The organism is Mesorhizobium sp. DxT (assembly GCF_058448885.1).
The window spans coordinates 1-55,721 of sequence record NZ_JBZFLJ010000002.1 but is presented as its reverse complement, the minus strand read 5'-3'; the positions used below and the strand labels follow the sequence as shown (position 1 = coordinate 55,721).

54 protein-coding genes (1 of these 54 running past the window's edge) are annotated in these 55,721 nt (G+C 63.8%); 35 read left to right on the top strand and 19 right to left on the bottom strand.

Going from position 1 to position 55,721, the window contains the following annotated elements; all coding sequences use genetic code 11:
• The 5 genes from ACVJNE_RS04305 to ACVJNE_RS04285 form a co-directional block, all read right to left on the bottom strand.
• A protein-coding gene (locus ACVJNE_RS04305; protein ID WP_499563320.1) for a L,D-transpeptidase crosses the window boundary here: on the bottom strand, nt 1-465 show its 5' end (the start). Its footprint begins 534 nt before the window's first position; the window shows 465 of its 999 coding nt (coding positions 1-465); it begins with the start codon at nt 463-465; its stop codon lies off the left edge, out of view.
• Nucleotides 466-606: 141 nt separating this feature from the next.
• Complete coding sequence (locus tag ACVJNE_RS04300; RefSeq protein ID WP_499563318.1) at nt 607-1,440, bottom strand: metallophosphoesterase; 834 nt, start codon at nt 1,438-1,440, stop codon at nt 607-609.
• 43 nt (nt 1,441-1,483) lie between these two features.
• Nucleotides 1,484-2,095: a 2-dehydro-3-deoxy-6-phosphogalactonate aldolase gene (locus tag ACVJNE_RS04295; RefSeq protein ID WP_499563316.1), complete on the bottom strand. Its 612-nt coding sequence runs from the start codon at nt 2,093-2,095 to the stop codon at nt 1,484-1,486.
• Nucleotides 2,092-3,021: a 2-dehydro-3-deoxygalactonokinase gene (locus ACVJNE_RS04290; protein ID WP_499563314.1), complete on the bottom strand. Its 930-nt coding sequence runs from the start codon at nt 3,019-3,021 to the stop codon at nt 2,092-2,094. Before ACVJNE_RS04290 ends, ACVJNE_RS04295 begins: the two co-directional genes overlap by 4 nt.
• 104 nt (nt 3,022-3,125) lie before the next feature.
• Nucleotides 3,126-3,806 carry a GntR family transcriptional regulator gene (locus tag ACVJNE_RS04285; RefSeq protein WP_499563312.1) on the bottom strand — a complete coding sequence of 227 codons (681 nt, stop codon included), beginning with the start codon at nt 3,804-3,806 and terminating at the stop codon, nt 3,126-3,128.
• A gap of 147 nt (nt 3,807-3,953) precedes the next feature.
• Here ACVJNE_RS04285 and ACVJNE_RS04280 point away from each other — a divergent pair, with 147 nt between their 5' ends.
• The 8 genes from ACVJNE_RS04280 (at nt 3,954) to ACVJNE_RS04245 (ending at nt 12,751) form a co-directional block, all read left to right on the top strand.
• The gene (locus ACVJNE_RS04280) at nt 3,954-5,216 is read left to right on the top strand and encodes an aminotransferase class III-fold pyridoxal phosphate-dependent enzyme (RefSeq protein ID WP_499563310.1); all 1,263 of its coding nucleotides are present in this window, start codon (nt 3,954-3,956) and stop codon (nt 5,214-5,216) included.
• Between the two features lie 48 nt (nt 5,217-5,264).
• Entirely contained in the window at nt 5,265-6,146 is an 882-nt protein-coding gene (locus tag ACVJNE_RS04275) for a transketolase (protein ID WP_499563308.1), read from the top strand.
• On the top strand, nt 6,143-7,177 hold the full coding sequence (locus tag ACVJNE_RS04270) for a transketolase family protein (RefSeq protein WP_499563307.1): 1,035 nt from the start codon (nt 6,143-6,145) through the stop codon (nt 7,175-7,177). Before ACVJNE_RS04275 ends, ACVJNE_RS04270 begins: the two co-directional genes overlap by 4 nt.
• A 71-nt stretch (nt 7,178-7,248) precedes the next feature.
• Nucleotides 7,249-8,829, top strand: coding sequence for an ABC transporter substrate-binding protein (locus ACVJNE_RS04265; RefSeq protein WP_499563305.1), 1,581 nt, complete (start codon nt 7,249-7,251; stop codon nt 8,827-8,829).
• A 26-nt stretch (nt 8,830-8,855) separates the two neighbouring features.
• Nucleotides 8,856-9,884: an ABC transporter permease gene (locus ACVJNE_RS04260; RefSeq protein ID WP_499563303.1), complete on the top strand. Its 1,029-nt coding sequence runs from the start codon at nt 8,856-8,858 to the stop codon at nt 9,882-9,884.
• Nucleotides 9,881-10,729 (top strand): ABC transporter permease, encoded by an 849-nt coding sequence (locus ACVJNE_RS04255; RefSeq protein ID WP_499563301.1) that lies wholly within the window; start codon nt 9,881-9,883, stop codon nt 10,727-10,729. Before ACVJNE_RS04260 ends, ACVJNE_RS04255 begins: the two co-directional genes overlap by 4 nt.
• Nucleotides 10,726-11,736 (top strand): ABC transporter ATP-binding protein, encoded by a 1,011-nt coding sequence (locus ACVJNE_RS04250; RefSeq protein ID WP_499563299.1) that lies wholly within the window; start codon nt 10,726-10,728, stop codon nt 11,734-11,736. The genes ACVJNE_RS04255 and ACVJNE_RS04250 overlap by 4 nt, the downstream gene beginning before the upstream one ends.
• Nucleotides 11,729-12,751: an ABC transporter ATP-binding protein gene (locus ACVJNE_RS04245; protein WP_499563297.1), complete on the top strand. Its 1,023-nt coding sequence runs from the start codon at nt 11,729-11,731 to the stop codon at nt 12,749-12,751. Before ACVJNE_RS04250 ends, ACVJNE_RS04245 begins: the two co-directional genes overlap by 8 nt.
• A 21-nt stretch (nt 12,752-12,772) precedes the next feature.
• On the opposite strand, the gene ACVJNE_RS04240 is transcribed toward ACVJNE_RS04245, so the two are convergent.
• Both ACVJNE_RS04240 and ACVJNE_RS04235 read right to left on the bottom strand, forming a co-directional pair.
• On the bottom strand, nt 12,773-13,492 hold the full coding sequence (locus ACVJNE_RS04240) for a TetR/AcrR family transcriptional regulator (protein WP_499563295.1): 720 nt from the start codon (nt 13,490-13,492) through the stop codon (nt 12,773-12,775).
• Nucleotides 13,493-13,519: 27 nt separating this feature from the next.
• On the bottom strand, nt 13,520-14,770 hold the full coding sequence (locus tag ACVJNE_RS04235) for a four-carbon acid sugar kinase family protein (protein ID WP_499563293.1): 1,251 nt from the start codon (nt 14,768-14,770) through the stop codon (nt 13,520-13,522).
• Nucleotides 14,771-14,909: 139 nt separating this feature from the next.
• On the opposite strand from ACVJNE_RS04235, the gene ACVJNE_RS04230 reads away from it, so the two are divergent.
• A complete protein-coding gene (locus ACVJNE_RS04230) occupies nt 14,910-15,563 on the top strand; it encodes a class II aldolase/adducin family protein (protein WP_499563291.1) in 654 nt (217 codons plus the stop codon).
• A gap of 10 nt (nt 15,564-15,573) precedes the next feature.
• Complete coding sequence (locus ACVJNE_RS04225; RefSeq protein WP_499563289.1) at nt 15,574-16,380, top strand: shikimate dehydrogenase family protein; 807 nt, start codon at nt 15,574-15,576, stop codon at nt 16,378-16,380.
• A 65-nt stretch (nt 16,381-16,445) separates the two neighbouring features.
• On the opposite strand, the gene ACVJNE_RS04220 is transcribed toward ACVJNE_RS04225, so the two are convergent.
• From ACVJNE_RS04220 to ACVJNE_RS04205, 4 genes are read right to left on the bottom strand one after another with little or no spacing between them, the layout of a single operon-like run.
• On the bottom strand, nt 16,446-17,489 hold the full coding sequence (locus ACVJNE_RS04220) for an extracellular solute-binding protein (protein ID WP_499564147.1): 1,044 nt from the start codon (nt 17,487-17,489) through the stop codon (nt 16,446-16,448).
• A gap of 46 nt (nt 17,490-17,535) precedes the next feature.
• Complete coding sequence (locus ACVJNE_RS04215; RefSeq protein WP_499563287.1) at nt 17,536-18,330, bottom strand: ABC transporter permease; 795 nt, start codon at nt 18,328-18,330, stop codon at nt 17,536-17,538.
• Complete coding sequence (locus ACVJNE_RS04210) at nt 18,327-19,157, bottom strand: ABC transporter permease (protein WP_499564145.1); 831 nt, start codon at nt 19,155-19,157, stop codon at nt 18,327-18,329. The genes ACVJNE_RS04215 and ACVJNE_RS04210 overlap by 4 nt, the downstream gene beginning before the upstream one ends.
• A 38-nt stretch (nt 19,158-19,195) precedes the next feature.
• Nucleotides 19,196-20,290: an ABC transporter ATP-binding protein gene (locus tag ACVJNE_RS04205; RefSeq protein WP_499563285.1), complete on the bottom strand. Its 1,095-nt coding sequence runs from the start codon at nt 20,288-20,290 to the stop codon at nt 19,196-19,198.
• Nucleotides 20,291-20,717: 427 nt separating this feature from the next.
• Between ACVJNE_RS04205 and ACVJNE_RS04200 the strand changes: the two genes are divergently transcribed.
• Nucleotides 20,718-21,413, top strand: coding sequence for a GntR family transcriptional regulator (locus ACVJNE_RS04200; protein ID WP_499563283.1), 696 nt, complete (start codon nt 20,718-20,720; stop codon nt 21,411-21,413).
• A gap of 16 nt (nt 21,414-21,429) precedes the next feature.
• Nucleotides 21,430-23,094, top strand: coding sequence for a N,N-dimethylformamidase beta subunit family domain-containing protein (locus ACVJNE_RS04195; protein ID WP_499563281.1), 1,665 nt, complete (start codon nt 21,430-21,432; stop codon nt 23,092-23,094).
• 19 nt (nt 23,095-23,113) lie between these two features.
• Here ACVJNE_RS04195 and ACVJNE_RS04190 read toward each other — a convergent pair whose 3' ends face one another.
• Nucleotides 23,114-23,758, bottom strand: coding sequence for a TetR/AcrR family transcriptional regulator (locus ACVJNE_RS04190; protein WP_499563279.1), 645 nt, complete (start codon nt 23,756-23,758; stop codon nt 23,114-23,116).
• A gap of 93 nt (nt 23,759-23,851) precedes the next feature.
• Between ACVJNE_RS04190 and ACVJNE_RS04185 the strand changes: the two genes are divergently transcribed.
• From ACVJNE_RS04185 to ACVJNE_RS04155, 7 genes are all read left to right on the top strand, one after another.
• Nucleotides 23,852-24,655: an enoyl-CoA hydratase/isomerase family protein gene (locus ACVJNE_RS04185; RefSeq protein WP_499563277.1), complete on the top strand. Its 804-nt coding sequence runs from the start codon at nt 23,852-23,854 to the stop codon at nt 24,653-24,655.
• A 20-nt stretch (nt 24,656-24,675) separates the two neighbouring features.
• Nucleotides 24,676-26,493, top strand: coding sequence for an acyclic terpene utilization AtuA family protein (locus ACVJNE_RS04180; RefSeq protein WP_499563275.1), 1,818 nt, complete (start codon nt 24,676-24,678; stop codon nt 26,491-26,493).
• A gap of 76 nt (nt 26,494-26,569) precedes the next feature.
• Complete coding sequence (locus ACVJNE_RS04175; RefSeq protein WP_499563273.1) at nt 26,570-27,370, top strand: enoyl-CoA hydratase/isomerase family protein; 801 nt, start codon at nt 26,570-26,572, stop codon at nt 27,368-27,370.
• Between the two features lie 45 nt (nt 27,371-27,415).
• Nucleotides 27,416-28,441: a TRAP transporter substrate-binding protein gene (locus ACVJNE_RS04170; RefSeq protein WP_499563271.1), complete on the top strand. Its 1,026-nt coding sequence runs from the start codon at nt 27,416-27,418 to the stop codon at nt 28,439-28,441.
• A gap of 57 nt (nt 28,442-28,498) precedes the next feature.
• The gene (locus ACVJNE_RS04165; RefSeq protein ID WP_499563269.1) at nt 28,499-28,999 is read left to right on the top strand and encodes a TRAP transporter small permease; all 501 of its coding nucleotides are present in this window, start codon (nt 28,499-28,501) and stop codon (nt 28,997-28,999) included.
• Nucleotides 28,999-30,291 carry a TRAP transporter large permease gene (locus ACVJNE_RS04160; protein WP_499563267.1) on the top strand — a complete coding sequence of 431 codons (1,293 nt, stop codon included), beginning with the start codon at nt 28,999-29,001 and terminating at the stop codon, nt 30,289-30,291. The genes ACVJNE_RS04165 and ACVJNE_RS04160 overlap by 1 nt, the downstream gene beginning before the upstream one ends.
• The gene (locus ACVJNE_RS04155; protein ID WP_499563265.1) at nt 30,291-31,436 is read left to right on the top strand and encodes a CaiB/BaiF CoA transferase family protein; all 1,146 of its coding nucleotides are present in this window, start codon (nt 30,291-30,293) and stop codon (nt 31,434-31,436) included. The genes ACVJNE_RS04160 and ACVJNE_RS04155 overlap by 1 nt, the downstream gene beginning before the upstream one ends.
• Here the strand turns inward: ACVJNE_RS04155 and ACVJNE_RS04150 are convergent.
• The 5 genes from ACVJNE_RS04150 to ACVJNE_RS04130 all read right to left on the bottom strand — a co-directional run bounded on the left by ACVJNE_RS04150 (nt 31,430) and on the right by ACVJNE_RS04130 (nt 36,443).
• Nucleotides 31,430-32,590 carry an acyl-CoA dehydrogenase family protein gene (locus ACVJNE_RS04150; RefSeq protein ID WP_499563263.1) on the bottom strand — a complete coding sequence of 387 codons (1,161 nt, stop codon included), beginning with the start codon at nt 32,588-32,590 and terminating at the stop codon, nt 31,430-31,432. The genes ACVJNE_RS04155 and ACVJNE_RS04150 overlap by 7 nt on opposite strands.
• Nucleotides 32,591-32,610: 20 nt before the next feature.
• The gene (locus tag ACVJNE_RS04145; RefSeq protein WP_499563261.1) at nt 32,611-33,399 is read right to left on the bottom strand and encodes a GntR family transcriptional regulator; all 789 of its coding nucleotides are present in this window, start codon (nt 33,397-33,399) and stop codon (nt 32,611-32,613) included.
• Between the two features lie 16 nt (nt 33,400-33,415).
• Complete coding sequence (locus ACVJNE_RS04140) at nt 33,416-34,192, bottom strand: enoyl-CoA hydratase/isomerase family protein (RefSeq protein WP_499563260.1); 777 nt, start codon at nt 34,190-34,192, stop codon at nt 33,416-33,418.
• 2 nt (nt 34,193-34,194) lie between these two features.
• On the bottom strand, nt 34,195-35,427 hold the full coding sequence (locus ACVJNE_RS04135) for a CaiB/BaiF CoA transferase family protein (RefSeq protein ID WP_499563258.1): 1,233 nt from the start codon (nt 35,425-35,427) through the stop codon (nt 34,195-34,197).
• Nucleotides 35,428-35,555: 128 nt separating this feature from the next.
• A complete protein-coding gene (locus tag ACVJNE_RS04130; protein ID WP_499563256.1) occupies nt 35,556-36,443 on the bottom strand; it encodes a LysR family transcriptional regulator in 888 nt (295 codons plus the stop codon).
• A gap of 91 nt (nt 36,444-36,534) precedes the next feature.
• Between ACVJNE_RS04130 and ACVJNE_RS04125 the strand changes: the two genes are divergently transcribed.
• The 7 genes from ACVJNE_RS04125 (at nt 36,535) to ACVJNE_RS04095 (ending at nt 43,843) form a co-directional block, all read left to right on the top strand.
• A complete protein-coding gene (locus ACVJNE_RS04125) occupies nt 36,535-37,344 on the top strand; it encodes an HAD-IIA family hydrolase (protein WP_499563254.1) in 810 nt (269 codons plus the stop codon).
• Complete coding sequence (locus tag ACVJNE_RS04120) at nt 37,338-38,264, top strand: ABC transporter permease (protein WP_499563253.1); 927 nt, start codon at nt 37,338-37,340, stop codon at nt 38,262-38,264. Before ACVJNE_RS04125 ends, ACVJNE_RS04120 begins: the two co-directional genes overlap by 7 nt.
• A 3-nt stretch (nt 38,265-38,267) precedes the next feature.
• Nucleotides 38,268-39,170: an ABC transporter permease gene (locus ACVJNE_RS04115; protein ID WP_499563251.1), complete on the top strand. Its 903-nt coding sequence runs from the start codon at nt 38,268-38,270 to the stop codon at nt 39,168-39,170.
• A 79-nt stretch (nt 39,171-39,249) separates the two neighbouring features.
• Nucleotides 39,250-40,803 (top strand): ABC transporter substrate-binding protein, encoded by a 1,554-nt coding sequence (locus tag ACVJNE_RS04110; protein ID WP_444725980.1) that lies wholly within the window; start codon nt 39,250-39,252, stop codon nt 40,801-40,803.
• Between the two features lie 70 nt (nt 40,804-40,873).
• Nucleotides 40,874-41,746, top strand: coding sequence for a metallophosphoesterase family protein (locus ACVJNE_RS04105; protein ID WP_499563249.1), 873 nt, complete (start codon nt 40,874-40,876; stop codon nt 41,744-41,746).
• Entirely contained in the window at nt 41,743-43,419 is a 1,677-nt protein-coding gene (locus tag ACVJNE_RS04100) for an ABC transporter ATP-binding protein (protein WP_499563247.1), read from the top strand. The genes ACVJNE_RS04105 and ACVJNE_RS04100 overlap by 4 nt, the downstream gene beginning before the upstream one ends.
• 73 nt (nt 43,420-43,492) lie before the next feature.
• Nucleotides 43,493-43,843, top strand: a complete 351-nt coding sequence (locus tag ACVJNE_RS04095) for a DUF2200 domain-containing protein (RefSeq protein WP_499563245.1) — start codon at nt 43,493-43,495, stop codon at nt 43,841-43,843.
• Nucleotides 43,844-43,863: 20 nt separating this feature from the next.
• Here ACVJNE_RS04095 and ACVJNE_RS04090 read toward each other — a convergent pair whose 3' ends face one another.
• Entirely contained in the window at nt 43,864-44,379 is a 516-nt protein-coding gene (locus tag ACVJNE_RS04090) for a MarR family winged helix-turn-helix transcriptional regulator (protein WP_499563243.1), read from the bottom strand.
• Nucleotides 44,380-44,573: 194 nt separating this feature from the next.
• On the opposite strand from ACVJNE_RS04090, the gene ACVJNE_RS04085 reads away from it, so the two are divergent.
• The 9 genes from ACVJNE_RS04085 (at nt 44,574) to ACVJNE_RS04045 (ending at nt 53,484) form a co-directional block, all read left to right on the top strand.
• Nucleotides 44,574-45,602, top strand: coding sequence for an ABC transporter substrate-binding protein (locus tag ACVJNE_RS04085; protein WP_499563241.1), 1,029 nt, complete (start codon nt 44,574-44,576; stop codon nt 45,600-45,602).
• A gap of 121 nt (nt 45,603-45,723) precedes the next feature.
• A complete protein-coding gene (locus ACVJNE_RS04080) occupies nt 45,724-46,794 on the top strand; it encodes an ABC transporter ATP-binding protein (RefSeq protein WP_499563239.1) in 1,071 nt (356 codons plus the stop codon).
• Nucleotides 46,791-47,642, top strand: a complete 852-nt coding sequence (locus tag ACVJNE_RS04075) for an ABC transporter permease (protein ID WP_499563237.1) — start codon at nt 46,791-46,793, stop codon at nt 47,640-47,642. Before ACVJNE_RS04080 ends, ACVJNE_RS04075 begins: the two co-directional genes overlap by 4 nt.
• Nucleotides 47,639-48,427: an ABC transporter permease gene (locus ACVJNE_RS04070; protein WP_039710423.1), complete on the top strand. Its 789-nt coding sequence runs from the start codon at nt 47,639-47,641 to the stop codon at nt 48,425-48,427. Before ACVJNE_RS04075 ends, ACVJNE_RS04070 begins: the two co-directional genes overlap by 4 nt.
• Before the next feature lie 11 nt (nt 48,428-48,438).
• A complete protein-coding gene (locus tag ACVJNE_RS04065) occupies nt 48,439-49,260 on the top strand; it encodes a polysaccharide deacetylase family protein (protein ID WP_499563235.1) in 822 nt (273 codons plus the stop codon).
• Nucleotides 49,257-50,003 carry an SDR family NAD(P)-dependent oxidoreductase gene (locus ACVJNE_RS04060; protein ID WP_499563233.1) on the top strand — a complete coding sequence of 249 codons (747 nt, stop codon included), beginning with the start codon at nt 49,257-49,259 and terminating at the stop codon, nt 50,001-50,003. The genes ACVJNE_RS04065 and ACVJNE_RS04060 overlap by 4 nt, the downstream gene beginning before the upstream one ends.
• An 11-nt stretch (nt 50,004-50,014) precedes the next feature.
• Complete coding sequence (locus tag ACVJNE_RS04055; RefSeq protein ID WP_499563231.1) at nt 50,015-50,770, top strand: SDR family NAD(P)-dependent oxidoreductase; 756 nt, start codon at nt 50,015-50,017, stop codon at nt 50,768-50,770.
• A gap of 164 nt (nt 50,771-50,934) precedes the next feature.
• Nucleotides 50,935-52,311, top strand: a complete 1,377-nt coding sequence (locus ACVJNE_RS04050; protein WP_499563229.1) for an amidase — start codon at nt 50,935-50,937, stop codon at nt 52,309-52,311.
• A 48-nt stretch (nt 52,312-52,359) separates the two neighbouring features.
• Complete coding sequence (locus ACVJNE_RS04045; RefSeq protein WP_368803918.1) at nt 52,360-53,484, top strand: P1 family peptidase; 1,125 nt, start codon at nt 52,360-52,362, stop codon at nt 53,482-53,484.
• Nucleotides 53,485-53,579: 95 nt separating this feature from the next.
• Here the strand turns inward: ACVJNE_RS04045 and recQ are convergent, their stop codons facing one another.
• Nucleotides 53,580-55,379, bottom strand: a complete 1,800-nt coding sequence (gene recQ, locus ACVJNE_RS04040) for a DNA helicase RecQ (protein WP_499563227.1) — start codon at nt 55,377-55,379, stop codon at nt 53,580-53,582.
• Nucleotides 55,380-55,721 lie beyond the last annotated feature (342 nt).

The following is a 55,721-nucleotide window of genomic DNA, read 5'->3' as shown; positions in this document are numbered from 1 at the left end:
GAGCCGTTCGGAAAACTCCAGCGGCAGACGAACACAGCCGTGAGATGCCGGGTATCCCGGCAGGTTTCCTGCATGCAAAGCAATGCCGGACCAGGTTAGCCGGTTCATGTTCGGCATGGGCGCGTCATTGTAGGTGCTTGAATGGTGGTGTTTGTCCTTTTGCAGAACCACGAAAACGCCGGTGGGCGTGGCATGTCCCGGCTTTCCGCTTGAACAGGTCGAAACGGCGATACGGATTCCGTTCCTGTAAACATGGACGAGTTGCTCGGTAAGCGAGACAACAACAGCGACGGGCCCGGTACGCTGACGTTCTGGATGCCAGGTGAATTCACCCGGCCTCAGTTCACCGATTTCCTTTAGCACTTCGCGTGCAACTGCATCGGAGTAGAAAACACCGGCTACCGCGCCGATGGCTCCAACGAGCAGTTGTCGACGGTTTGGCTGATGCTGCCGATATATCATCATTTCACGCCTCCAAGATCAGCGTGTCAGTGATTTCCGAATTAACTATCTTCGAGTATTTGAATGACGCCGACAATGAAGCATTTTCTATCAAACAGGAAGTGTTTTCCTGCTCGATAAATGGCAGATGACATGTTTTTATCGTCACATACCTTTGCGGTCGAGTGCTTCAAGCATCCCCAGATCGTGGATCGCGAGTTCGGCCCGGCTGCGCGCGAGAGGGACGAAGGTTGCTGCAAGTCCGCTCGGTCTCAGGGTGCAGATCGTGAAACCGGCGCCATCAACGACACGCAGGCCGGCGATGTAGGTCGTGTCGACAGCGTTATGGAGGCCGGTTCCGATGACGATTGGCACGCCATGCCAGTGGATCACGCTGTCATGATGCACGTGGCCTGACAGTATTGCGGCGACCCGGCCGCCGCCCACGATTTCCGCAAGCCGGGCACTGCTTGCGGCATCGAGGCTGTGCCAACCGGCGTCGCCGTCTTGAAGATGTGGCGGATGGTGGCACACGACCACCTTCGCGATGTCCGGTTCGCGCTTCAGCGCGGCTTCAAGAAACGCGAACTGGTCGTCGCCCAGCGCTCCCGAAATGCGGCCGGGAATGCTGGAATCGAGTACGATCACATGCACGCCGGCGATGACAGTGTCGTGGAAGTAGGGCGCATCCGGGTCACCCGGTTGTGCGAGCATGACGGACCGGAAGCCCGGCCGCGTATCGTGATTGCCGAGCGCCATGACCATCGGTTGCGACAGCGGTCCCAGCAATTTGGCCAGCTTGCGATAGGCATCAGGCTCGCCATGGTTGGTGAGGTCGCCGGCGATGACGATGAACGCAGGCTTCTTCGCAAGTTTGTCGATACAGGCAACAACCTCTTCAAGCGTCCGGCTCGTGTCGGTCAACAAGCCTGCTTCCGCCAAAGGCCGATGCGAGACGTGAAGATCGGAGAGCAGCAAGAAGTCCACACGATCGGTCATATCAATCCTTTCGTCGGAACGGTTGAAAGCCGCGTTTGCACGCTCAGGTCGGATCAGCCGACGATTGCCATGCCGCTACGCTGCGCGCAGCCTCGTCGGCGATGCGGTGCAGCGAGAAGCCTGGCTTGAACAGAGAGGAGCCGAGGCCGAAGCCGGTGGCTCCCACTCGCCGCCAGGCGGCGAAGTCGTCTGGGCCAATTCCTCCGACAGGGTACATGTCAGCGCCTGCGGGCAGCACCGCACGTAAGGCGGAAAGCCCCTCGGGCCGCATGACATTGGCCGGAAAAATCTTCAAAGCGGTCGCTCCGGATCTCAGGGCCGAGAAGCATTCGCTTGCCGTGAACACGCCGGGAAAGGAGCCAAGGCCCAGTGCGCGGGTGCGCTCTATGATTGCCGGCTCGCAGTTGGGCGAGACCACGAAGCTGGCCCCTGCATCGGCGACGGACTGTACCTCGTCGAGCGTCAGCACGGTTCCCGCCCCGATTTCCGCGACTACCGAGAAGGCTTTCGACATGGTGTTGATCGAACGCAGCGCATCGGGCGAATTGAGTGGCACCTCAATGCGCGTGATGCCGGCGCCGATCAGCACCTCGGCAATATCGCGGGCTTCGTCGGGCAGGATGCCCCGCAGGATCGCAATCAGCGGCAATGTCAATTCGTCTTCTCCACAATCATGAGGTCATGAGCCATTTGCAGGCCTGCGCGCGCCAGCCCTTCCCCGTCCAGCCGCCGCGCCTCGCCCCCGTTAAGCCGGATCGCGCGTTCATAAAGGCTGGACAGCGTGTGCGAACCGACGATGGCCGGCCGGGCGGTGCGGACTTCTTCGCCGAGCGCGGCAATCTCAAGTCCGATCAGCAGCCCGGACAGGCGGGCGCGAGCGACATCCGGTGCGGTTCCCTCGAGCAGCGATGCGGCGCGGATCGAAAACAGGGCGGCTGAAAGTGCCGCTGGGTCTGCGGCTGCCTGTAGCACGGCCGCGTCGAAAGCTTCATCGTCGAACGCCGAGGCGTCGCCCAGCGCGTGACGCAGGACCGATTGCCTTGCGATTATGTCGAACAGCTCGCCGGTCATGAATGTGCGAAAGCGTTCGATCTCTCCGCCGTGGGCGAACGCCCACTTGTTGTGCGTTCCTGGCAGGCAGACCAGGCCCTCGAAATCCGGGTCCATGGCAAGAAGGCCGGCGATCTGAGTTTCTTCGCCACGCATCACATCTGCTGGGTTCGCCTGGCTCAGTCCGTGGATGATGGTGACCGTAATGCGATCGTCCTCACAGCCGACGGGTATCATGGCGTTGCGCACCAAGGGCGCGCAGGGCACGGCGACGTATGGTGCCTCCTGCCACCCCTGACGCGCGCCGACCATGCCGCAGGCAATGACGGGCAACGGTGTCGTTCTGCTCGCGGCGAGCCATCTTTCTATGACACTCAGCAGCGCCGGCTCGAACCCGTCGCGTGTGAGGCTCGCCATACCGATCGGGGCGGCGGCAGTGGCGACGACTTCGCTGCCCCGCATGGCCCAGGCCCGCAGGTTGGTGGTGCCCCAATCGACGCCAATCCAGTCGATATATGCGGCTTCATTCATGATGCTTTTCCCCTCCACCGCGTGTCGTTCGGCCACTCGCGGTAGCGGATGACGCAATGCCAGAGAGCGGTACGGGTTTCAATCGACCTGTTTACTCATCGGCCTCAGGGTTGTTTTTCGGGCTCGATGCTCTCGAGGTATTTCAGGAAGCTGCGACCGCCTTCGACTAGGTCGTCGCGGAACGCATCGGCCAACGCTTCCGAATCCCGGTTCCGCAACGCGGCAATCACATTCAGATGCTGGTGTGGTCCGTCGTACCTCGGGTGGCCGAACGGGTATAGGAAGTTGAGCAGTGGCCCGATCTGCACCCACAGCCGCTCAAGAATCTCGATGAGTTGAGGCATCTCCGATCTACGATAGACGGAGAAGTGGAACTCGTAGTTCGCCAGCAGCGCGGTTGGATAGTCCTTCTCCAGTTCGGCGCGGATCAAGGTCTCATGAATCTGTTCGAGTTCGGCGATGAAGGCATCGTCCACGTTCGGCAGGGCCTTTAATGCCGCGTGGGGCTCGAGAAGCAGCCTGATCTCGCGGAGTTCCAGGTATTCGCGCAAGGTCAGCCGGCGCACGCGAATGTAGTAACCCGGCTTCATTTCCAGCGCGCCGTCGCGCACTAGCTGAAGCAGCGCCTCGCGCACCGGCGTCTCGCTTGTTCCAAGGCTCTGCGCCATGTCGCGTATCTTCAACCGGTCACCCGGCTGAAGGCGCGCGGCCATGAGCTGATACTTCAATTGGGCGTATATCTGAGCGGAGAGGCTCTTCGACTGAATGTCCGGTGGGCCTTGCATGTAATCGTCAAACTCCAGTGCGGAACGCCCGCATTCCAATCGTACCTACCATTGGGGGTTTTGGCAGGTCCAGCATCTTGGTCGAGTCATCACGGCGAACGCTTGCCATCAGGAGATACATGATATATCAAATTTATGAGCAATGCGATGCGGGCAGGAAACATGGATCAGCAATCTATCGATGCGGCACTCAGGGCGCGCGCGGCCAAGGTCATCCCAGGCGGGATGTGGGGACACCAGAATGCCACCCGTGTGCCGGTCGGTTATCCGCAGTATTTTTCGCGCGGCGAGGGCTGCCGCATCTGGGACGCGGATGGCCGCAGCTATATCGACTACATGTGCGCCTGGGGGCCGATGATCCTCGGCTATGGCGATCCCGATGTCGAGGAAGCCGCGGCGCGCCAGCGGGCGCAGGGCGACGGGCTCAATGGGCCGACACCGCGGCTGGTCGAACTCGCCGAACTCATGGTCGATACGGTCGCGCATGCCGACTGGGCGATGTTCTCGAAGAACGGCACGGACGCCACCACGGCCTGCGTGACGATTGCCCGGGCCGGAACCGGACGGCGCAAGGTGTTGGTGGCGCGCGGCGCCTATCACGGTGCGATTCCGTGGTGCACGCCATCTGTGGCCGGCGTCACCGAAGAGGATCGCGCTCATCTGGTCTATTACGACTATAACGACGCGGCCAGCCTGGAGGAGGCGGCAGCCTCGGTGAAGGGCGATCTCGCAGCCATCATAGTATCCGCCTTCAAACACGATCTCGGCAAGGACCACGTGCTGCCCGAGCGCGCATTCGCGCAGGCCGCGCGCAGGGTCGCGGACGAGGCCGACGCCGCGCTGATCGTGGACGACGTTCGCGCGGGTTTCCGGCTCGACATGGGCGGTAGCTGGGAACTGGTCGGCGTGAAGCCCGATCTCTCGGCATGGAGCAAAGCTATCGCCAATGGCCGCGCGCTTGCTGCGGTTACCGGCAATGACCGCTTCCGCGAAGGCGCGAAGTCGATTTTCACGACCGGCTCATTCTGGACAGCGGGCGTTTCGATGGCAGCCTCGATCGCCACCATCTCCAAACTGCGGGACACCAATGCGGTTGGCCTGATGAGCGCGTCGGGCGAGCGCCTTCGTGCGGGGCTGCAGGCACAGGCACGGAAATACGGCCTGGCGCTGCGGCAGAGCGGGCCAGCGCAGATGCCGGTTTTCCTGTTCGACGGCGACGAGGATCGCAGTCTCGGCAGCCGGTTCTGCCTCGAAGCGCTCAATCGCGGCGTCTACTTCCATCCGACGCACACGATGTTCCTGTCGGCGGCCCACACCAGCGAGATCATCGACGAGACGCTGGAGATCACCGAGGAGGCATTCAAGGCCGTTGCGCACGTTCACGAGGAGTTGGCAGCGAAAGCTGGTTGACCGAATTTGCGTTAGATATATCATGTATCTTATGGGAGGTATCTTGTCGTGAGCGCTCAGTCGAACCATCGCGACCGCCGGAATTTCTCGGTGGCCCATCTGGCGGATCGAGCCAAATTCATCCGGCTTGAAACGCTTCGCCTCACGCGTATCGCCGGGGCGGGGCACTATTCCAGCACGTTCTCGGCGGCCGAACTTTTCGCCGCGCTGTATTACGCGCATCTGCGTATCGATCCGGCCAACCCGAAATGGGAGGATCGCGACCGCTTCGTGCTGAGCAAGGGGCACGCAGCAATCGGGCTCTATCCGGTGCTGGCCGATCTCGGCTTCTATCCGCCCTCCAAGCTCGACGATTTCACCCGGCTGGGCAGCGCGTTCGGCGACCATCCGGACATGAAGAAGATTCCCGGCATCGACTTTTCGTCCGGTTCGCTGGGGCACGGCCTTTCGGTTGCGCTGGGAATGGCGCTTGCGGGCAGGGTCGCGGGCCGCGACTACCGCACCTATTGCATGCTTGGCGATGGTGAGCTCAACGAGGGGCAGATTTGGGAAGCGGCGATGGCCGCCGGTCATTTCAAGCTCCAGGGGCTCGTCGGCATCGTCGACCGCAACCAGCTTTCGATCGACGGGCCGACGGAAAAGGTCATGTCCGTCGAGCCGTTGGATGACCGCTTCCGCTCGTTCGGCTGGGAGGTCACGCGCATCGACGGGCACGACCTGCCGACGATCCTCGAAACGCTCGGCGCGCTGAAGCCGGCGGGCGAGGGCAAGCCGCAGATGATCATCGCCGATACGATCAAAGGACGCGGTGTGAAGTACATGGAGCTGTCGCTCGACTGGCACGTCGGCAACCTCGTCGGCGCCGACTACGACGATGCCTGGTCGGAGATCGAGGCCGGGCTCCAGCCTCTCGAAACGGAGAAGGCATGATGGGCGCGGCAGGACAGGACCAGAGCACACTCTTTCGCGGCGACGACAACGAGCTTCGGTTGAAGGACGAAAAGTCCGTGCGCGGCACGCCGGCGAAGTCGATGCCGGCATTCATTCTTGGCGACGAACTGGCGGACCTGGCAGAGACCGACCCGCGTATCGTCGTCGCCACCGCCGATCTCGCCAACTCAAGTCGCACGCGCGACTTCGCCAACCGCCATCCGCATAGCTTCATCGATTTCGGCATTGCGGAGCGCAACATGATTACGGCGGCAGCCGGCATGGCCTCCTGCGGGCTCGTGCCCTATGTCGCGACATTTGCATCGTTCGCGGCAATCCTGGGCGCCGAGGCGATCAAGACGGATTGTGCCTATCCGCGCATGCCGGTGCGGATCATCGGGCACCATTCGGGCATCTCGATGGGGTTCTACGGTACCAGCCACCACTCCACCGAAGACCTCGGCATGATGCGCAGCGTGGCTGACCTGACAGTGGTCTGCGCGGCTGATGCGAACCAGTTGCGCGCGATATTGCGCGCGTCGGTGGATCATCCGGGCGCGATGTATATCCGCCTCGGTCGTGGGCGCGACGCCGAGGTCTATCAGGACGTGCCTGCGGATTTCGCTTTCGGCAAGGCAACGAAGCTTCGCGACGGCAACGACCTGACGATCATCACGACCGGCTCTCAGGTCCATGCTTCGCTTGCCGCGGCCGACCGCCTGGCCGCCGACGGTGTCGGCGTGCGGGTCATTGACATGCATACGATCAAGCCGCTCGACGAAGAGGCCATTCGGGCAGCGGCGCGTGAGACACGTGCCATCCTGACGGTCGAGGAGCACAATATCGTCGGCGGGCTGGGCTCGGCTGTTGCCGAGGTGCTGGTTGAGGAAGACCGCATTCCCTTCCGCCGACATGGCATCCTCGACGAGTTCTCGCTGATCGGACCCCCGGCCGCGCTCTATGCGCATTACAGGCTCGATGCCGACGGTGTGACGGCGGTCGCGAAGGAGCTTTTGCAGAAGATCAACTAGGCACTGGCGGGTCCCGAAAAGAAAAAACAGGGCAACGGGACCCTAACGACCGAAAACAATGGGAGACTGTCATGAGAACCGGAATACGCACACTTCTGCTTGCAGGTGCCGGCGCCGCCGCCATCCTGTCCGGGCCGGCTGCCGCGCAGGACCAGCCGCTCGTCATCGCACGCAATCTCGAGATCAACTCGCTCGACCCGCACCGGGCCTTCTGTGACACGTGCCAGATATATCTTAGCTCCACCTATCAGGGGCTCGTGAAGCTGGCCGCCGACGATCGCTCGGTCGAGCCGCTTCTCGCGACGGAATGGACCTCCAATGAGGACCAGACGCAGTTTACCTTCAAGCTCGATCCGGAAGCGGTGTTTTCCGATGGCAGCCCGGTCGAGGCGAAGGACGTCAAATGGACGTTCGAGCGGCTCAAGAACCTCCAGGCCGATCCATCCTTCATGATGAACGGGGTGGCGTCCATCGAGACGCCGGATGAGAAGACCGTCATCGTCAACATGGAAAGCCCGAATTCGGAATTCGTCGGCATTCTGGCTGCGCCCTATGTCGGCATCATCAACAGCGACGTTGCATCCGAAAACGGCGCGATCGCGGGTGAAGACGCCTCTTCGGCGGACCAGGCGGAGACCTGGTTCCTGGCAAATTCCGCCGGCAGCGGCCCGTACGTGCTCGATACCTACAGACCGGATGACGAGCTACGTTTCCGCGCGAACGAGAACTACTGGGGGGACGCGCCGCCGATCGGCGAGATCGTCATCGATCATGTCGCCGATGCCGTGTCCCAGGCGCAGATGCTGCAGAGCGGGGGCGCCGACATTGCCATGCAGGTCGACCCCGATACGGCCTCGACGATCAATTCGCCCGACATCACGATCGAGACCGTGCCGTCCTACAACTTCATCTATGTGATGTTCTCGCCGGGTGCCGAGGGCGGCGACATGCTCGATCTGGAGGTGCGGCAGGCGCTCGCCTACGCGATCGACTACCAGGGCGCGATCGATTTCACCGTCGGCGGCGAGGGCGAGCTGCAGGCTTCGCCGATCCCCAATGGCTTCCCGGGTACGGAAGGCCTGCCGATGCCGGAGGAAAACCTCGACAAGGCACGCGAGATCCTTGCCTCGAAAGGGCTTGAGGACGGCTTCACGCTCGACATTACGGTGGCTTCCCTCAACGTCTATGGCGTCGATCTGACTTTGCTGATGCAGAAGATCCAGCAGGATCTCGCGCGCATCAATGTTAAGATCAACATCCAGCCGGTGGCCTCGGCCGTGTGGCGCGAGCAGATCGCCAATCCGGGCATTCCGTTCAGCGCCAGATTCTACGCGCCCGACTATTACGGTTCGGCCCAGTATGTGCAGTTCTTCGGCATGCTGCCCGACACCTACTGGGAGCGGAACGCCAGCGGACAGGGCAAGGTCGATCTGGTCAACGAGCGTGAGGTGGAGCTGTTCCAGCAGGCGCTGGCGGCCTCCGGCGACGAGATGACCCGGCTCTATCATGAGATCGCGCTCGAGATGATCAAGGACCGCATCATCGTGCCGGTGGTGAGCCCCAACCTCATTCTGGCTTACCGCAGCGAGATCGAAGGCGTACGCTACAGCGCGTGCTGCAACCTGCCGCTGGCGGAGATCGGCCGCAAGTAACGCATGACCTGCAAAGGGGCATCGAGATGACGACATATATCGTCAGGCGTCTCATCGCGATGCCCCTGCTTCTGCTGGGGGTGATAACGGTCGCGTTCCTGCTGACCTACTTTACCGCCGCCGATCCCCTGACATCGATCATCGGCGAACGGCAGATGAACAATCCTGCGGTCGTTGAGGCCGCGCGGGAGCGCTGGGGTCTAGATCGCTCTCTGCCCGAGCGCTACCTCATCTATCTCGGCAACCTCGTCACCGGCGACATGGGCATCTCCTTCCGCACCCGGCAGCCGGTCGCGCAGGACCTGATGGTGCGGCTGCCAGCGACGCTGGAACTGGTGATTGCGGCGATGTTTCTCGGCACGATATTCGGTGTCGTGCTGGGCGTTCTGGCGGCGCGCTTCCGGGACGGACCGATCGACAACATCGCCAGGCTCTTCGCACTCGTTGGGGCATCGGCGCCGGTCTTCTGGTCCGGCCTGCTCGTTCTGTTCATCTTCTCGGTCCAGCTCGGCTGGCTGCCAGGGCCGGGGCGTATCGACACGCGTGCCGTCGCCCCGCCTTTCGTCACCGGCTTCTACACCGTCGATACGCTGCTGGCGGGCGACTGGGCCGGGTTCCGCAGCGTGCTCCTGCATCTGGTGCTGCCGGCCAGCGTGCTCGGCTGGACCGTTACCGGCATCGTCTCGCGGATGGTGCGCGCCTCGATGCTCGACGTTCTCAGCCAGGAATACATCCTGGCGGCGCGCGCCAAGGGGGCTGGTCCACTTCGAGTGCTGATCCATCATGCGTTGCGCAACGCCATGCTGCCAACGCTGACGATCCTCGGCTTCTCCTTCGCCTATCTGATCACTGGCGCGATCCTGACCGAAACGATCTTTTCCTGGCCGGGCATCGGTTCCTATGCGGTTGCTGCGGCGCGGGGCCTCGACCATCCGGCGATCGTCGGTGTGACCATCGTCGGCGGGGCCGCCTTCCTCATTTCCAACCTTTTGACCGATATTGCCTATGCACTGGTCGATCCGCGGGTGAAACTCTCGCAGCAGGAGAGTTCATGAGCGCCGCCGTGACGCGCAACGCAGGGCGGCGGGCGATCCTGCCGCAGTGGGCGACGCTTCCGGTCGTCTTCGGCGGGATCATCGTCCTGTTGTGGGTCGTCGTGGGCATAACCATCCCGCTATGGACGCCTTACGATCCGACCATGCTTGCGGGTGGACGCTTCCAGCCGCCCAACGCCTCGCACTGGCTGGGCACCGACGCACTCGGACGCGACGTGCTGACGCGCACGCTCTACGGTGTGCGCCATTCCTTGCCGATCGCCGCGCTGGTGATCTTCTGCGCCGTGCTGATCGGCGGAACGCTTGGGGCGATCGCCGGGTTCGTGGGCGGCCTTGTCGACAGCATCATCATGCGGCTGGTCGACGTGACGCTATCGTTCCCGCCGATCCTGCTTGCCATGGCGGTGACGGCCGCGCTGGGACCGGGACTCGGCAACGCCGCGATCGCCATGGTCATCGTCTGGTGGCCGATTTACGCAAGGTTGATGCGCGCGCAAGTGCTGTCGGTTCGAGAGCGCGAGCATGTCGAGGCCGCGATAGCGGCCGGGGCCACCAGGCCGCGCGTACTGACAAAACACATCCTGCCGCTTTGCTGGAGCCCCATCATCGTCAATGCCACGATGGATTTTGGTCAAGTGGTGCTGCTGGCCGCCAGCCTGTCGTTCATCGGCCTCGGTGCGGTGCCGCCGACGCCGGAATGGGGGCAGATGATCTCGGACGGCGCGCTGCATTTCTACCGCTGGTGGATCGCGGCCGGGCCAGGCATTGCCATCCTCTCCATCGTGCTGGGCTTCAACTTCCTTGGCGACGGCTTGCGCGATTTCCTCGATCCGAGGTCGAAATGACCGCGCCGCTTCTCGAGATACGCGATCTCAGCGTTGCCTTCGCTGGCCGCCATGGCGAAGCGCTGGAGGCGGTCAGCGGCGTCGACCTTACGGTCAACGCGGGCGAGCTGCACGGCGTCGTCGGCGAATCCGGCTCGGGCAAGAGCGTGACCATGCTGGCCGTGATGGGCCTGCTGTCGCCGGGCGCGCGGCTTTCGGGCTCGATCAGGCTCGACGGGCGCGAGCTTGTCGGACTGAGTGATCGCCAGATGCGCAGGATACGCGGCGCCCGCATTGGATACATCTTTCAGGATCCGATGACGGCGCTGAACCCGTTGCTGACGGTCGGCGACCAGATCGCCGAGGCGATCCGCATCCACAAGCCGCAGGTCGGGCGGACGCAGGCGCGCGAGCAGGCCGTCGAGCTGCTGCGGCTGGTCGCAATCCCGATACCCGAACGGAGAGCCACCCAATACCCCCACGAATTTTCCGGCGGCATGCGCCAGCGCGCCGTGATTGCGATGGCGATGGCCAACGAACCAGATCTGCTGATCGCCGACGAGCCGACCACTGCGCTGGACGTCACCATCCAGGCGCAGATCATGGAACTGCTGGAACGGCTGCGGCGCGACAAGGGCGTGGGCATCGTTCTGGTCACGCATGATCTCGGCGTGGTGGCGGGCGCCGCGCGCAGCCTGTCGATCATGTATTCGGGGCGGGTGGTGGAGCGTGGCTCGGTGGATGACGTGTTTGCAGCGCCGCGTCATCCTTACACCGCAGGGCTGCTTGCAAGCCTGCCGCAAGCCGGCACGCGGGTGGACAGGCTCACCGCCATTCCCGGTTCGCCGCCGCCGATCAGCGCGAGGCCCCCAGGGTGCGCCTTTCATCCGCGTTGCGCATATGCGGTGGAACAGTGTCGCACCGAGCGTCCCGCCTTGCGGGAGGTGGGGGCGGTGACGGTCGCCTGCCACCGTGTGGAAGAGTTGGTTTCGACCGGGCTCATGCAGTTGAGCGGCGCCGATGCTTGATCCCGTCGCACACGGCCATGATGGGCTGACGGACGCTGAGCGAGCGCCGCTGCTGTCCGTTCGCAATCTGGTCAAGGAATTTCCCGTTCGAGGCGGCCTGTTCAGCCGTCCGACGGGGGCAGTGCGCGCCGTCTCGGATGTCAGCTTCGACATCATGCCCGGCGAGACGCTGGGTCTTGTCGGCGAGTCCGGTTGTGGAAAGTCAACGCTGGCGCGCTGCGTTTCGCGTCTCCTGAAACCCACTTCAGGCGAAATCCGGTTCGGCGACGTCGATCTGGCAACGCTCGATCAGCGGGAGATGCGGCCGCTGCGGGCGCGCATCCAGTTCGTCTTTCAGGACCCGCATGCATCGCTTCATCCGCGCATGACCACGCGCGACATCATCGCCGAGCCGCTGCGCCTTGTCGGCATGTCGGCCGCGCAAAAACGCACGCGCGTGGACGAACTGCTCAGCCTCGTGAAGCTCGACCCCGGACATGCGGACCGCTATCCGCACGAATTTTCCGGCGGGCAGCGGCAGCGCATAGGCATTGCGCGCGCGCTCGCGCTAAAGCCCGAACTCATCATCCTCGACGAACCTGTGTCGGCGCTCGACGTTTCAATTCAGGCCGGCGTGCTCAATCTGCTCAAGGATCTTCAGGACCAGTTCGGCCTCTCCTACCTGTTCATCGCCCACGACCTTTCCGTCGTGCATCATCTGTGCGACCGGGTGGCGGTGATGTATCTCGGCAAGGTGATGGAGATCGGCCACCGCGACGCTCTCTACGACGCGCCGAGCCACCCCTATACGCGCGCACTTTTATCGGCCGTGCCGTTGGCCGATCCGAAGAAGGAACGCGCCCGCGCGCGCCAGGTGCTGGAGGGGGATGTTCCAAGCCCGGCTTCGCCGCCGTCAGGTTGCCGTTTCCGCACGCGCTGCCCGCGTGCGCAACCGCTCTGCGCCGAGCGCGAGCCCGCGCTCGCCCCCAAGGCCGGCGGCACCAGTGCCGCGTGTCACTTTCCGTTGACCGGCTGACTTGCGAAGCGCGCACCTGCTTCAACGCGCGAAGGGGTTTGCCGCCATGTGCTCGATGGGGATGAAGATGCGCTCCAGCGCCTTCTGCGTCAGCGGCTTGCGCGGCAGGAATTCCGGCAGGAAACGGCGCAGATAATCGATGGCACCGGCCGTCGCTTCCTGGCGATAGTGCTCCGTGACCTGGCCATGCCGGCCGTAGGAAAGCGCCCAGATGCCGTCCATGCTGGCGCCGGCGACCTCAAGCCTTTCGACGAAATCGGGAATGAACGGCATGTGGAAATAGGCTTCGAAGAAGCGTTCGCGGCTGCGGGCGATGCGGGCGTTGCCGGACAGATCGGCGTTGCGGACGGCCACGCTGACGCCGGCACCAAGGAACAGCCGCAAGGCTGCCGGCCTGCCGTTCTGGAACGCGGCCGCGCGGGCGTGGATCATGTGCAGCAGCTCCTGCCACGTCTGGGGTTCGGGGTCGGTGAGCGGCGTTATGGAGGTCTGGTAGATCTCCTCGTTGAAACGCAGGGCCAGCGCGACGAAGGCGGCGTTGCGATTCGGGAAGAAGTGATAGACGGAGGCGAGCGGCACCTCGGCGGCGTCTGCAATCTGCGCCAGCGAAATGTCCTCGTCGCTGCTGTCGGCCAGCAGCCTCTCGGTTGCGTCCAGCAAAATGTTGTAGCGCTCGACGCCGCGCTTGCGCATCGGGCGAGATGGGGAGAAGTCCGGGCGGGGCGCTTGGGCGTCTGTCAAACCGGCGGGCTCCATTTTTCTTGCGGGCTATGCGCGCATCGCGTCAACGGCGCGCAGAAGTATGTCGTCGGCGCCGAGTTTACCCGGTTTGAGGAAGAGCGACAGGTGCAGCGGCGTTTCGACGATGCAGAACCCGGTTCCCAGTTCCGATTCCGGCAGAGCGCGGACCCGGCGCACCCCCAGCGCCTCGACCACCGATCCGGAGGTCTCTCCGCCTGCAACCACCAGCCGGCGCACGCCCCTATCCACCACACCCCTGGCAATGCCTGCCAGCAAACGCTCGGCCTTGCGCGCGGCCTGCAGCGTGCCATGAGCTTTCTGCGCCCGCTCCACGGCTTCTGTTTCGTCGGCGGTGGTGACGGCGAAGGGAGCATCTCCCATGTGTGTGCCCGCCCAAGTCAGCGCCTCGTCGATGATGGCTTCTTCAGGCCGTTCATCGAGAAGGTCGAGGGTGAGGACCGGATACCGCGCCGCGAAAGCCCCGAGTTGAGCCATTGCCACCGGGCCGACACTGCCCACCAGCACGGCCGCCGGCCCAGCGGCATGAGCGGGGACAGGGGTAGCTCCGGCAGCGGACTTTTCCGCGACGGCTTGCGCGAACGCTATGATGTGGGCATCGCTGCCGACCGTGGTCCGCATCGGCGCGGCGAGCCGCGCGCTCATCCGCGCGTCGGAATCGTCCGAGCAGTCGACCATGATGTAATCCACGCCGTTGCCGGAAAGCGCCCCGATTGCAGCCTGCGCGGCATCGAAACCCGCGTGCAGCAGGGCATGCGGCAGCAGGCCGACCTTCGCGCTGGTCTGGCGCGAAAGCACGCGCACGAGGTCAGGGTCTGTCATCGGTGTCAGCGGATCGAAGCGTTTGATGGATTCGGAGACGAGCCGGTTGCGGTAGAACAGGTAGCCCTGGTGAACGGTCGACCCGAAGCGCGGGAAGCCTGCGCTGAGCAGCAATGGCGACTGGCCATAGCGTCGGGCAAGCAGGTCGGCAACCGGGCCGATATTGCCGTCGTCGGTGGAATCGAAGCTGGCGCACACCTTGTAGGCGACCTTGTCGCATCCCGCCGCGTCAAGGCGTCCGGCAATATCGTCAACCTCCGCAACGGCTTCCGCCGCGGGGATGAGGCGCGTTCGGGTCGCGACGACGACGACTCCCGCCGGCTCGATGGCGTTCAACTCACGTTTGTCGAAGAGCACCGGGCAGGCGATGCCGGCACCTTCTATGTAGCCGGCAATCATCAGTCCGCCGGTGAAATCATCCGCCACAATGCCGAGCATCGCCGACAGCCTCCAAAATGATAGTCAATTCGAATTTCTACCAGCAAGAAGCGAAATCTCACAGCACTGTTTTGCCTGATCGAGATTGTCGGCGAACGATAATTCGAATATCTTATGATATATCATCCAGGAGAAGCCCATGCAGCCCGACGAAAAAAGCGCACGCGAAGCCATCGTGGAGGCGGTCCGTTTTCTGGAGGAGAAGGGCCTTAACCACGGCAGCGCCGGCAATGTCAGCGTCCGGTTCGGCGACGGCGCGCTGATCACGCCGACGGGCGGGCGCAGTAGCTGGCTCACGGCTGACGAGATCGTTCATATTTCGCTGGACGGTGTGGTGCGCGGGGCGGGAAAGCCTTCCAGTGAATGGCGGTTCCACACGGGGATTCTTCGTACCCGGCCGGAGGCGGAAGGGGTGGTGCACACCCACGCTGATTGCTGCGTGGCGCTGAGCTGCCTGCGCAAGCCCATCCCGCCCTTCCACTACATGATCGCGAGCTTCGGCGGCAACGAGATACCCTGCTCGCGCTACGAGCCTTTCGGCTCTCCGGAGCTGGCCGATGTCGCGCTTGAGGCGATCGAGGGGCATCTGGCCTGTCTTCTGGCCAACCACGGCATGATCGCCATGGGCCGCAGCCTCCAGCATGCGCTCGACCTGACCGTCAAGCTGGAAACGCTAGCAAGGCAGTACATCCTTGCCTGCCAGATCGGGGAGCCGGTGCTTCTCGACGAGCAGGAGCTGAGGGATGTACATTCCCGCTACGGAACCTATGGCGCGGTCGCCATGCCGCGCTGAGACGAAGCCGATGAAGATCACCGGCAAAACCCGGATCATGTTCATCCTGGCCGATGCGGTTGACCATATAGTCGGCTCGGACGTGCTCAATCGTGCCTTTACGGATCTGAAGCTCGACGTGGCCGTGTCGCCACTGTCGATCAAGCCCGGCGATCTTGTCGGCATGCTGGACATGATCCGCCGGATCGACAACATCGTCGGCTTTGGCGTCACCATCCCCCATAAGATTGCCGCGTTGGAACTCGTTGACGAATTGACCGACGCGGCGCGCGACATCGGTGCGGTCAACTTCGTGCGCCGCAATGCCGACGGAAGACTGATCGGACATAATATAGACGGCGAAGGCTTTCTGGCGGGGCTGGCCGACCATCAGGTTGAAGTCCGGGGCAAGTCCGTTCTGCAGGCCGGAGCGGGCGGCGTAGGTCGCGCGATAGCCTTCGCGCTCGCTGGAGCAGGGGCAGGGCCGATCCACCTCCTCAATCGAAACATGGAGCGGGCTAGGCAACTGGCCGATGCGATCCGCCGGCGAAACCCGCAAGCCGATATTCACGTCCATGCCGACGAGGCCGACCTGCCGGACAAGGCCTTCGACCTCGTGGTCAATGCGACGTCTCTTGGCATGCACGAAGGGGACGCGATGCCCGTGTCGTCTAGCCTCCTCAGGTCATCCAGCACGGTCGCGGAGGTCATCATGACTCCGGCGATCACGCCGATGCTGGCCGCTGCCGGAAGGATCGGCTGCCGCACGGTGCCGGGGCTGGCGATGATGCAGCCGCAGCCACTTCTGGTGGCGCGCTTCCTCGGATTGGTCGACTGAAGCAACTGCCCAAACAAAGAGACGGCCGGCATTACGCCGGCCGCCAGTCTGGGAGGGATGCGGCCTTACTGTGTCAGCCACGCCGTCCAGCGCTCGCGCAGCATGTCGCGGTTCGCGCCGATCCATTCGAAATCGGGCTTCACGAGAACCTCGTAGTTTGCCGGGTAAGTGGCGAACAGCTTCTGCTCGTCTTCCGGCAACTGCGCGAGGCCCGCCGTCGAGGAAGTTGCATAGCCGACATTGCGGATGAATTCCGGATGGCCTTCGGAGTTGCCGTAGAAGAAGTCGATGAAGGCCAGTGCGCCCTCAGGATTGGGTGAATCCTTCAGGATCGCGAAATAGCCGGTATCGCGCAGCGCGCCATCCCAAGCCATCGCGAAGGGAGCGCCATCCTTGATCGTCGCCAGCGAGCGCCCGGAATAGGACATGGTCATGACGATTTCATTGTCGCGCATGATCTGCTGCACCTGATTGCCGGTCTTCCACCAAACGGCAATGTGCGGACGGATTTCGTCGAGCTTCGCATAGGCGCGGTCGAGGTCGAGCGGGAAAAGCTCTTCCTTGGCTACGCCGTCGGCCAGTAGCGCCACGGCAGGCACCCACCAGTCGCGATCGCCGGTGTCGGGAAGGCCGCGCGGTCCGGGGAAACGCTCCACGTCCCAGAAATCCGCCCAGTTCTTGGGCGCTTCGTCAGCGAACACCTCGGCATTGTAGGTCAGAACCATGCCGCCGGTCGTGCGGGCAACGCCCTTGGCCTCGCAGGCGCCTTCGAGTGCAAATTCGACAACTTTCGGCATGTCCGCGCAGGGGATGTCGAGCAGGATGTCGGCCTTGTCGACAAGATCGGGACCGGTGGCGGTGACGATGTCGAATTCGATGTTGCCGCTGCGCACCATGCCTTCGGCGCGTGCCCACTGGTCCGGTACTTCGATGTCGAACGGGATGACCTCGGTGCCAGTCGCCTCCTGGAAGGGAAGGTACATATGCTCTTCCAGCATGTTGCGCATAAGCCCGCCGGTGGTGGCGATGACGACCTCGTCGGCCATTGTTGGTGCTGCTGCCCCGAGCAGCAGCGTCGCACCAAGCATTGCCTTGATATGGTTCCTCATTTTCATTTCAGCCTCCTTTGCTGAGTTCCCCTGTATGCTTCAGGATTCATCCGCCAGCGCCGCGCCGGTCGGCCGTGCGCTTGAGCATGCCGGCGCCGATCAGCACGGCGATGGAGAGAAGTGTAAGAAGGACCGCGATCGCGGGGATCACCGGCGTCAGGTTCTGTTCGATGTCGTCGAACATCATGCGCGGCAGGGTCTTGTCGCGGATGCCGGCGAGAAAGAACGCGATCACCGGCTCGTCGAACGAGATGATGAAGGCGAAGAGGCCGCCCGAGACCACGTTGGGCAGGATCATCGGCAAGGTGATGAGACGAAACGCGGTGAAGCGTGAGGCGCCGCAGCTCATGGCGGCATCCTCAAGCGCAGGGTCGATGCTCGAAAGGGCGGCCGCCACCGTGAATACGGTGAACGGCATGGCGATCAGCGAGTGCGCCATGACGTAGCCGAGCGTGGTGCCGGATAGTCCCGTATTCTGGAAGAACAGGTAAAGTGCGACCGCGAGCGCGATGTGGGGCACGACGATAGGGCCGATCAGCAGGGTCTGGAACAGCGTGCCCATGCGGCCGGCGCCACGGACCAGCGCATAGGTCGCCATCGTGCCGATCACCGCCGTAGCGATCGCCGTCAAGGTCGCGATCCTGATGCTGAACCAGGTCGCCTCCATCCAGCGACGATCGCCGAAATAGTCCTCGAACCAGCGCAGCGTGAAGCCTTCCGGCGGGAAGGCGAGATAGTTGGATTCGCTTACCGACATCGGCAGGATGATGATGATGGGCAGCAGTATGAAGATCAGGACCGCATAGACATACGCGTTCAAGATGAGGGAGCGGGCGTTCATGCGCGGCCTCCCAGCATCCGTTCGAAGCGGAACACCTTGCTGAAAGCGAGGGTGATGACGGTGACGATCAGCGTCAGCACGCCGACGAGCGCGGCGGCGAACGGCCAGTCGAGATTTTCGCGCATCTGCTGCGAGATCAGCGTGGCGATCATCATCTCCTGCGGGGAGCCGAGCAGCGCCGGCGTGATGAAGTAGCCAAGCGCGGTGAGAAAGACCAGGATGAAGCCGCCGATGATGCCCGGCATCGCGAGCGGCAGCGTCACCTCCCAGAAGATGCGCAGCGGCCCCGCGCCGCAGATCGCCGCCGCGCGCGAATAGTCGGCAGGGATGTTCCTGAGCGCGCCATAGATCGGCAGCACCATGAACGGCATGAGCACATGGGTCATGGCGACCACCACCGCGCCCTGCGTGTAGAGCAGCCGAATGGGCTCGTCGGTGATGCCGATGAACTGGAGCGTCTGGTTGATGATGCCGTTACGCTGCAGCAGGATCGCCCATGCGGCAGTCCGCACCAGCACCGAGGACCAGAACGGCAGCAGGATGCAGGCTGTCAGGAAGATCGCCTTCGGGCCGCGCGAGCTTGCCATGAGCACGGCAACGGGAAGCGACAGGGCAAGAGACAGCAGGCTCACGAGCAGCGCGATCTGCAACGTGCGGAAGAGCACGCGGGCATAGACCGGATTTTCGACCACGCGCTGGTAATGTTCGAGCGTCGGCTGCGGCTCGAGAACCGAGATCGAAAGCAGGTTCGCCAGCGGGTAGAGAAATGCGAAGATGACGAGCGCGAAGAACGGCGCCATCAGCATCAGCACCGTGGCGCGCGACATGCTGCGGCCATCCGCCTCGAAGAAGCCGGGCGCCGCCATCAGGCAGCTTCCTGCGGGTATAGCAGCATTGCCTCGGGCGGGCAGGCGAGGCCGATTACGTCGCCGGGGCTGACCGGTTCCTGACCGGCGCTCGGTATGCGCAGGCGCACCTCGGTGCCGTCGGCGAGGTTTGCTATCAGCAGCGTGCCGGCGCCTGCGTAGACAACATCGCGGACCGTTGCCGCCCAGGTGCCTGCGGTGCCAGCGCGTGCATAGGACAGGCGTTCCGGTCTCACCGCGAGAACCGCGCGGCCTGGCGCGACCGGCATGATGGCTGCCTGATCGGGCAAGACGATTTCCTCGCCCTGCACAAGCCGGGCGCGCTGGCCGTCCCATTCGACAGGCAACATGTTCATTTCGCCGATGAAGCCGGCGGCAAACAGATTGGAGGGCCGCTCGTAGAGTTCACGCGCGGGCGAAACCTGTTGCAGCTTGCCGGCCTTGAGGATGGCGATCCTGTCAGCCATGGTCAGCGCCTCGCCCTGATCGTGGGTGACGAACACGACGGTCAGACCCAGTTCGGAATGCAGCCGCTTGATCTCAAGCTGCATTTCTTCACGTAGGTTCTTGTCGAGCGCGGAAAGAGGCTCGTCCATCAACAGCACCCGCGGGCGATAGACGATTGCTCGGGCGAGCGCGACACGCTGCTGCTGGCCGCCCGAAAGCTGCTTGGGCATGCGATCCCCATAGCCTGCGAGGCGCACCGTCTCGAGCGCGGTCTCCGCCTGGCGCCGCCGTTCCGACCGGGAAATGCCCCGCATCTTCAGCGGAAAGGCGACATTGTCGGCAACGCTGAGATGAGGAAAAAGGGTATAGTGCTGAAACACCATGCCGATATTCCGCTTGTGGGGCGGAAGGGTGGTGCAATCGACGCCGTCGATGATGATCTTCCCGGCTGTCGGCCTTTCGAAGCCGGCGATGCTCATCAGGACGGTCGATTTACCTGAGCCGCTGGGTCCGAGCAGGGCAACGAACTCCCCCGCTTCAATCGTCAGGGAGACGTCATCCACCGCGCGCACGTTGCCGAACCGCTTCTCGAGGGCGCGAATATCGATGGAGGCGCCATTCGTCTGCGGCAAGGCTTCCTGGGCCATCGGCAAGCTCCGTATCGTCGTGCGTGTCAATGGGAGCGGTTGGACGCTCCATATGCAGACGGTACACGATATATCAGAAAGCTCAAGTAATTTGATTATCTTCCTATTATCGCCAGGCAAGGTGGCAGATAGGTGTTATTAATCGGCGGAATCGAAAAATACGCGATGCTGATCCGAACGTCAGGCGAAATCAGACAAAATTGGCCAAGTTCAAGCCTTTCCGGGTTTCGTGGTGAAGGCGCTTCGCGTGAAGCTGTGGGAGCGTGCATCGCAAAGTTTATCGAATTACGTATCATTATGAGTGCTGGCTGCCGCTTGACATGCGGGATTTTGCGGTGCCTGATATATCCGATAAACCGATCCGCTGCGTTCATGGCAGGTCGGTTGAAAGCCAGTCGCGAGCCGATTTTCCAAGGAGGGTGCGGCCTTGCTTGCCGAGGAGGTCTATAGCCGGCTTCGTCTCTCGCTCATGCGAGCGGAACTCCTGCCGCATCAGCGCCTGAAGGTTCGCGATCTGGCCCGCAGAATGGGCACGTCGGAAACCCCGGTGCGCGAGGCGCTCGTGCAACTGGCGCGCGACGGCGCCGTCGAGATCAAGCCGCGCTTTTATATCCGGGTCCAGCGGCTTTCGCTCGCAGACTATGTCGACATTCGCGACATACGGCTCGAGCTGGAGCCGATGGCGGCGGAGCGGGCGATGTCACACATGCGCCCTGCCGACCTCGCGCGGCTCGAGGGACTGCACGACATGCTTGTCGAGGCCGAGGCGCGCCACGACTGGCGTACCGCGCTCGAAGCAAACCGTGCATTCCATTTCACGATGTTCGAACATGCGCGCATGCCGACGCTCGTGCAGATGCTCGAGCGTCTGTGGATGCGTGTCGGGCCGATGCTCTCCGAACTCTATCCCGATGCGCGACCGTTCTACCCTGATGTTCATCAGCATGTCGCGATCCTGCATGCGCTGAAGAAACGCGAGGCCTACGCGCTGCGCATGGCCGTCCGGCTCGATCTCATCGAGGGTGGGCGCAACCTGCTGCGACGGCTCTCCGAGATGGAGGGCGGGCCCTTCTCTCAGGAAGCCGCCGCCCGACCAAGTCCACCCACCCTTGCGCTGAACTAGGAGCCATCGACCGATCATGAGCAGACAGCCGTTCAAATTTCCCGAAATCGGACCGCATGCCGTGCGGCCATGGGCTGTACGCAAGGGCTACGCGGACGAGCATTTCCTGTCCGACTACCGTTTCCAGTTTCCGCGCGAGGATCCGGACCTGGCAGAGGTGTTCGTCTACACCGACCGGATGTCTTACGATCCGGGCGAGACGGTCGAGTTTCACGGTTCCACGACGGCGGACGAGTGGTCGATCCAGATTTATCGCGACGGCTTTAGGCCGGAGATGGTGCACGAGTCCTTCGGACTGCCCGGCAGTTTTACCAAGACCTCCGAGACCGCCTATATGGACGGCTGCGACTGGCCGGTGCTTCACCGCTGGGAAATACCCCGCAACCAGCGTTCCGGCTTCTACCGCGTGGTCTCCACCTGCATGCGCAAGGACGGCGAGCGCTTCGTCCAGCATCATTTCGTCGTGGTGCGGCCGACGGCACAAACCCGCAAGGGGAAAATCCTGTTCATGCTCGCGACGGGCACGTGGACGGCCTACAACGACTGGGGCGGCGCCAACCACTATTTCGGCACGTGGGGGCCGAACAAGAACGAGGGGTCGCCTATCCTCTCGCTCCGGAGGCCGTGGACCCGAGGCATGATATGGCTGCCGAAGGGAGCGGCCCGCATCACCGTCGCGCCGCTTCCCGACATGAACGACGCGCCGCGTTTTCCATCCAAGGAATGGGGCTATTCCGGCGGCTGGGGGCAATATTACGCGGCTGCGGGGTGGGCGCAGTTCGACCGCCATTTTGCCGTTTGGGCCGAGCGCGAAGGCTACGACTTCGACATCATCACCCAGACCGACCTGCATTACCGTCCCGAGATCCTTGACGACTATTCCTGTCTCGTGACCGTCGGCCATGACGAGTACTGGTCATGGGACATGCGCAAGGCAGTGGAGGATTTCGTCGAGCGCGGCGGCGGCTTTTCGCGCTTCGGCGGCAATTTCCTGTGGCAGATCAGGCTGGAGGACGACGGGCGCCAGCAGCATTGCTGGAAGTTCAAGGCGCCTGCCATGGACCCGGTGCGTGACGATCCTGAGCGCAAGCATCTGCTGACAGCCTCGTGGGAAAGCGGTGGCGTCAACTGGCCGGGCGCGTCCACGGTGGGCGTCAATGGCTGCCATGGCATGTATGGAAGCTGGGGCGGTTTCGCGCCGCGCGGGTCGCGCGGGTTCACCGTCTACCGGCCGGAACACTGGGCGTTTGCCGGCACTGACCTGCGCTATGCCGATGTTTTCGGCGCCGAGGCCGGCATATTCGGCTACGAGGTCGACGGGCTCGACTATACCTTCAAGCAGGGTCTTCCCTATCCGGTCGAAGCGCCCGGTGTGCCGGATGAGATCGATATCCTCGCCATGAGCCCCGCCGTCCTGTTCGAATACGAGCATGAGGGCGAGGGCGTGCGCTACTATGTCCGGGACAGCGATCTGAACGGTCTTGCCGAACTCGCAGCCGACGAGACGCCAGTCGCGCGGCGCAAGTTCCAGTACGGATCGGGCATGGTCGTGGGCATGAAACGCGGCAAGGGCGAAGTGCTGACGGCGGGTAGCTGCGAATGGATCATGGGGCTGACCCGCAGCGACGCCTTCACCGAGCAGATCACCCGCAACGCGCTTGACCGCTTCACCGCCGATTGAGCACCTGTCATCGTCGCGGTCAGACGAAGCGCGTGGCGATCATCTTCGCGAAACTGCGTACCAGCGCGCTGCGTGCGTGGTGGTCCGGTTCGAACTGGCTCTGCGTGTTCAGGCCGCGCAGGAAGACGCGGCACATCGTCCAGAGCTCGCGCTGTTCCTCTTCGGCCAGCCCGTGGAGCAGATAGTTGGCGGCCAGCGAATCGTTTATCGCGCGGTTCCATCGGACGAACGTCTCGGAGATGCGGCCTTTAAGCGCGACGTCCGTGCGGGTGGCAACGAGGATTTCAAGCAAAGCGCGGCCTTCGCGCGTGTCGACAAGCCTTTCCCACATCCAGACGATGTCCGCCTCGACGGCCGAAATCCGCTGCTCTGCGCTGTCGAACTGTCGCGGGCCTTTGCGTGGCGGCACTAGCGTCGGCTGCAACAGCCGCTCGGCGGTGACGACCATCAACTCTTCCTTGCTCGGGAAGTGATGCGTTAACGCGCCCCGCGAAATTCCAGCGCGTTCCTGAATGCGGTTGATGCTCGTTTCCGCGTAGCCATGCTCGTCGAGGCAGTCGATGACGGCGCGCACGATACGGTCGCGGGCGACGATCGCCTGCTGTTCCTTGCGCGATGCGGTGGGTGGTTCCGGTCTGTCGGAGGCGGCGTCAGGCGTGTTCATCGGCAAATCTATAAACGCAACGCTGCCATCTAGACAAACAGAACGTTCGTTCTGTATCGTAATGGCAACCTGCATATCCCCGGGAGGAAACCGATGTCCGCGCTACCGCAAACCGAAACCCTTCTGCTGGAACAGGAAGACGGCTGGCTGACCGTATGGCTGAACCGGCCGGAAGCCCGCAACGCGCTGTCGAACGAGATGGCGGAGGAGCTGCATGCTGTGGCCCGCTCGCTCGCCGATAATCGGGATATTCGCGGCGTGACCTTTCGTGGGAAGGGTGGCACCTTTTGCGCCGGCGGCGACCTGAAGGGCTTTCGCGCGATCACGGAAGGCGGGCAGAGCCAGGCCGACGTTGCCGCATTCAGTCGCCGCGCCGGCGAGCTTTTCCATGCCATCAACGAACTGCCGCAAGTGACGGTCATGCTCGTCGAGGGCGCCGCGATGGCTGGCGGGCTCGGCCTGGTCTGTGCCGGTGATTTCGTTGCCGTCATCGCCGACGCGAAATTCGCGCTGACCGAAACGATGCTCGGCATCCCGCCGGCGCAGATCGCGCCGCTCATCGTCCAGCGTATCGGGCTCGCCAAGGCACGACGGATCATGCTGACGGCGGCGCGCTTCGACGGCAACGAGGCGCTGGCGCTGGGTATCGCCGACGCCGTGGTGCCGACCGGCGAAGACTTCGCCGCGCTCGAGGCGGGGCTGCGCAAGAGCGTGCGCCTCTGCGCGCCTGGCGCAAACGCGGCAACCAAGGAACTCGTGCTGGCAGCGCCGCACCTGACGCGCGACGAGATGCTGGACCGCGCGGCAGAGGGTTTCGCCTCGTGCCTGTTGGGAGAGGAGGGCCGCGAGGGCGTGGCCTCCTTCCTCGAAAAGCGCAAGCCGCGCTGGGCCGTCTGAACCGCGGGAGCGAGACAAAGATGACTGAAGAAAAGATCGTACGTATCGGCGGGGCGGCGGCCGCGTGGGGCGATACCATCCTTGGTGCAAGGCAGCTCGTGGAGAAGGGTAATGTCGACTATCTGGTCGGCGATTACCTCGCCGAGGTCACCATGGCGCTGCTTGCCCGCGCCAAGGCCAAGGCGCCCGATGGCGGTTACATTCCCGACTGGCTCGCGTCGGTGAAGCCGCTCCTGCCGGAGATCAAGCGCCAGGGCATCAAGCTCATAACCAACAGCGGCGGCATGAACCCGCTTGCCTGTCGCGATGCTTTTCTGGCGGCAGCCGCCGAAGCGGGGCTCGAATTCGACGTTGCGGTGGTTACCGGGGACGACCTGACGCCCTTCGCGCAGGACATCCAGGATGCGCAGCCGACGGAGATGTTTTCCGGTGCGCCGCTGCCGAAGGCATTCGCCTCGATGAACACCTATCTCGGCGCCGGTGCGATTGCGGAAGCGCTGGCAAAAGGCGCCGACGTGGTCATCACCGGCCGCGTGGTGGATTCGGCGATGGTGCTGGGGCCGCTGATGCACGAGTTCGGCTGGCAGGCCGGTGATTACGACCGGCTTTCGGCCGGCAGTCTCGCCGGCCATGTCATCGAGTGCGGCGCGCAGGCAACCGGCGGGCTGTTTACCGATTGGCAGGACGTCGCCGACGGCTGGAGCGACATGGGCTTTCCCATCGTCGAATGCGCGAAGGACGGCAGCTTCGTCGTGACCAAGGCCGCGGGTACCGGGGGCAAGGTGACGACCGGCACCGTGGCGGAGCAGATCGTCTACGAGATCGGCGATCCGCAATCCTATCATCTGCCCGACGTCGTCTGCGACTTCTCCGAGGTGACGCTCGAACAGGTGGCGGAGGATCGGGTGCGCGTGTCGAACGCGAAGGGCAGGGCGCCCGGGCCGGACTATAAGGTCTGCGGCACCTATGTCGACGGTTTCCGCATTGTCACGACCTACATGGTCGCGGGCTGGCAGGCCGGCAGAAAAGGCCGCCGGACGGCCGAGGCGCTGGTGGAGCGGACCGGACGGCTGATGGCAGCCAAGGGGTTCGCTCCCTACCGGGAGGTCTCCATCGAGGTGATCGGCGCCGAAGACACTTACGGCGCGAATGCGCGCGCCTTCGAGGCGCGCGAGGTGATCGTCAAGATCGGCCTCAAGCACGAAGACATGAAAGCGCTGGAGATTTTCGCGCGGGAGTTCGCCCATCCGGGCGTCGCCATGGCGCAGGGACTGACCGGGGTGCTTCACGGTCGCCCGAAGCCGACGCCGGTCCTGCGTGTCCATTCCTTCCTCTGGCCGAAAGACAAGGTGCCGGTGACGATTCACCGGGGCGAAGAGGCGACGCGCCTGCCTGCAATGCCAGGCCAGAGCGCCGATGCGCCCGCTGCACATCCCGCTCCCCAGTCGGAAGCCGCAAGCGGCCCGACCGCAACGGTTCCTCTGCGCGCCTTGGCCTGGGGTCGCAGCGGCGACAAGGGTAACCACGCCAATATCGGGGTGATCGCGCGCCGTCCGGAGTTCTTTTCGGTGATCGCGGAGCAGGTCACCGAGGAGCGCATGGCGCAGTTCTTCGCGCATTATCTGGAAGGTCCGGTGCACCGCTACGTGATGCCCGGGTTCCACGCGCTCAATTTCCTGCTGGAGAACGTGCTGGGCGGCGGCGGCACCGCCTCGCTGCGCTATGACCCGCAGGCCAAGACCTACGCGCAGATGTTCCTCGACCTGCCCGTCGAGGTGCCGTCGGCGTGGCTGGACAAGGGTGGCGTTCTCGCGGGCTGGGGCGATGCGCTCGAATGACCGCTTGCACCCAGATAGTTCTATAGTACACTATTATGTACTTTAGCACGCGATCAATCGGGAGGAGCGATCCAGCGTGGCAGGTTTCGAAACGATAGCGCTTGATGTCGACGGTGGCGTGGCAACGCTGACGCTGAAGCGACCCGAGCGCCGCAACGCCATCGACATGACCATGCGCGCCGAGCTGCGCGAAGCCGTCGATCGACTGGTTCGCGACGCTGCCATCCACGCCTGTGTCTTAACCGGATCCGGAGGCAGCTTCTGCGCGGGCGGCGACATCACGTCGATGCGCGACAGGAAGCCCGGCATCGAGGATGCGCGCGAGCGCATGCGCCAGACCGGCGAAACCGTGCTCGCGCTCCTTTCTCTTGAAAAGCCGTTAATCGCGGCTGTCGACGGTCCTGCCTACGGCGCGGGCCTTGGCCTAGCTGCCGCGGCTGATTTTGTCGTGGCGACGCCGCGGGCGCGGTTCTGCGCATCGTTTGCGCGTATCGGGCTGGTGCCGGATTTTGCGCTCCACCACTCGCTACCGCGACGGGTCGGGATGGGACGGGCGAGGGAACTCATCCTCAGTGCGCGGGAAGTCGATGCCGAGGAGGCATTGGCGCTGGGCATCGTCTCCCGGGTCGTCGCAGAAGACCGGCTGATGGAGACCGCAACGACTATGGCGAAGAGTTTCGTCGAGGCGTCAGCAACAGCATTCGCCCTGTCGAAGAACCTTCTCAACCAGAGCTACGGGCTCGACCTGCGGCAGACGGTGGAGGCAGAGAGCCTGGCGCAGGCAGCCTGTCTCGAGACGGCATATCACAAGGAAGCGGCTCAACGCTTCCTCGACGGAAAGCCGCCGCGCTTTCGCTGGCAGGCAGATCCGGCGTGAACGTTGCCAGCACCAAGAACCAGAAAAATTCTGATGGAGGAAAGCATGAAGATCACCAATGCCCTTAAAGTGGCCGGCATCGCGCTGGCCGCCTCGCTTGCATCGACCGCGCTCTACGCGCAGGAAAAGATCGTCCTGAAATATGCAGATCAGTTTCCGCTGACTCACGCCGGCTCGAAGCTTTCGGCACAGCCGTTCAAACAGATGGTCGAGGAGCGCAGCGAGGGCCGCATCGAGGTGCAGCTCTATCCGGCCGAGCAGCTTGCCAAGGCCGCCGGGCTGCTGGACGCGGTGCGCAACCGTGTCACCGACATCGCCATGGTCGGCGTCGTCTATGTCAGCGATCGCATGCCGCTGACCAGCGCCGTCGAATTGCCGGGGCTCTTCACCGATTCCGTTGCCGGTTCCATCGCTTTCACCAAGCTGGCCCAGAACGAACTCCTGGAAAGCGAATATCTGCGCAACGGCGTGCGTCCGCTCTTCACCATGGTGACGCCGCCGTATCAGGCGATGTTCGCGAAGAAGACCGAACTCAACGATGTCAGCGAGCTTGAGGGCGTGAAGATGCGTGCCGCTGGCGCGACCGGCGAACTCATCGCCAGTTCGCTCGGAGCCGTGCCGGTGCGTGTGCCGGCCTCCGACCTCTACCTCGCCCTGGAGCGTGGCACCGTCGATGGCGCGATCTACAATCCGCCGAGCCTTTTTGCCTATAAGATCGAGGAGGTGCTTTCTTCCATCACCACCAATGCGAGCCTTGGCACGGTGGCGTTTGCGGCTCTGGTGAACGAGGACGTATGGCAGGGCCTGCCGGAAGACGCCCGGAAGGTGATTTCCGAGGTTGCCACCGAGATCGGCGAGACCATGGCCGCCGGGTTCAAGGACCAGACCGGGTCCGCATACGACAAACTGGAAGGGCTTGGCATCAAGCTGATCGAGCTGTCGCCGGAAACGCAGGCCCAGTTTACCGAGAAGCTGCAATCGGTGGAGGCCGAATGGGTGAAGCAGATGGAAGGGCGTGGACTGCCCGGCCAGGCGACCCTCGACGCCTATCGTTCGTACCTCCAGGAATAATCAACACCCTTGCTCCCGGACGCCTTGTCCGGGAGCGCCCTACCTGCGGAGCATGCCATGCCCAGACCGCTGGAGCGCGCGCTGTCCTTCTTCGATCGAATTTTCATGGCGATCGCGCAACTCGCGATCTTCGTCATGATGTTGTCGATCAGTATCGACGCACTCGGACGCTATCTCTTCAATCGTCCGCTGCAGGGCAGCTTCGAGTTCACGACGCTGTATCTGATGGTCATCCTGACTTTTCTGGGCTTGCCGGCCACATATGCGAGCGGCGGCCACATTCGGCTCGACGTGTTGAAGCCCTGGCTGGCTCGTATCCCAGGCAACCCTGTCGAACGTGTAAACGCGCTGATCGCCGCCGGCATCTTCGGCTTCCTTGCCTGGCACGCGGGCACGGAGGCGGTGTCGAAATTCATCGACCGGGATACCAGCTTCGGCGTGATCCAGTTTCCGCTCTACTGGAGCTATGTATGGGTTCCTCTCGGTTGCGGACTGCTTGCGTTGCGGCTCGCCGTCGAGATCGTCTTCCCGCGCTCCGACCCTGAGGGAGACGAGTGATGGTTTCCGTTGCCATCGGAATGACCCTACTTCTTTTCGTGCTGCTGCTCGCGGGCATGCCGGTCGCCTTCACAATGCTGACCACCGGGGCGCTGGGGCTTTACCTGACAGGTGGCATCTATCCGCTGATCGGCGTTATCAAGACCGCGCCCTACGAGCACATGACAAGCTACACGCTGTCGACGCTGCCGATGTTCGTACTGATGGCGGAGTTCCTGACGGCTGGCCGCTTCACACGCGACCTGTTCGCGGCCTCGCACAAATGGCTCGGTCATATGCGCGGCGGTATCGCCTATGCCGCGGTTGCAGGAGGTGTGATGCTTTCGGCCGTCTCGGGATCGAGCACGGCTGCCGCCGGCACGCTGGCTGCAGCCGCACACCCCGAGATGCGTCGCTACGGTTACAACGACAGCTTTTCGACCGGCGCGCTGGCGGTGATCGGCACGCTCGCCATCATGATCCCGCCCTCCATCGGCCTTGTCCTCTTCGGCGTCTTCACGGAAACGTCCGTGGGTGCGTTGCTGATGGCCGGCCTGTTGCCGGGAGCGCTGACCGCCGCCAGCTACGCGCTGACGATCGCGTTCATCGTCAGACGCAATCCAGATGCGGCTCCGACCGCGGCCGAGCCGGTTTCGATGCGCGAGAGGATCGTTGGGCTCAAGACCGTCTGGCCGATCCTGCTGCTGATGGGGTCGATGATCGCGGCGATCTATTCCGGCGCCATCACGCCGACGGAAGTCGGAGCGGTGGGCGCGCTCGCGGCGCTGGTCATCGCCATCGTCATGCGCCGCATGGGATGGAGCGATTTCCTGCATGCCCTGTCGGCGGCCACGCGCAACTCTGCGATGATCCTTGCCATCATCGCATGCTCGGCGGTGTTCGGCATCTTCCTGACGCTGACCGGCGTGACGCAGAACCTGCTGATGGCGATCCAGGCAGCCGACGTGCCGCCCTTCGTGGTGCTGCTGTGCGTTCTGCTCATGCTGTTGGTCCTCGGTTTCTTTCTGGATCAGTTGGCGATCCTCGTCCTGACCCTGCCGCTGACGTTCCCGTTGCTCGCCGGTCTTGGTTATGAGCCCGTCTGGCTTGGTATTCTCTTCGTGAAGGCCGCCGAGATCGGGCTGATCACGCCGCCAATGGGCATCAATGTCTTCGTCGTCGCGAGCACGACAAAGGTTCCCGTCGGCAAGGTCTTTCGTGGTGTGTGGCCGTTCGTGCTGGTCGAGCTGGCCGTGCTTGCCCTGCTGATCGCGTTCCCCGCGATTTCGCTCTGGCTGCCGGGGAGAATGTGATGACGGCGTTGCTGCTGGAAGGTGTCAAGGTCGTCGAGCTTGGCCAGAATCTCGCCGGTCCTTTTGCCGGCGAAATCCTTGCCGATCTCGGTGCGACCGTGGTCAAGGTCGAGAAGCCGGATGGGGGCGACGACGCGCGCCGCTGGGGGCCGCCCGTCTCAGCCGATGCGTCGGCCGCGTTTCATGCGATGAACCGCAACAAGCTGTCCGTGGTGCTCGATCTCTCGCAAGCCGAAGACAGGCGGAAACTCGACGGCCTGCTGGCCGACAGCGACATACTGGTCCACAATCTGCGGCCGGGCGTGATGGAGAAGATGGGTCTGGGACCGGAGGAAACGACGGAACGGCACCCGCGCCTGATCTATTGCGACATGGGTGCATTCGGTCATCTCGGTCCGTTGAAGAACCGGCCCGGCTACGAACCGCTGATGCAGGCGTTTTCCGGGCTCATCAGCGCCAACGGCCACCCGGACGGGCCGGCTGCGCGGATCGGTGCGTCAGTGGTCGATCTCGGTACCGGCATGTGGGCGGCGATTGGTGCGCTTGCAGCGCTGTTCCGCAGGGGGACGACCGGCAAGGGCTGCGTCGTCAACACGTCGCTGTTCGAGACCGCGTTGCTGTGGTGCGGGTTCCACATGGTCACATACATGACGGGCGGCGGGCTGCCCGTGCGTCACGGGACGGGACATCCTCTGCTGGTGCCTTACCAGGCGTTCGAAACATCGACCGGGCCGTTGGTGATCGCGGCCGGCAACGACCGGCTTTTCGCGCGGCTGGCGCAGGTTCTCGGTCATCCGGAGTGGGGTACGGATCCGCGCTTCGTGACCAATGAGGATCGCAGCCGCAACCGCGCAATACTGCTGCCGATGGTGGCCGAGATTGCGGCGGGCACGACGAAGGAAGACCTTGCCGAGAAGCTCGAGGCGGCCGGCGTACCCTGCGCGCCGATCCACACCGTCAACGAAGTGCTGGCGCATCCGCAGACGGAGGCGCTGGGCATTCTTCAGCAGTCGCCTGGCATCGATCTCAGCCTCGTCGGCATGCCGGTCTCATTCGACGGCGAAAGGCCTGCCTATAGGAAGGACGCGCCCTCGCTCGGCGAGGACAACGCCATGGTGTTCGGCACCCGCGACGCGGGTCAGTAGGATTTCGGCAGGCCGAGAGCCTTCTCCGCAACGTGGCAGAGGATCAATTCCTCGCTCACGGGTGCGATGAAGTTTAGGATGCTTTCACGGAAATAACGCTCGACGTGGTATTCCCTGGCGAAGCCGAAGCCGCCATGGGTTCGCACCGCGCGGAACGCTGCGTCGAACGACGCCTGGCTGGCGAGATATTTGGCGCTGTTGGCTTCCAGCCCGCAGGGTTGGCCGCTGTCGTAGAGGTGTGCCGCCTTGAACAGCATCAGTTCCGCCGCCTGTAGCCGCATCCATATGTCGGCGAGCGGATGCTGGATGGCCTGGTTCATGCCGATCGGCCGGCCGAACACGTTGCGCTCGCCGGCATAGGCCGCCGCCTTTTCCAGCACCGCCTGTCCCGCGCCGATGGCGCTTGCGGCCGCGACGATGCGTTCGGCGTTTAGACCGTGCAGCAGTACGCGAAAGCCGTCGCCGTCATTGCCGATACGGTCTTCCTCGGGCACTTCGAGGCCGTCGATGAAGATAGCGTTGGAATCGACCGCCTTGCGGGCCATCTTCTCGATCTCGCGCACCTCGATCCGGTCGCGGTCGAAGCGCGTGTAGAAGACGGTCATGCCGTCCGTCGGCCTGGCGCAGTCCGCGAGCGCCGTCGTGCGTGTCACCAGAAGGATGCGGTCGGCGTGTTGCGCGGTGGAAGTCCAGACCTTGCGCCCGTTGACGACATAGCCATTGTCGGCCCGTCTGGCGAAGGTGGTGATATGCGTGGTGTCGAGCCCAGCGTCAGGCTCCGTCACACCAAAGCACGCGCGCTCCTCGCCGGCGATCAGCGGCGGCAGCATGCGCTGCTTCTGCTCCTCCGTGCCGAAGCCGACCACCGGCTGGAGCCCGAAAATGTTGATGTGCACCGACGAGGTCGCGGCCAGCCCCAGCCGGCCGATTTCCTTCATCACGATCGCGGCCTCGGTGATGCCGAGACCCGCCCCACCATAAGCCTCCGGAGTCGTGATGCCGAACCAGCCGTTGCGGGCGACTGCCGCTGCGAACTCGTGCGGGAACCGGCCGTCGCGATCGCGGTCGAGCCAGTAGCCATCGTCGTACGGCTCGCAGATGCGTCGCACCGCTTCCTGTATCGCGCGCTGCTCCTCGCTCAGGGCGAAGTCCATTGCCTGTCTCCGTGGTTCTGTCAGTTGTCGGGGCGCACAGTCGGACGCCAGTCGTCCGCAGCGCGCTCGAATACGTTGGCGATGCGCCGCCGCAGCAGGAAGAGGTCGCTGCGGATCACGCTGCGGTGCGCCATCACCGGGGTGGCCGCTCCCATCTCCGTCAGCGTCGAGTCGAGTTGCACGGTCGGCGTTGCGAGCGGTATCTCCAGAAGCTTGGCCACCTCGTGACCGGCGAGATTGACGGTCATCGCCTGGTCGCCCACCAGATGGCTGAGACCGGTGTGGTCGCGCACGAGCTGCGCATAGAGGCGCGTGCGATCGAGCCCTTCGGGAATCATCTCGAAGTAGCGGCGTGGCATGATGAAATCGACGATCGAGTACGGCATCTCCTCGAAGAGATGCAGCTTGCGAGCGTTTACCAGCGGGCCTTCGGTCTCGGGAATGAAGCGCGCCGGGCCGTGGTTGCGGGTACATTCCGCGTGGCCGATGATCCTGATCGAGAACCGCGGATCGAGATTGAGCTGGTCGTGCCCGGGTGCCTGCGGGTTGGCGCTTCGAACGGGCGGCGCCTTCAGCACATAGGTGCCTCGTCCGCGCTGGCTCGACAGGTAGCCCTCATCCTGCAGAATACCGATAGCCTGTCGGATCGTCGCCCGCGCCACGCCGTAGGCGTCCTGCAGCGCGGGAAGCGGCGGGATCTGCGCGCCGACGGCCCACTCGCCCTGTCCGATCATGTCGCGGAACAGGCTGGCGAGCTTGATGTAAAGCGGGATGCCGTCGTCCTGGCTGAAAGCACTGCCTCTGGTCACCGCCTGCCCCTCCGTTTCAACGACCCGTGAAAACCGGCGGCCGGCGCTCGTGCGCTGCCTTGATGCCTTCACGGAAATCGTCAGTCTGGAAGTGAATGCGCTGTTCGGCAATCTCGCGCTCGATCGCCTGACGCACGAGAGCCCCACGATCCCCAAGCAATGTCTGCCGCATGGACTGCACGGCTAGCGGCGCGCCCGACGCGATCTCGCCGGCAAGCGCCATTGCCTCTTCTTCGAGCGCGGCCTGCGGAACCACCTTTTCGACAAGACCGATGCGGTTCGCTTCCTGGGCGGAGAGCCGGCGGCCGGTCTGCAGCATGAGCGATGCTGCCTGAAGGCCGACGACCCGCGGCAACGTCGCGCTGATGCCGAAGCCGGAATGAACGCCCAGCCGTGCGAAATTCGCGGAGAACCATGCCGTGTCGCTGGCGACCCGGAAATCCGCCACAAGCGCGACCCCGAGACCGCCGCCGATCGCCGGGCCCTGGACGGCGGCAACGACCGGCTTAGACACTTCGAAAAGCGCGATGGCGCTACGGTAGATGCGCATCGCGACGTCGGCATCGACACCGTTGCCGTCGCTGCCGAACTGCGCGCCGGCGCAGAAGGTCTTGCCTTCGGCCCGAAGCAGGATGGCCCGGCATTGCCGGTCTGCCTCGAGTTCGCGAAAGGCGGAAAGCAGCCCTTCGACCGACGCGCCGTCGAAATAGTTGTGCGGCGGACGGGAAAAGGTCACGACGCCGACATGACCGTCGCGGGCGACCGATACCTGGCTGTCCGGTGTGGTTGCCATTTCTATCCGGCCTTCCGGTCTGCTGGCTTGTCTTCATCCGAGAAGGTACGGACAACGCCGCGCGCCTGTAGCATTGCGATCTGCTCGTCCGAAAGCCCGACTTCGCGCAGCACCTCCAGGGTATGTTCCCCGATCTCAGGCGGGTGGCGGTCCGCGCCGACATCGACATCTCGAACAGAGAAGGGCGCACGGGTTCGGCGCAGGCGCCCTTGCGACGGGTGGTCGTATTCCTCGAAAAGCTTCACGGCCTTGAGGTGCGGGTCTTGCTCCAGATCCTCCATCTGCAGGACCGGTGCGCAAGGAATGTCGAGCCGGTCGAAGAGCTCGCGCCATTCGGCCGTGGCGCGGGTCGGCAGGATTTCGTTCGAAGCGATTTCGTACAGGCCTGCAATGTTGTTGGCCATCGCATGCTGGTCGGCCATCAACGGGCCGTCGAGCACGTCCTGCCTGCCGGTTTCCGCGAGGAAGCGTTGCCAGTGTTCGTATTTGTAGACACCGTGGACGATGTAGCCGTCCTGCGTCGGTGCCGGCTGGCGGTAGGGACTCATCACGCGCTTGTAGCCCAAGCCCGCCTCTGGCGGGACAAAGGTGTGGCCGTTGAGATGCTGGTTCAGCACCACGGTGACCGCGGCCTCGAACATAGGCGTCTCTATATAGCAGCCCTTGCCGGTGGCGCGCTGGCGGTGGAGCCCGGCCAGCATGGCCTGTCCGAGCATCAGCGCAACGACCTTGTCGGCAATCGCGATCGGCAGGAAGGTGGGCTTGCCGGAGCCGACGCCGTTGACCGCGGCAAGGCCGGAATAGGCCTGGATGATGTCGTCGAAGGCCGGAAAGTCGGCATAGGGTCCGTCTTGGCCGAAACCGATTGCAGCGCAGTAGACGACCTTCGGGTTGAGCGCCTTGACGGGCTCGTAGCCCAGGCCAAGCCGCTCGATAGCCTTGACCCGCATGTTGTGCACGACGATGTCTGCGTCTTTCAGAAGGGCATTGAGGGTCTCGCGCGCCTCGGGGTCCTTGAGGTCCAGCGAAATGCTGCGCTTGTTGCGGTTCACCGACATCCATTGCGCGGTCATGCCCCGCTTCCGGCCGAGGCCGAGATTCCGGTAATAATCGCCTTCAAGCGACTCGACCTTGACGACGTCGGCGCCGAAATCACCCAGGAACTGGGTGGCGTAGGGGGCCATGAGAATGTGGCCGATCTCGACAACCTTTACGCCGTCCAGAAACTTCATCATCGGGCGACGCTCCTCCGCTTTCCCAATCAAATGATCAATAGTATGTATGACCATATGTTTCGGGTCAACCGAAGCGAGGAGCAAACCTGGGGGCGTTGCAGTCTGCTGCGACAGCGGCCATCCGGCCGCTATGCCATCCCTTCCTGCATCCTGCCGTAGTCTGCGCCGACCGCCAGGAATGCGTCCGTCACGACGGATGTTTCCCCGGCCAGCGCAAAGGCTACTTCATTGTAGCGCGTGCTCATCTCGGCGACCGGCACGCGCTTGACGGCATCGTGCCGGCCCGTTCCGTGGCGCCATATGAAGCCGATGCCGATATTGTTGGCGACCGCCTCGTAGGCCGCATCGCGGGCATCGAGCATGAGAAGCGGCTTTGGCGTGAGGCCGGCCTGCGCGAACGCGCGATCGACCACGCGTTGGGTTGAAGAACCCCGAGCGCGGAAGATCAGCGGCTGGCGCATCAGCTCGGCGCAGGTCAATTGCTTGCGCGACGCGAGCGGGTGGCTGGCGTGAAGCATCGCGACGACCTCCTGGCTGACAAGGGCCTGTGCGCGAAACCGTCCGTCGCGCGGAATGTCCGGTAGCACGCCGACATCGACGCTGCGCGACAGCACCGCCTTGATGATGCGTTCATGTGAACCGGTCTCGACCGCGATGTCGACACCGGGATGGCGTTGCCGAAAGAGCGCGATAACGGCCATGCCGGGCATGGAATTGCCGAGGCCGATGGTGATGCGGCCGTCCTTCAGCGTGGCATGACGCGTCATGATGCGTTCGGCCTCGCGTTCGCTTTCCGCCATCCGTTCAGCAATGTCGCAAAGCTGCGTGCAGAGCGGCGTGGGATGCAGCGCGCCGCCGCGGCGCATGAAGAGCCTGACCGAATAGAGTGCTTCCGCTTCGCGGATATGCTGCGAAACCGTTGGCTGGGAGACGCCGAGCTGGCGTGCCGCAGCGGCATAGGAGCCGGTCTGCGCGACGGCGTTGATGGCGCGGATGCGCGAAAGTGTAAGCGACATCGCTGTCCTCAAGGTGAAACCTTCGATTTCGCAAGGTCTAGCCTTGGTTTGTTACGGGCGTGTCACATGCCGCCCACATGGTCCCGCTCGCATGAACAAGCGACGAGGACCGACGATGCGCCATGTGGAGACAGTCAGGAGTTTTGCCGAGATCGACGTCGCGGCACGATCGATCGTGCTGTGCGATCTCGACGGATGCCTGATCTCCGGCCGCCATGTGCACGAGGGCGCGCGCGCGTTCGTCGATGCCTGCGGCGACCGGCTGTGGATCGTCTCCAACAATTCTTCCGATACGGCCGGGACGCTTGCCGCCCGCCTCGATGAGCTTGGCATCAGCGTGGATGCGGACCGGATACTGCTGGCCGGCGAAGAGTCGGTTCGCAGGCTCGCCGACGATCCGCAGGCGGAGGCAGCACTTGTCTATGCCGACGCACCGCTACGGTCGCTCGCGACAAGTCTCGGCATTGCAAACAGCGGTGGCGTGCCGGAGGTCGTGCTTCTTGGCCGGGATTCGCGCTTCAGCCTGGAACTCGCCGAGGAGATCGCCTCGCATATCGTCGATGGGGCGGTGCTGTGGGCGACCAATCTCGACCTGACGCACCCGACCGCCCACGGCCGGCCGGTGCCGGAGACCGGCGCGCTTGTCGCCGCCATCGAAGCCTGTACCGGCCCGTTGCACATAAAGTCCGTCGGCAAACCGGCCGCGGATCTGATCGAGATCGCGCTCGAACGCAGCGGGGCCGATCGTGGCCGGGCTCTCTTCGTTGGCGACAACGACGCTACCGACGGTGTGGCCGCGCGCGCAGCCGGGATCGACTTCCTGCGCATCCTGCATCCCGCAATCGCGCCAAGGGCCAGCGTCGCCTCCCATCGCAACGACAGGGAGAGCGTGTCATGCTGAAATACCTGACGCGGGCGGGCCTCAAGATCGCCATCACCTTTCTGGCAATCGTCACGCTGGCGTTTGCGGCCACCAGGCTTTCCGGCGACCCGATCAATTATATCGCCGGGCAGGGGCTCACCCAGGCTGATCGCGATCTTCTCGTCACCTATTACGGGCTCGACCGCTCGATCCTCGAACAATACCTCGCCTTCATGGGCTCGTTCTTCGAAGGCGAGTTCGGATTGTCCTTCGTCGAGCGGCGGCCCGTCTCGGTGGTAATCGCCGAGCGCATATGGCCGTCACTGCAGCTTCTTCTGGCGAGCACGGCGCTGACGCTGGCGCTGGCGATACCGCTCGGCATCGTTGCCGCGGTCTGGCGCAAGTCGTGGGTGGGCAGCGCCGTCATGACGCTCGCCTTCCTGTTCTACGCCGTCCCGAACTTCGTGCTCGCGGTCTTCATGATCCTGGTCTTTTCCTACTGGCTGAACTGGCTGCCGGTTGTCGGAAACGGCACCTGGGCGCACTTCCTGATGCCGACGATCGCTATGTCGGGACTGCTCATCGCCGGGCTGACGCGGTTCACGCGCAACGCCATGCTCGACGTGCTCGGCCAGGATTTCATCCGCACCGCCCGTGCCAAGGGGCTTGCCGAGACGGAGGTCATCCTGCGGCACGGCCTGCGTAACGCCTCCATCACCATCCTGTCCGTGATCGGCCTGCAGGTGGCGAGCCTCGCGGCGGCGGGCTCGGTCGTCGTGGAATCGATCTTCGCGTGGCCGGGCATTGGTGAACTGCTGGTGCGCTCGGCGATTCAGCGCGACTACCCGGTGCTTCAGTTCGGCGTCATCGCCGTTTCCATCGCGGTCCTCATCATCAACGCAGTGGTCGACCTCGCCTACACCTGGGCCGATCCGCGCATCCGTCTCGGGGAGGCCTGAGCCATGGCCGACATTTCGTTGCGTTCCGGTCTCGACGACAAGCCCTCGCTGGCCGCAAGTGCGCTCTCGCTCTGGCAGTCCGCCGATGCCGTTCAGCGCGTAGCGATCGTCACCGCGTTCGCGCTGCTGGCGGCGGCGATCGCGGCCCCGCTGATCGCGCCGCACGGACCGCTTGACCAGAGCCTCCTGTCACGGCTGTCGCCGCCGATCGGTTTCGAGCGGTATCGGGACGGCTTCCTTCTCGGCACCGACGAGCTTGGACGGGACATCCTTTCGCGGACGCTCTACGGCCTGCGGCTGACGCTGTTGCTGGCGCTGCTGGGATCGATCATCGGTCTGCTGATCGGCGGGCTGCTCGGCCTTCTGTCCGGTCTTCGCGGGGGACTGTTCGAAAACATCGTCATGGGCGCCGTCGATGCGCAGATCGCCATCCCGTTCACGCTGATTGCGCTGCTCTTCCTCGCCATCTTCGGTTCCAGCCTGACCGTCATGGTGTGCGTGCTGGGTGTGTATGGCTGGGAACAATATGCCCGGATCGTGCGCGGCGAGGTGAAGAAGCTGAAGGCGATGCCGTTCGTCGAGGCCGCGCGGGCGGCCGGGGCATCGAACTTCCGGATCGCCACCCGGCATGTCCTGCCGAACGTGGTCTCGCCGCTAGTCGTCCAGTTCACGCTCTCCTTCTCCAACATCGTGCTTCTGGAATCCACGCTCTCGTTCCTCGGTCTCGGGGTGCAGCCGCCAACGGCGACCCTCGGCTCGATGGTCGGCTTCGGGCGCGACTACATGCCGACGGCGCCGTGGGTGGTGATCGTGCCGGCGCTCGCGATCCTGCTCGTCACCTTTGCCGTGCAGATCCTCGGCGACTGGCTGCGCGACCGCGCCGACGTGCGACTGAGGGCGCGCTGACCTGAAATTCATAAAGAGAGGCCGGGATCGCCGGTCCGCAAGACACCTGGCTCAACACCCTTACGGAGGCTTCAAAGCCATGAAACGACTTCTCCAGACCACGGCGCTCGCAATGCTCGTCGCCACGCCTGCACTCGCCCAGGAAATCACGGTTGGCGCCGCAAATGTCGCGCCCTATCTCGATCCGGGCCGCGACCACTCCAATGTCGGCTCGCAGTTCTACTACAACGCCTTCGACGTGCTGATCGACCGCGACTACAACAAGCGCGAAGTCGAGTGGCGCCCCGCGCTTGCCACCGAATGGACGCTCCTCGAGCCGACCGTCATGGAGCTCAAGCTGCGCGAGGACGTCCTCTTCCACAATGGCGACCCGATGACGGCCGACGATGTCGTCTTCTCGCTCAACCGCATGTATCAGGCGACGTTCCCACCCTATCAGGTCCGCGCCCGCGACCGTCTCGGCAACTTCGACCGCGCCGAAAAGGTCGACGATTACACGATCCGCATCCACGCCAAGCGCGAGGAGCCGCTGTGGGAGACGCTGATCAACCTGCAGCAGGGCATGATCATTCCGGCCGCCTATACGATGGCGCTGACGGGTGATCCGGATGTCGCCGAAGACAGCGATTTCGAGGCCTTCTCGCTCGCGCCGGTCGGCACCGGTCCTTACAAGATTGCCGAGTTCGTCCCCAACGAGCGCATCGTTTACGAGCGTTTCGGCGAGTTCTGGGGCGAGGCGGCCCCGCTCGAACGCGCAACCGTTCGCCGTATTCCCGAAACCGCCTCGCGGATCACCGCGCTGCGCACCGGCGAGATCGACCTGGCGACCAACATCGCGCCCGACCAGCTTTCGCTCATCGAAGCCGAGCCGACCATGAAGGCCGTTGGCTCCGCGACCGCGCTCTTCCACGTCATGATCATGAACCAGAACCATGAGGTCATGAAGGATGCCCGCATTCGCCAGGCGTTGAGCATGGCGATCGATCGCGACGCGCTCAACGAGGCGTTGTGGCTGGGTAAGGCCGTCGTGCCTGCCTCGCACACGATGGAAGAGTTCGGCGAACTCTACATGCCGGAACTGGAGACCTTCGAGTACAATCCCGAGCGGGCGAAGGAGCTGCTCGCCGAAGCCGGCTACAATGGCGAGGAAATCGTCTACGACAGCCAGTCAACCTACTATACGAACGGCCTCCTTGCCGCCCAGGCGATCATGGAGATGTGGGCCAATGTCGGCGTCAAAGGCCGGGTCAACGTGATCGAGGAATGGACCGGCGGCTCGCCGGCCATGATGGTGCGTTCCTGGTCGAACCCGATGTACTTCGCCGATCCGTTCGGATCGTTCGGCGTGATGTGGGCACCCAACGGTCCCTCGGAATCGGAAGGGCGTTTCAACACCGATGCCGAGTATGCCGAAATCTGGGAGCGGTTCCGCTTCTCGACCGACATCGAGGCGCGCAAGCAGGCCTATGCCGAGCTGATGGAGCGCATCAAGGTCGACGCGCCGTTCCTGCCGCTCTACCGCCCCTATGAGAGCTGGGCCATGCGCACGGACCTCGAATGGGCACCAAAGCCGGGGCACATTCCCTATGTGCTCGACTTCCGCGCCGGTTCGATCGAGTTCGCCAGCAACTGATCGTGAAACTCTCTTCCGGCGGGTGCCATGCGCCCGCCGGACCTCAATCACTTTTCCCAGGAGCTGAACCATGTCCGTGCGCATCGCGCTCGTCGCCGACATTCATCACGGCGCCCCATCGCTCACCAAGCGCGGCGACTGCGCGCTCGACCTGATGACCGACTTCGCCCGGTTTTCCAACGATGCCCGCCCGGAACTCGTCATCGATCTCGGCGACCGCATTTCTGACGTTGCGCGAGACCGCGATCTTGAACTCGAGGCGGAAGTCGCCGAAGCGTTCCGCGCGCTTGAGGCGCCCATCTGCCACATCAACGGCAACCACGACCGCGACCACCTCGCCGTCGAGGACAATGAACGCATCCTGGGACAGGCGCTCGGCCACCATACGATCGACATCGGTGGCTGGCGCATCGTTCTGTGGCGCGCGGACACGCTCATCCGCCGGGGTGGTAACCATGGCTCCTTCCATCTGCCGGAGGCCGATCTTCTGTGGCTGTCCCGCACGGTGCGCAATGCCGACCGTCCCATGCTGATCGCCAGCCACGTGCCCGTCTCTGGTCACTCGCAGGTCGGCAATTACTATTTCGAGAACAATCCGGCCGTCTCGACCTATCCGCAGGCCGACCGGGCGCGCGCCATGATCGCGCAGGCGCGCCATCCCGTCGTGTGCGTCTCGGGCCACGTACACTGGAACACGATCACACCGGTCGACGGCACAGTGCACCTCACGCAGCAGTCGCTGACCGAGAGCTTCACCACCGATGGCGAGCCTGCAGGCGCGATGGGTCTCATTGAGCTCGGCGATACCGTTACCTGGCGTGTCGAGGGGCGCGACCCGGTGAACTTCTCCTTCCGACCGGCCGCGACGCGGTGGACCCCACCGGTGCCGCCGTTCCATAAGATCGCCGAAGTGGCTGCGCGCATGGAGGGCGAGACGGCATGAGCGTGCTCCTGTCGGTCCGTGACCTTTCCATCGCTTTCGGCTCGCATATGGCCGTCGAGTGCCTCAGCGTCGAGGTCGAGGCGGGCGAGACTGTCGCCATCGTCGGGGAGTCGGGTTCCGGCAAGTCGGCCACGGCGCTGGCGATCATGCGGTTGATCGAACGTGAGGGAGGCCGCATCGCCGGCGGGAGCATATTGTTTGGCGCCGACGCACCGTCCGATCTGGCACGGGCCAGCGATGCGCAGATGCGGCGGGTGCGCGGCAACCGCATCGCCATGGTCTTCCAGGAGCCCATGACCTCGCTCAATCCGGTGATGCGGGTGGGGGGACAGGTTGCGGAGGCCATCATGCGCCATCGCGGCCTGTCGCGGGCACATGCGCTGGAAGAGGCAGAGCAGGCCTTCGAGCGCGTGCGCATACCGGAGCCGAAGCGGCGGCTTGGTCAGTTTCCGCACGAGCTTTCGGGCGGCCTGCGGCAGCGGGTGATGATCGCGATGGCGCTGGCCTGCCGACCGCAACTGCTGATCGCCGACGAGCCGACCACGGCGCTCGACGTGACCACGCAGGCCGAAATTCTCCAGCTCATCCGTTCGCTGCAGGCGGAAACCGGCATGGCCGTGCTCTTCATCACGCACGACATGGGCGTGGTGGGCGAGATCGCAGACCGGATCGTCGTGATGCGCAAGGGCGCATTGGTGGAGAAGGCTTCCGTCGAGCGTTTCTTCAGCAGGCCTTTCGCTGACTATTCCAAGGCATTGCTGGCGGCAACGCCGAGGCTCGGAGCGGGTGGTCCAGAAGCCCCCGCTGAAGGCGAAACCGTGCTGCGGGTCGAGAACCTGACCACCAGCTTCGGAGTTGGCGGGTTTGCGTCGAAGGCATCGCGCCGCACGATCGTCGACAGCGTTTCGCTGTCCATCGGCAGGGGCGAAACGCTGGGTCTGGTGGGTGAATCGGGATGCGGCAAGTCGACCCTGGCGCGCTCAATTCTCCGACTGGTGGAGCCGGATCGGGGAAGCGTCGAGATCGGAGGCCGCGACTGGACGGCACTTTCAGGCGACCGGCTCATGAAGGCGCGACGCGACGCGCAAATGGTGTTCCAGGACCCTTATGCGTCGCTCAATCCCCGCATGGCGGTGCGCGAGGCGGTTACCGAGCCGGCGCGTATCCACGGCCTCGTTTCTGCTCGTGACGTTCGCGACCTTGCCGTCAGCCTCGTCGAAAGGGTGGGGTTGGAAGCCGACTGCGTCGACCGCTTTCCGCACCAGTTTTCCGGAGGGCAGCGCCAGAGACTGGCGATCGCACGTGCCCTTTCGGTGCGGCCGAAACTGATCATCGCCGATGAAGCCGTGTCCGCGCTCGACGTTTCGATCGCGCGGCAGGTGACGGACCTGATGCTTGACCTGCAGCAGCGCGAAGGGCTCTCGTTCCTGTTCATAAGTCACGACATAGCCGTGGTCGAACGCGTCAGCCATCGCATTGCCGTGATGCACGCCGGGCGGATCGTCGAAACGGGCCGAACGGACGATGTTCTGCGCGCGCCGCGGGACCCCTATACGCGCCGACTGCTTTCCGCCGTCCCGCGTCTGCCTGCAATCGCCACGGAGGAACGGCTCTCAGGGCAATACGCTGCAAACGCATCTGCATGGCCCGAGGTGGAGCCGTTGAGCGCATAACGGCCTAGCCTGCAATTGATCATCGGGCTGAGCTAGTATGTGCGGGGCGCTGATACCGGATGGAGGCCGCACGATGACGAAACCGCGAATCTACACGATGAGTTTCGCCAGCGTATATCCGCACTATGTCGCCAAGGCCGAGAAGAAGGGGCGCACGAAAGCGGAAGTCGACGAGGTCATCCGCTGGCTGACCGGCTACACCCAGGAAGGGCTGGAATCCCAGCTCGAAAGGCAAACGGACTTCGAAGCCTTCTTCGCCGATGCGCCCCGGCCGAACCCGTCGCGAAGATCGATCAAGGGCGTCGTTTGCGGTGTACGCGTCGAGGATGTCGAAGAGCCTCTGATGCAGGAGATCCGCTACATGGACAAGCTGATCGACGAGCTGGCCAAGGGGAAATCGATGGAGAAGATTTTCCGCGAGTGATTGCCTAATGGGACCCGTAACTAGCGCTCGGCGACCGCGATCATGGTGCCCAGCCCTCGCGCGATCGTTTCATGCAGTTCGGACGGCAGGCAGGCGCAGAGTTCGCGCTCCACGGCTGCATGATCGGCCATGCTGGCATCGGCGGCGGCAATGCCCGCTTCGGTCAGTTCCACGATGACTCCGCGCCCGTCGCGCTTGTCCGCCATGCGCCGGATCAGGCCATCCTTCTCCATGCGACGCAGCAGGTTCGACAGGCCGCCGGAGGACAGGAGCAAAGTGGACAGCAGCTCGCCCGGTGACATGCGATAGGGATGGCCCGAAACCCGGATCGTCGCCAGCACCGCATAGGTGGGATATTTCAGCCCGTGCTGCGCCAACGCCCGGTCCACTGCCCGAAGAATGATATCGTGCAGGTGGAGAATCCGTCCGACCACGGCCTTGCCGCTGCAGTCGATGTCGGGCCGTTCCCGCTTCCAGCTTTCCATGCCGCGACCGACCCGGTCGAGCTCCCAGTATCGTATCTCGGCCGTGTTCAAATACCGTCCTCCTCGAGGCGCTTGGCTGTGGAGTTCCATGCTCTGCGGAATCGCTACCGCAGGCCAGCCAGCCTTGGCAAAAGATAATTTACCTTCAATATATCTTTCTTGAAAGATAATATCTGCGATGTTACGCTTCTCGAACGATGCGGAAAGGGAAGAGGCCTAAACCGCGTCACAATGGGAGCCATCACATGATCAAGAAATCCTTGCTTGCAGCCGCAACGGCCAGTCTCGCCCTTGCGTCCGCGCCCGGCGTTGCCGCAGCCGACGAACTCGTGCTCGGCTCGTTCGGCGGCTCGTTCGCCGACAACGTCACGGCCTGCTACATCGAGCCCTTCAAGGCCGCTACCGGGACGGACGTGATCCTCAAGCTCGGCAGCTCTTCACAGCACGCGGCAGCCGTGCGTGCCACCGCGGGACAGTCCGACATGGATGTCGTCTTCGCCGACGACGCCTTTGCGGTGCAGATGGCCAATGAAGGCCTTCTGGTGCAGCTCGACCGCTCGAAGCTGAGCAATGCGCCGGAAATCATCGACGGTGCCTGGGGCGCCGACGATGCCTATGTTGCCGCCATGCTCGGCGCGACCACCATCATCTACAACAAGGATACGGTGACCACGCCGCCGACCTCATGGAACGACCTGTTCGACCCCAAATACGAGGGGCGCGTTACCATCGGCGACATTTCCGGTACGACCGGCTGGCAGTTCCTTGCCGCGCTTAATCAGATGGAAGGCGGCACGCTGGACGACATCACGCCCGGCATCGAGAAGGTGAAGCCGCTGGCGAAATCTTCCGTGCTGCTGTACTCGCAGGCCGACCAGGTCGTCGCTCTGTTCGAGCGCGGCGAGATCGACATTGCCGTCTGGTATCCCGACCGCGCGGGTGTCGCAGCCAAGAACGGCCTGCCGCTCGCCGCGGCCTATCCGGCCGAGGGTGCCGTCGGCATCCGTCCGACCATCTCGATCCCCAAGGGGACCGGACAGGAAGAACTGGCACTCAAGTTCATCGACACCGTTCTGGACGCCGACAACCAGAAGTGCTTTTCGGAGGTCCAGTTCATCGGTTCGGTCAACAAGAACGTGACCCTGTCGGACGAGGTGTCGGCGATCGTTCCGACGGGCGAGGCGCTGGACAAGATGCTGTTCCTCGATCCCAACGACATGGCCAAGCGTTTGCCTGAGTGGACCCGTCGCTGGCAGCGCGAGGTTCTGCGCTAGGCGTACCGTCCGAACCAACTCCCAGCCGGCGGCATCGCGTCGCCGGCCGACGGGTCATCGCATCGCCTGATGGCGCCAGGCTTTTACGGTCGGCGTTCGTCCGGGCTATCTGTGAGGTCAAATGAGCAACGTTTCCCTGCGGCATCTGGCGAAGCGCTACGGCAAGGTTGCCGTGGTCAAGGACGTGTCGCTGGAAATCGCGGAAGGTGAGTTCGTCTCGCTGCTGGGGCCGTCCGGCTGCGGAAAGACGACCATCCTTCGCATGGTTGCCGGGCTCATCGAGCCAAGCGATGGCGCGATTACCGTCGGCGGTCGCGACATCACGCGCCTGCCTCCCAACAAGCGCAATGTAGGGCTGGTGTTCCAGTCCTATGCGCTTTTCCCGCACATGACCGTTTTCGAGAACGTGGCGTTCGGCCTGCGCCGAAAGGGCGAAGGCGGGGCCGCACTCGATGAAAGGGTGCGGGAAGCGCTCGCGCTCGTGCGTCTCGAAGGCTATGGCGATCGCTATCCCCGCCAGTTGTCCGGCGGCCAGCAGCAGCGTGTGGCCATGGCGCGCGCCATCGCGCCGCGACCGAGCGTGCTGCTTTTCGACGAACCGCTCTCCAATCTCGACGCCAAGCTGCGTGACGAGATGCAGATCGAGTTGAAGCGGCTCCAGCGCGACCTCAACATCACCACGCTATTCGTTACGCACGATCAGGCCGAGGCGCTGTCGCTGTCGGACCGTGTCTGCGTCATGAACGACGGGATCATCCAGCAGTTCGATACGCCGGAGGAAATCTACCACCGGCCGGCGACCGCCTTCGTGGCGAGCTTCATCGGGAAGCCGAACCGCCTTGCCGGCACGGTGAAGGACGGCGCAGTCGATCTCGGCGACGGGCTTGTGCTGCAATCGAGCAGCGCCGCCTCGCTTGACGACGGGACGCCGGTCGACGTCTTCATCCGACAGGAAGCGGTGACGCTTTCCGCTTCGCCGAACGGGGAGGGGGGGGACCTTCCCGGCACCATCGTCCTGCGCTCCTTCTCCGGCGCGCAGGTGCAGTACGTCGTCCGGCTCGGCAATCGCTTTGAAGTCGTGGTCGAAGTGGCTTCGTCCGGCGAGGGTGCCAATCTCGAGCAGGGCAGGGAAGTCTTTCTGACTATCCGGCCGCAGGACACGATCATTCTTCGCAGCGGGACCGGCGCATGAAATCGCTGCGAACCGGAGCGCTGCTGCTGTCACCGCTGCTGTTCGTGCTGCTGGCGGCCTTCGTCGTGCCGTTGCTGCTGCTGGTGCCGACCAGCTTTCAGGAATACCGGCCCGGCGAGGGCATCGCGACCGACGTTTGGACGCTGCAGAACTTCGTGCGCATCGGCGCCGACGAGTTCTATCGCGAGGTCGTCCTGCGCACGATCGGACTGGGGATCGCGGTCACGCTGTCCTGCCTCCTGCTTGGCTATCCCGTCGCCTACCTGATCGTGCGCGGCAATCCACGCTGGCGATTGCCGCTGACGCTGCTGGTGATCTTTCCGCTGATGCTCAATCTCGTCGTGCGTTCCTTCGGCTGGATCGTGCTGCTGACCAATCGCGGCGTCGTCAACAACCTGCTGATCGACATCGGGCTGATCGAACGTCCGCTGCGGCTGATGTTCAACATGACCGGGCTGATGATCGGCCTTACCCACATCTACCTGCCGTTCATGGTGCTGATGCTCGTCGCCGCTTTGCAGAACGTGCCGCGAGACGTCGAATCCGCGGCCGCGACGCTGGGATCCAGCCGGTTCCACATCTTCCGCGCGGTGACGTTGCCGCTGACGGCGCCGGGCATCATCTCGGGCTCGATCCTCGTCTTCGTGCTGACGATCAGCGCGCTGGTGACGCCGCGCATGCTGGGTGGGCCGACCTATCAGGTCATGGCGACGCTGATCTATGACGATTTCATGCTGCTGCTCGACTGGCCGAGCGGTTCGGCGCTCTCCTTCGCGCTGGCGATCGCCACCATATTCATCATCTGGATTTCCAGCCGGATGACCAAACGCTGGGCGGGGCTGGCATGAACGAGCAACGGCCCGGACTGACCATTTCCTCCGTGGCGCTGCTGGTCGTCCTGTTCCTGCAGATCCCGGTTATCGTCGTGATGCTGGCCTCGTTCAGCGAGACGTCCTATCTGACGATCCCGCCGCAGGGCTGGACGCTGAAATGGTTCGAGGCGGTGCTGACCGATCGCACCTATATCGACGCCATCAAGAACAGCCTGATCCTGGCGGTGGGCTCCACGACCATCTCGCTGGTCCTCGGGGTGGCTGCGTCCTACGCAATCTTCCGCAAGCTGGTGCCGGGCTCGGAAGCCCTGACGTCGCTGCTGATGGCGCCGCTCATCATCCCGTCGGTGGTGATCGGCGTCGCGCTTCTGCAATATTTCACGCTTGTCGGCATGCGCGGCAGCTTCTGGGTGCTGCTGATCGCGCATGTCGTCATCACCGTGCCTTATATCGTGCGGTCGGCGCTTGCGAGCCTGTCGGGCATCGACCTTGCGGTGGAAGAGGCAGCGCGCGTGCTGGGCGCCAACGGCTTCACGACGTTCCGGCTGGTGACGCTGCCGCTTATCAAACCCGGCCTGGTCGCCGGCGCGCTGTTCTCCTTCGTCACGTCGATGGAGAACGTCCCGGTGACGATCTTCCTGGCCGGTCCGCGCGATACCACCTTGCCCATCCTCATCTTCACCTCGGTGGAGATGGGCGTGAACCCGAGCGTGGCCGCAGTGTCCACGCTCCTCATCATCGCAACGGCGATCGTGCTGCTTGCCGCCGAGCGCTGGACCGGCTTCCACCGCTTCGTCTGACGGACACCTACATGCATCTTACCAGCAACGGATTTCCTCTCTTCCTGACCTTCGATCTCGATGCCGAGACGATGTGGACGGCGCGCGATCCCGACTACGCCAAGCGTCCGATACTGATGTCGCAGGGCGCTTATGGCTGGAAGGTCGGCACCGATCGCGTGCTCAATCTTCTGGCCCGCTACGGCCTCAAGACGACCTTCTTTATTCCCGGGATCATCATCGACCAGCGTCCCGAACTGGTTGAGCGGATCCTCGAGGCGGGGCACGAACTGGCGCATCACAGCTACACCCATTCATGGATTCTCAACCTCACGCACGAACAGGAGCGTGAGGAGATGGAGAAGGGGTTCGAGACGATCAAGCGCGTTTCGGGCCGCGCCCCGCGCGGCTGGCGGTCGCCCGCTGCCGAACTCAGCGACATCTCCATGCAGCTCATGCTGGACTACGGCTTCGATTATTCGTCCAACTTCTTCGACGACGACTCACCCTACATCCATTCGGTCGATGGCAAGCAGACGAAGCTCGTCGAGCTGCCTTTCCGGTGGGTGCTCGATGACGCGCCGTTCTTCCAGTATTCGATCGTTCTGCCGGGCCGCACGATGCAGGCGCCGTCGGCGGTTCTGGAAGCATGGAAGGCCGAGTTCGACGTGCTTTATGCCGAGAAGCGCATGATGATGGTCGGCATGCATCCCGAGATGATCGGCCAGCCGTCGCGCATCGGCGTTCTCGAGGGGCTCATCAAGCACGCGCTCGAGCATGGTGACGTCTGGATGGGGCGCTGCGACGAGATGGTCGAGGACATGCGGCCACGTCTCACCGGAGCGGCAGCATGACAGCCGACTTCACTGGACGCCGCATGCTCGTCACCGGTGGGGCCAAAGGCATCGGCAAGGCCACCGCCTTGCGCTTCCTTGCCGGCGGCGCGCGGGTCGCGTGTCTCGACATGGATGAGGCTGCGCTCGCGGAACTGGAGCCTGGATTTGTAGCGCTCAACGCCGACGTGACCGATACGGCTTCGGTCGAGATGGCAATAGCCGAGGTGGCGGCAACGCTGGGCGGGCTCGATGGCATCGTGAACTCGGCCGGTGTCGACCTCCAGTCCAGCCTCGAAGACATGACCGACGCGGCATGGGAGCGGCTGATCGCCGTGAACCTCACCGGGCCGATGAAAGTCTGCAGGGCCGCTTTGCCGTTTCTCAAAGCGGCGGGTGGCGGCACCATCGTCAACGTCTCCTCCGGCGCCGGGCTGCAACCGTTGAAGTTCCGCAGCGCCTATTCGGCCTCCAAGGCGGGATTGCAGATGTTTTCCAAGTCGCTGGCGATGGAGCTGGCCGAGGCCGGTATCCGCGTCAACGTCGTGTGTCCGGGTGCGGTCGAGACGCCGCTGTTCCGTTCATCGATCGCAGAAGGCGAGACGGGAGACGCGCAGCTCGATGCCGTGCGCGCCCGATATGCACTGGCCCGCATCGCCGATCCAGACGAAATCGCCGCTGGCATAGCCTTCCTGTCGAGTGCCGAAGCTTCCTACGTCACCGGTATAGCGCTCGCAGTCGACGGCGGCCGAACGTTTCACTGAGGAAAACCGATATGCAGACGCCTGCCCGCTTCACCGACAAGGTCGCCATCGTGACCGGCGGTGGCGGCGGCATTGGCGCAGGGATTGCCGAGCGGCTGCTTGCCGAAGGCGCGAAGGTCGCCGTGCTCGATCTCGATGCCGGTCCACTCAAGGCACAGCTTGCCGACGACATGGCCGCGCGGCTGTTTGCAATCGAGGGTGACTGCACCGATCTCGGGACGCTTGAAGCGTTTCACGCGCAGGTGACCGGCGAGCTCGGTCCGATAGACGTGCTCGTCAACAATGTCGGCCAGAGCGGGCGGGCGCGCAGCGCGCACTTTCACGAATCCAGCGAAGAGGTCTGGCGCTTCGTGCTCGAAATCTCGCTGTTCAGCGCCATGCGCATGTCGCGCCTCGTTGCGCCGGCCATGCGCGAACGCGGCGGGCGCATCGTCAACATGTCCAGCGACGCGGCCTTTGTCGGTGATGCGGGACTGGTCGATTACGCCTCTGCCAAGATGGGGCTGATCGGTTTCACCCGCTCGCTGGCGCGCGAGCTGGCGCCGTTCGGCGTCACGGTCAATGCGGTTGCGCCCGGCGCGATCCGCACCCGCGCGCATGACAGCATGCCGAAAGATGTCATCGACCGCATCAAGGCCAATACGCCCGCCGGCATCGTCGGCGAGCCGGAGGATGTTGCCGCCGCTGTTGCGTTTCTCGCCAGTGACGAAGCGCGGTTCATCACGGGTCAGAGCCTGCTGATCGATGGCGGACGCTGGATGATCTGATGGCGGGAGAGATTGTGCGTCCTTCGAGGCTCCCCTTCGACAAGCTCAGGGTCGCACCTCAGGATGAGGGAAGAGAGCGCCAACCTCCCTCATCCTGAGGTGGGAGCGCAGCGAGCCTCGAAGGACGCACCACACCCGAAACGATCGATTATCGGAGAACGCCTATGTCTCACCTCGCCGACCTCACCGCCACGCAGATGGCCTCCGCCGTGCGGGCAAAGGAGGTTTCGCCGGTGGAGCTGGTCGACGCCGTGCTCCAGCGCATCGACGACCGCAGCGATCTGAATGCGTTCATCACGGTGACGCATGAGGAAGCGCGGGCGCAGGCCCGGCTGGCGGAGGACAAGGTCATGACGGGTGGCGAGCTGCCGCCGCTGCACGGTGTGCCCTATTCGGTCAAGGACCTGCTCAACACCGCCGGCGTGCGCACGACGATGGGCTCGCGGCTGTTCGAGGACAACGTACCAACCACCGATGCCGTTTCCGTCGCGCGCTCGAAGGCTGCGGGCGCGATCCTCGTCGGCAAGACGACCACGCCGGAATTCGGCCATCTGCAGGCGGCGACCTCTCCGCTGTTCGGCCGCACGCTCAATCCGATCGACCCGAAAGTGACGCCCGGCGCGTCGAGTTCCGGGTCGGCCGTCGCAGTCGCCACGGGCATGGGGCCGCTGTCGCTTGGCACCGACGGCGGGGGATCAAGCCGCATTCCGGCGGCCTGCTGCGGCGTCGTCGGCTTCAAGCCGTCGCTTGGCACGATCCCCCACCTGCAATTGCCGGACCTGTTCGGTGCCAACTCCTATGTCGGGCCGATGGCGCGCACGGTTGCCGATGTTGCGTTGATGTTCAGCGCGATTTGCGGGCCGGATTTTCACGACACCTACGGGCAGGCGAACAAGCTGCTGCATAAGGGCGGCGCGTCGCTTTCTGGCCTGCGCGTCGGCTACATCGCGGAGGGTGGCGCGCGGGTCGATCGGAAGACCGCCGCGATTACGGCCGCCGCAGTCAAGAAGCTGGAGGACGCGGGCGCGCTCGTCGACGAAGCGGTCGTCGACTTCAAATCCTATGAGCCGGTGTTCCTGACCATCCTGCGCGTCGGCCTTGCGGCGCGCACCGGCCCAGTGCTCAAGGGGCGCGAAACTCTGGCGAGCCAAACCCTGATCGACACCATCGCGCTCGGCGACGGCTATTCCGCCGTCGAGCTTTCGAACGCCAATTCTGCACGCACGCGGCTGTTTCGCGAGCTTCAGGCGCTGTTCGAGCGCTTCGACATACTGGTGTCGCCGACGTTGACCGCGCCGCCCCTGCCGATCGACGTCGACCCGACAGGCGACATCGAGATCGACGGCGTCAATTGCGGGACGATACGCGGCGCGTGGTATCCATTCACATTTCCGCAAAACCTCTCCGGCCATCCGGCCATCACCATTCCCTGCGGCAAGACGGCTTCCGGCCTGCCGCTCGGGCTGCATATCTGTGCGCCCTGGTATCGCGACCTTGCCCTGTTGCAGGTGGCGACGGAGGCCGAAGCTCTGTTCACATAGGTTCGGCGAGGCTTCGCCGGCGGGTTTCAACGACACAGGAGGACAAGAATGTCGTTTAAAATCACCCTCAAATCGGCGCTCGTCGCGGGCGGGATGCTAGCGGCCGGCCTTGCCCACGCACAGGCACCCATTCCGGTTGTGGACCTGAAGACAGGCCCCAATAACGCCATCACGGACGTGCCGGGCATTCTCGTCGGGCACAGCACCCGCAAGGATGCGCAGACCGGCACCACGGCGCTGCTCTTTCCGGAAGGCGCACTGATGGGCATGTCGCCAAGCGGCGGTGCTCCGGGCACGCGCCTGGCCGCGCTTCTGACAGCTCAGCATCAGGACGCTCAACGTGTCGTCATGCACGGCCTCACGTTGAGCGGGGGCAGCATCTACGGCCTCGATACGGCCTGCGGGGTGGTGAAGTTCCTGGACGAAAAGGGATGGACCTATGGCGGGCGGGCGCATGTGCCGGGTGCGATCATCTTCGATCTCGGACGCAGCGATGTCGATGCCCCTCCCGGACGCGGCGACAAGCCATGCGAGGACGGCTACGTTGCCGCCAGCAACGCCAAGGACGGGCCTGTCGAGCAGGGCAGCGTCGGGGCGGGCACGGGCGCGCGCGCAGCCGGCATGAAAAGCGGCCTCGGCACTGCCAGCGCCGTGATGGCAGACGGCACCGTCGTCGGCGCACTGGTCGTCGTCAACCCGGCCGGGCGCGTCTACAACGTCAATGCCAATTGCGAACTCTACACGCTGTGGCTCGAGCTCGACGACGAGTTCGGTGACATCAAGGTGCCGCCGCAGGGCTGTTCGACGTCGCCGAAGGACATGGAACTGATCCGCCCCGGCGAGAACACGACGATCGGGGTGGTCGCCACGAGCGCGCCACTCACGGCTGGCCAGACCGAGCGGCTTGCCATCGTCGCCAATGACGGTATGGCCCGCGCCATTCGTCCCGCACACTCGACGAGCGACGGCGACACCGTGTTTGCCGTGACGCTGGGCGACGATCCGTCGACGGTCGCGCAGTCGAATTTCGTCGAGGCATCGCAGTTCCGCGACATTCTTTCAGTAGCGGCCGATGTCTATGCGCGTGCGATCACCCATGCGGTGCTCAATGCCGATCCGGAACTGGGCGAGACCTATTGCGTGCGTTTCCCCGGAGCCTGCAGCGGCGAATAGCTGCTTGAAGGCACGCTGTTGCCTCCGTGCGGACTATATCCGCGCGGAGGCAGTCTGGTGTTGGAAGTTTCATGTGGAAGAGCGCCGAAGCTCCTTCACGCGTGCTCGGCAATGACGGTCAGGAAAGCCGGACCGTAGCGATCGAGCTTGGCCTCGCCGACGCCCGGCACGTTCGCCATTTCGGCGCGGGACGAAGGCTTCGCAGCCGCGATTTCGATCAGGGTCTTGTCGTGGAAGATCACGTAGGGCGGTACGTTCTGCGCGCGGGCCATTTCCGTACGCTTCTGTCGCAGCGCCTCGAACAGGTCGCGATCGCCCTCGGATACGGCCGCCTGCGCCGTCATGCGCGATACCTTGCCGCGCCGGGCGCGCGGCGGCGCGGGCACACGCAGCATGAGGGCTGATTTTTCCCGCAGGAAGTCGCGGCCTGCCTGCGCAATCGACAGCCCACCATGGCCGGCGAGATCGACGTCAACCAGGCGCAGAGCGATCAACTGGCGCACGATCGCCCGCCAAGTGCGGTTATCGTGCTCCGTGCCGATGCCGAATGTGGAAATCCGGTCGTGTCCGAACTGAGCTATGCGATCGTTATCCACCCCAAGCAGAACGTCGACGATATAGGCCTGCCCGAAACGTTCGCCTGTGCGGTAGATGCAGGATAGCGCCTTCTGCGCGGCGACGGTGCCGTCGAAAAGCTTTGGTGGATCGGCGCAGGTGTCGCAATTGCCGCACGGCTCGCCCGTGTCGCCGAAATATGACAGAAGCGCCTGCCGTCGGCAGCCGGCAGTCTCCGCCAGCCCGAGCAGCGCATCCAGCTTCTGACGCTCCATGCGCTTTCGCGGATCGGGCGCGTCCGAGTCCTCGATGAACCGGCTGCGCAGCGCGATGTCCTCATAGCCATAAAGCATGAGAGCATCGGCCGGCAGGCCGTCGCGCCCGGCGCGGCCCGTCTCCTGGTAATAGGCCTCGATGCTGCCCGGCAGGTCGAGATGGGCGACGAAACGCACATCCGGCTTGTCGATGCCCATGCCGAAGGCAATGGTAGCGACCATGATCACCGCATCGCCATGCTGGAACCGCGTCTGGTTGGCCTCGCGCGCCGCCTTGTCCATGCCTGCGTGATATGAGAGGGCGTCGTAACCCTGATCGCGCAGCCAGATTGCGGTTTCATCGGTCTTGCGCTTCGACAGGCAGTAGACGATGCCGCTCTCGCCTTCGTGGCGTTTCAGGAAGTCCTTCAGTTGCGCGCGCGGACTGTCCTTCTCCTCGATTGCGTAGCGGATGTTGGGACGGTCGAAGCCCGCGATAAAGGCATCGGCTTCCGCGATGTCCAGATGAGAGAGGATTTCGGCGCGCGTCGGTTCGTCGGCGGTCGCCGTCAGCGCCATGCGTGGCGTGTCGGGGAACTGCCGGACAAGCGCGTCGAGCTGGCGGTAGGAGGGGCGGAAGTCGTGTCCCCACTGCGACAGGCAGTGCGCCTCGTCGATGGCGATCAGCGACAGGTGTACCTGTTCGAGCCGCCTCAGTACGTCAGTACGCAGCAGCGTTTCGGGTGCCACGTAAAGCAGGTCCAGGGCGCCATCTTGGATGTCGCGCCACAATGCGCTGCGTTCGTCGGCAGGCAGGTCCGAATTGAGTGCCGCGGCCCTCACGCCCGCCTGCCGCAAGGCCGCGACCTGATCGGCCATCAACGCCAGCAGCGGCGAAACGACGAGGCCCATGCCGGGTCGGACGATCGCGGGGATCTGGTAGCAGAGCGACTTTCCCCCGCCCGTCGGCATCAGCACGAAGGCGTTCCCGCCGTCTATGACATGCTCGACAATACGCGCCTGCAGTCCCCTGAAAGCATCGTAACCGTAAACAGTCTTGAGGATTTCGAGGGCGTCGGCGGGCATCGTCTTCAGGGATGGGAATCAATCAGCGCCCTTCATAGCAGCTTTGATCGGAAATGAATTCCTGGACGAAGAGTCATAACCGTTGGACACAAGGCATTCTGATTTTCGTTCCAAGCCGGCCATTTGCCCGACACGCATCCGATAGAAGTTGTCGCAGGCTCCCCGTCGAGGCTTGCCGGGTTCACTGCAGGGAAATCGCAGGGCACACCTGTATCCAAGTGATCCTACCCTCGACTGGCGTGCAGCCTGAATAGCCCCGAGTTTCGTGGACACCCTCGGGTTACATTTCCTGCTGCCGTTCGAACTCAACGGGTGACAGCATCCCGTTCCTGACGTGCTTGC

What these genes read in the sequence shown, in the direction of transcription:
- ACVJNE_RS04300 (WP_499563318.1), bottom strand. Translation starts at nt 1,440, where the DNA reads ATGACCGATCGTGTGGACTTCTTGCTGCTCTCCGATCTTCACGTCTCG.
- ACVJNE_RS04290 (WP_499563314.1), bottom strand. Translation starts at nt 3,021, where the DNA reads ATGAATGAAGCCGCATATATCGACTGGATTGGCGTCGATTGGGGCACC.
- ACVJNE_RS04285 (WP_499563312.1), bottom strand. Translation starts at nt 3,806, where the DNA reads ATGCAAGGCCCACCGGACATTCAGTCGAAGAGCCTCTCCGCTCAGATA.
- ACVJNE_RS04280 (WP_499563310.1), top strand. Translation starts at nt 3,954, where the DNA reads ATGCGGGCAGGAAACATGGATCAGCAATCTATCGATGCGGCACTCAGG.
- ACVJNE_RS04270 (WP_499563307.1), top strand. Translation starts at nt 6,143, where the DNA reads ATGATGGGCGCGGCAGGACAGGACCAGAGCACACTCTTTCGCGGCGAC.
- ACVJNE_RS04265 (WP_499563305.1), top strand. Translation starts at nt 7,249, where the DNA reads ATGAGAACCGGAATACGCACACTTCTGCTTGCAGGTGCCGGCGCCGCC.
- ACVJNE_RS04260 (WP_499563303.1), top strand. Translation starts at nt 8,856, where the DNA reads ATGACGACATATATCGTCAGGCGTCTCATCGCGATGCCCCTGCTTCTG.
- ACVJNE_RS04255 (WP_499563301.1), top strand. Translation starts at nt 9,881, where the DNA reads ATGAGCGCCGCCGTGACGCGCAACGCAGGGCGGCGGGCGATCCTGCCG.
- ACVJNE_RS04250 (WP_499563299.1), top strand. Translation starts at nt 10,726, where the DNA reads ATGACCGCGCCGCTTCTCGAGATACGCGATCTCAGCGTTGCCTTCGCT.
- ACVJNE_RS04245 (WP_499563297.1), top strand. Translation starts at nt 11,729, where the DNA reads ATGCTTGATCCCGTCGCACACGGCCATGATGGGCTGACGGACGCTGAG.
- ACVJNE_RS04235 (WP_499563293.1), bottom strand. Translation starts at nt 14,770, where the DNA reads ATGCTCGGCATTGTGGCGGATGATTTCACCGGCGGACTGATGATTGCC.
- ACVJNE_RS04230 (WP_499563291.1), top strand. Translation starts at nt 14,910, where the DNA reads ATGCAGCCCGACGAAAAAAGCGCACGCGAAGCCATCGTGGAGGCGGTC.
- ACVJNE_RS04225 (WP_499563289.1), top strand. Translation starts at nt 15,574, where the DNA reads ATGAAGATCACCGGCAAAACCCGGATCATGTTCATCCTGGCCGATGCG.
- ACVJNE_RS04220 (WP_499564147.1), bottom strand. Translation starts at nt 17,489, where the DNA reads ATGAGGAACCATATCAAGGCAATGCTTGGTGCGACGCTGCTGCTCGGG.
- ACVJNE_RS04215 (WP_499563287.1), bottom strand. Translation starts at nt 18,330, where the DNA reads ATGAACGCCCGCTCCCTCATCTTGAACGCGTATGTCTATGCGGTCCTG.
- ACVJNE_RS04210 (WP_499564145.1), bottom strand. Translation starts at nt 19,157, where the DNA reads ATGTCGCGCGCCACGGTGCTGATGCTGATGGCGCCGTTCTTCGCGCTC.
- ACVJNE_RS04205 (WP_499563285.1), bottom strand. Translation starts at nt 20,290, where the DNA reads ATGGCCCAGGAAGCCTTGCCGCAGACGAATGGCGCCTCCATCGATATT.
- ACVJNE_RS04195 (WP_499563281.1), top strand. Translation starts at nt 21,430, where the DNA reads ATGAGCAGACAGCCGTTCAAATTTCCCGAAATCGGACCGCATGCCGTG.
- ACVJNE_RS04190 (WP_499563279.1), bottom strand. Translation starts at nt 23,758, where the DNA reads ATGAACACGCCTGACGCCGCCTCCGACAGACCGGAACCACCCACCGCA.
- ACVJNE_RS04185 (WP_499563277.1), top strand. Translation starts at nt 23,852, where the DNA reads ATGTCCGCGCTACCGCAAACCGAAACCCTTCTGCTGGAACAGGAAGAC.
- ACVJNE_RS04180 (WP_499563275.1), top strand. Translation starts at nt 24,676, where the DNA reads ATGACTGAAGAAAAGATCGTACGTATCGGCGGGGCGGCGGCCGCGTGG.
- ACVJNE_RS04170 (WP_499563271.1), top strand. Translation starts at nt 27,416, where the DNA reads ATGAAGATCACCAATGCCCTTAAAGTGGCCGGCATCGCGCTGGCCGCC.
- ACVJNE_RS04165 (WP_499563269.1), top strand. Translation starts at nt 28,499, where the DNA reads ATGCCCAGACCGCTGGAGCGCGCGCTGTCCTTCTTCGATCGAATTTTC.
- ACVJNE_RS04160 (WP_499563267.1), top strand. Translation starts at nt 28,999, where the DNA reads ATGGTTTCCGTTGCCATCGGAATGACCCTACTTCTTTTCGTGCTGCTG.
- ACVJNE_RS04155 (WP_499563265.1), top strand. Translation starts at nt 30,291, where the DNA reads ATGACGGCGTTGCTGCTGGAAGGTGTCAAGGTCGTCGAGCTTGGCCAG.
- ACVJNE_RS04150 (WP_499563263.1), bottom strand. Translation starts at nt 32,590, where the DNA reads ATGGACTTCGCCCTGAGCGAGGAGCAGCGCGCGATACAGGAAGCGGTG.
- ACVJNE_RS04140 (WP_499563260.1), bottom strand. Translation starts at nt 34,192, where the DNA reads ATGGCAACCACACCGGACAGCCAGGTATCGGTCGCCCGCGACGGTCAT.
- ACVJNE_RS04135 (WP_499563258.1), bottom strand. Translation starts at nt 35,427, where the DNA reads ATGATGAAGTTTCTGGACGGCGTAAAGGTTGTCGAGATCGGCCACATT.
- ACVJNE_RS04130 (WP_499563256.1), bottom strand. Translation starts at nt 36,443, where the DNA reads ATGTCGCTTACACTTTCGCGCATCCGCGCCATCAACGCCGTCGCGCAG.
- ACVJNE_RS04125 (WP_499563254.1), top strand. Translation starts at nt 36,535, where the DNA reads ATGAACAAGCGACGAGGACCGACGATGCGCCATGTGGAGACAGTCAGG.
- ACVJNE_RS04120 (WP_499563253.1), top strand. Translation starts at nt 37,338, where the DNA reads ATGCTGAAATACCTGACGCGGGCGGGCCTCAAGATCGCCATCACCTTT.
- ACVJNE_RS04115 (WP_499563251.1), top strand. Translation starts at nt 38,268, where the DNA reads ATGGCCGACATTTCGTTGCGTTCCGGTCTCGACGACAAGCCCTCGCTG.
- ACVJNE_RS04110 (WP_444725980.1), top strand. Translation starts at nt 39,250, where the DNA reads ATGAAACGACTTCTCCAGACCACGGCGCTCGCAATGCTCGTCGCCACG.
- ACVJNE_RS04105 (WP_499563249.1), top strand. Translation starts at nt 40,874, where the DNA reads ATGTCCGTGCGCATCGCGCTCGTCGCCGACATTCATCACGGCGCCCCA.
- ACVJNE_RS04100 (WP_499563247.1), top strand. Translation starts at nt 41,743, where the DNA reads ATGAGCGTGCTCCTGTCGGTCCGTGACCTTTCCATCGCTTTCGGCTCG.
- ACVJNE_RS04095 (WP_499563245.1), top strand. Translation starts at nt 43,493, where the DNA reads ATGACGAAACCGCGAATCTACACGATGAGTTTCGCCAGCGTATATCCG.
- ACVJNE_RS04085 (WP_499563241.1), top strand. Translation starts at nt 44,574, where the DNA reads ATGATCAAGAAATCCTTGCTTGCAGCCGCAACGGCCAGTCTCGCCCTT.
- ACVJNE_RS04080 (WP_499563239.1), top strand. Translation starts at nt 45,724, where the DNA reads ATGAGCAACGTTTCCCTGCGGCATCTGGCGAAGCGCTACGGCAAGGTT.
- ACVJNE_RS04075 (WP_499563237.1), top strand. Translation starts at nt 46,791, where the DNA reads ATGAAATCGCTGCGAACCGGAGCGCTGCTGCTGTCACCGCTGCTGTTC.
- ACVJNE_RS04070 (WP_039710423.1), top strand. Translation starts at nt 47,639, where the DNA reads ATGAACGAGCAACGGCCCGGACTGACCATTTCCTCCGTGGCGCTGCTG.
- ACVJNE_RS04065 (WP_499563235.1), top strand. Translation starts at nt 48,439, where the DNA reads ATGCATCTTACCAGCAACGGATTTCCTCTCTTCCTGACCTTCGATCTC.
- ACVJNE_RS04060 (WP_499563233.1), top strand. Translation starts at nt 49,257, where the DNA reads ATGACAGCCGACTTCACTGGACGCCGCATGCTCGTCACCGGTGGGGCC.
- ACVJNE_RS04055 (WP_499563231.1), top strand. Translation starts at nt 50,015, where the DNA reads ATGCAGACGCCTGCCCGCTTCACCGACAAGGTCGCCATCGTGACCGGC.
- ACVJNE_RS04050 (WP_499563229.1), top strand. Translation starts at nt 50,935, where the DNA reads ATGTCTCACCTCGCCGACCTCACCGCCACGCAGATGGCCTCCGCCGTG.
- ACVJNE_RS04045 (WP_368803918.1), top strand. Translation starts at nt 52,360, where the DNA reads ATGTCGTTTAAAATCACCCTCAAATCGGCGCTCGTCGCGGGCGGGATG.
- recQ (WP_499563227.1), bottom strand. Translation starts at nt 55,379, where the DNA reads ATGCCCGCCGACGCCCTCGAAATCCTCAAGACTGTTTACGGTTACGAT.